The organism is Butyricicoccus sp. AM27-36 (assembly GCF_003480945.1).
GTDB classification, from domain to species: Bacteria; Bacillota; Clostridia; order Oscillospirales; family Butyricicoccaceae; genus Agathobaculum; species Agathobaculum butyriciproducens.
On the sequence record NZ_QUJR01000005.1, the window covers coordinates 112,561 to 170,231 of the forward strand.

Here is a 57,671-nt window from a genome sequence, read left to right on the forward strand (position 1 = left end):
CCCATGCCGCTTGGCTTTTCCTCCTGCGGCTTTTCTTCCTCCGGCTGGGGTTTAGGCTCCGGCCCGTTGCAGGCGGTCAGGTTGTTTTTACAGACCGGGCAGGCCGTATTGACGGCCCCGGCTTGACACTTGGCCGTACAGTTGCAGACCTCCGGCTCTTTTTTCCCGTCCTCCAACAAGGCTTGCAGGTCGGCGTCGTCCACTTGGTTGAGGAAATGCACCGCCGTTTCCTTGTCCTCGTTGGCCCGGTCGATCAGGATATAAAAATAATTCCCGGCCTTGGTGGTGACGGTGATAAGCTGCTTATCCCCGAAAAAATCATCCACCAGCGTAGCGTTGCCCTGCGGGGTGACGGGTACGCCCACCGGCTCCATGCCGCCGGTGGTAGGTTCTTCGGTTTCCTCCGGCACTTCTGCGGGGGCCTCGGTGGTTTCCGGCAGCGGCACAGGGTCAGGGTCAGCGCCCCCGGCGTAGGCGGTAACGGTCGTGGTCGCCATGCAGAGCGCAGCGGCCACAGCCAGCGTCAAGGTGCGGAACAGTTTAGATTTCTTCATGGGCGCTGTCCTCCTGTTCAAAGTCCGGGATCGGGGCCGGGGCCGCCTGCAACGCGCCGCCGCGCACAAAGGCGGCGAACTCCTGCGGGGTCATGTTGAGGCCGCGCACAAGCTGGACGATCTGCAAGTTTTCCTGTTCGGTCTTGGCCGCTTCCAGCTCCCGAAGCTGCTTTTGCAGCTCCGCGATCTTGCCCTTGGTTTTCTCAATATCCTTTTCAATGCGCTCCAATTTGTTCATTGCCATAGTGATTTACTCCTTTCTGGCGTTTAAGGCAACCGCCCGTAACAATAAAAATGCTGCTGCCAGTAGCTTGAATTGAGGTTTGTGTAGGAAATGGGGTCTCCGCAGTGCAGCATGACCGAATTTCCCACATACAGCCCCACATGGGACATCCCGGCAGTGTCATAAGTGCCGACGAAAAATACAAGGTCGCCGGGCTTGGCCTGCTCCGGGGAAACGGGAGTGCAGATGTTGTAAAGCCCCTGCGCCGTCTGGCGTCCCACATTCCAGCCGGAATGATTGATAACCCAGCTAATGAAGCCGGAACAATCAAAGCTGGTGCTTGGGGAGCTGCCGCCCCACACATAGGGATAGCCCACATACTTTTCCGCCTCGGCGATCATGGCGGCAAAGGCTTCGTCCTTTAGCGCCTCCGGGGGGATTTCATAGTAGGTCGGCTCTTTCGGGGTGGAGGCGTGGGGATAGCTGCCGTTGGGGAACAGGTCTGGCCGGTTGCCCAAAGTCTGCATATAGGCAGCATAAAAGCCCATCTGTTCCTCGGTGAGAATGTAGATGGGCAGGTGGGACAGGTCAAAGTTTTCCAGCTTCACATTGCAGATGTAGTAAGTGTAGGGTACTTCCACGATGTAGGTGTTTCCCTCGCTGTCCGTCCTCGTTTCGGTGCGGTAGCGGGTTTCCGTTTCGATGGTCTGGGTCAGGATGTACTGTTTTTCAAAGAGCATAGCAAGATCGCCCTGTACCTCCCCCAAAGTGAACACGCCGTTATGCAGCGCGGAGAGGATGGAGGTCAGCACATAGGGGTCATGCTTGATCTCGTCCAGATCGAAACGGTATTCGTCATAACCGGGGTGCAGGCTTTCGTAGTTGTCAAGTTCGTGCTGCAAGTCTGCTTCCAGCGCGCCATAGGCGGCTTCGGCTCCCAGCATATCGCTGTCCTCGGAGAGATAGGAGGTGGCGGCAAGGCCCGTCCCGGTGCTGCCAAACATGGCGGTGCAGGATTGCAAGCCGCCCATCACCAGCAGGAGCATAAGGCCTACGCCGCCGACGATCAGCGCCCCTTTCCAGTGCCGGGCGGCAAAGGACGCGGCCTGTCTGCTTTTCTCTGCGGCTTTCTTGGCTGCGGCAGCCGTGGTCTTGGCGGTGCTTGCCGCCCCCTGTGCGGTCTGGCCCGCCGCCCTTGCTGCCTTGGCATATTCCCGCTTGATGTGCTGTTTCTGCCAGAAGCGGGAAACGGGGTTCTTGGTCGCCTGCGCCAGCTCCGGGTTGTCCCGCAGGGATTTTTGATACGCAAACTCGGCGTTGGCGGCGATGGACTTTCGCTCGGCCTTGGCTGCGGCCCGGTAGGGTTTGAGCTTGTGGCGGTGGACGCCGCTGCGGATCATGCGGCCCGCCTGCCGTTCCGCCAGTTCCTCCCCCTTGTGGCCGCCCTCCACGCCCACATTTTCGTGTTCTACCTCATGGATTTTTCCGTGGAGGTAAAGCCCGGCTTCCTGTATGGGGCGGCTGGCCGGGTTTGGTTTGAGCTGGGGAGGGGATTTCTCCACCTTGTCAAAATACAGCCTGCTTTTGGCCTTGCCCTTGGCCTCGTCATAAACGGTTTCCTTGGTGACGACACGCTTTTTCGGCAAGGCTTCTTTGGCTGCTTCCAGCTGATCCGCCCGTTTTTCTGCCTTTTTGATATACGGGGCCAACTCCGGGGAGGCCCGTTCCTCGGCGGTAAACTGCAACCGGGAAACAGGGCCGGTGGCCTGCGCCACGGTTTCCCCGGCGTCCTTGGCCGCTTTCTTTGCCTTGTGGCGGTCGTGCAGTTCGTCCGCCCGTTCCAGTATTTTTTCCGCCGCGCCCTCCGGCTGGGCGGTGTATTCCTGCTCGGCCTCCCGGCTGGACACATTGACGCTTTCGCCGGTGGTCTGGTTATCCAGTGTCAGGCCGTCGCGGGTCATGTGCTGCGTTACCTTGTCGCGGGGTTTTAAGGGTTCCATATCCGATCACCTCCTTGCTGTCTGTTCCGGCAGCGCCCGGTTTCAATCTCTGCAATATAGCGCAGGATGGGGTACACCTGCGGGGGAACAACTGCGTTTCCCAAAGTCTTTAACCGCTTTGCCACATTCGCCGGTGGGTCGCTGATTAAGTACGGGATTTGCGCCGGTTCTTTGGCCCACATGGAATGTCCGTCCATCTCCGGGGGAATCCCATCAGCCATTCCACCCAGTCGGGATTCAGTTTCACATCCCCCGGCGGGCTGCCCAGCAGTTTGTAAACCGCCCATGACAGCCGCGCCGTCCATACGGTTCCGCTGGGATTGTATTTTCGGAAGCTCCCAGTCGGGGTCATCCGCACATCGACAGTTTTCCCCACATCCCCCGTGTCGCTGGCAAGGGGCGTGGGAAGCAGCATGGCCGATGATGAAAGTTCTTTTGCGCTCATGCCATGCGCCGACGGCGACAGCAGGAAGTACGAAAACCCTAACGGCGTAGCCTGCCTGCTCCAAGTCAAAAACCGTCTTGTCGAGCCCCAGATGGATGAAGCCAGCAACATTTTCTCCAAGCACCCAAGAGGGGTGCAGTTCCCGGATAACGCGGAGCATTTCGGGCCATAAATACCGTTCGTCCTCAAATCCCCGTTGTTTCCCGGCACTGGAAAAGGGCTGGCAGGGGAATCCCCCGGAAATAAGTGTGGTGGTTTCTCGTCCTGTTTTTTCAAAAAATGCCTCCTTTGTCACTGTGGTAATGTCCCGGAATTTTGGTACCTGCGGCCAGTGCTTTTTCAAAACTTCCATCGGGAAATCCGCCCATTCGCACTGGCATACGGTGGTAAACCCTGCGGCTTCCGCCGCAAGGTCGATCCCGCCGATCCCGGAAAACAGGCTGAAATGTGTTAAGGCGCTCATACCGTCGCCCCCTCGCCTAACCGGGTCGTCATGATCTGGTAGAGCTGGGTGTTTTTCGGGATGGGGTTCTTAAAGGGCAGGATCACATTTTCGTAAATGAGAAGCCCCTCGCCGGGTTCGGAATTGTCCACATACCGTAATTGCTGGGGCGAAATGTTCAGCCGTTCCGCAAGGATTTTGCGGTCGCCGCTGGCCTGATTGAGCAGGCAGATAAAGTCGCTGTTTTCCAAAATGTTCTCAATTTCCGGGGAGGAAAGCAGGTCTTTTACATTCTGCGTCGCACCTGTGGGAATCCCGCCCCACTTACGAAAACGCTTCCAAATCTCACAGGAAAAGGCCGCCGTCTGTTCCTCACGCAAAAGCAGGTGGAACTCATCACAGAAATACCATGTCGCCTTGCCCTTGCTGCGGTTTTGGGTGACGCGCCCCCAAATCTGGTCTTGGACAATGAGCATACCGATTTTCTTTAGCTGCTTGCCCAGTTCCTTGATGTCAAAGGCCACAATGCGGTTTTGAATGTCGATGTTGGTTCTGTGGTTGAACACATTTAGGCTGCCGGACACATACAGGTCAAGGGCCTGCGCCACCCGGTCAGCCTCCGGGATATGCTGGTCTAACAGGGCTTTATGCAGGTCTGCAAGGATGGGCATATTTTCCGGCTTGGGGTCTGCCAGATAAGGTCGGTAGATCACCTGTACCGCCCGGTCGATCACCGTCTTTTCAATGGCTTCCAGCCCGTTCTTGCCGCCCATGACAAGCTCACAGAACGACAGCACAAAGTCGGATTTCAAGGCCAGCGGGTTTTCATCCTCGGAGTAATTCAGGTTGATGTCCAGCGGGTTCACATAGTTTTTGCTGGTAGGCGACAGCTTCACCACCTGCCCATGCAGCCGCTTCACAAGGGGGTAATACTCGGCTTCTGGATCACAGATATACACATCGTCCGGGGTGCAGAGGAACACGCTCAAAATCTCGGATTTACAGCTCATACTTTTGCCGCTTCCCGGTGTCCCCAGCTTTAGCCCGTTGGGACACCTCGCCCGTTTGCGGTCGAGCATAATCATGTTGCCGGTTTTGGCGTTGATCCCGTAATACATGGCGTCGCCGCCCTGAAAAAGCTCCTGCGTCACAAAGGGGACGAACACGGCCACGCTGGAAGTCGTCAGGGAGCGTTCAATCTGGATGTGGCTGGCCCCCAGCGGCAGGCTGCTCATAAGCCCCTGTTCCTGCTGGTAGTCCAGCCGCACAAGGGAGCAGTTGTACTTCTGGGCGATCCCGGCAGCCCAGAACACATCGTTTTCCAGCTTTTGCCGGGTGTCTGCGGTGTTCAGCACCAAAAAGGTAAGCTGGAACATCCTTTCATTCCGGCTCTGCAAAGTCTTTAACAGCTCCTTGGCGTCCTGCCCGTAGGTGGCAAGGTCGCTGGGAAGTATATCCATGTCGTAACCACTTCTTACCGCCCGTTTCTGTTCCTGAATCTTCATGGCGTCAAGGTCGGTGATCTTGCGCTTGACCGTCTTAATGGCGTCGCTCTGGTCGATGGCCTGCACATGGAGGTTCACCACAATGCCGTTTTCTGTGTTGAGGAAGTCGGCCAGCATTTCATCCGACAGCTCCGGGGAGAGGATTTGCAGGAAGCTCACCGCCCCGTATTTGCCGCCCAGCCCGAACATCCGGGCATTGCCGAAGCGGAACGAGGACGGGGCGATAAAGTCCTTGGTGGAAAGCCCCGACGGGGCAAGCCACTTCCAGTCAAAAGAAAACGGCTCCCCGTCCGGGTGGAAAATGCTGTGCATGACTTCCAGCCGCTGCTTGGCGTCCAGTCCCCACGCGGAGGCCCCCATGCTCTTGAAATAGCCCAAAAGGTCGGTTTCGATCCGGCGCAGTCTGGCGCGGGCCATTTTCAGGCTGTCCGCCTCGATGGTGTAGGTCATAAATTTCCGCTTCATCAGGCCGTTGTTCCCGTTCACAAGCTGGTCTTGCAAAATGTCGGAATACTCGCTGCGGATGTCGTCGAAGTCGTCCCCCTGCGCCCGGATTTCAAAGCTCTTGGCGTACTGCTTGGGGTCGATCTTGCGGTTGATAAAGGAAAACTGCACATGAATGGAGGCGTCCAGATAGTTGTAGAGGTCGCACAGGTTTTCAAAGATGGCGGTCTTGGTGTCCGCCTGCGCCAGTTGGTAGCTGATGTCCGTAAACTCAATGCACTTGGAAAAGGTGCGGGGCGTTACCCGGCATACGCCGTCCTGATACATGGCCTCATAGGGAATACTGGCCTGTGCCGAATGGGGCTTGCCGTCGCCCTTATACTTTCGGATGACGGCCTGAATCTCTTTCTTTTCGGCGCGGGTGAGCTTGACCGGCGCTTTTGCGCTCGTTTCGTTCTTTTGCTTTTTGGACAATGGCGTTGACCTCCTTTTCCATTTGGGATTGCCGCACAAGGGCGGTATAAGCGTTGTTGGTCTGGTAGGGCCGTTCCTTGGGCTGGATGAAGCAGCACTCTACGATCTGGCGCACCACCACTTCAAGGGGCTGGCCGTGTTTTTCGTAAAGCGCCAGCAGAAAGCCCGGCAGCATGGCGAACACCATAATGAGCGCCGCCGCGCTGGTCGGGACGCGGCCCCGGATCAAAAAGAAAAGCGGGACGCCAATAAGCAGCGCACCGCCAAAACAAATGAGCTGGCGTTTCGTCAGCCCGAATACTACCTTGGATTTGACCTTGGTTAAATCCTTGGGGACAGTTACATAAGCCATAAAAAGTCACCTCGTTTCTGGTACGGACAGGGAAAAATCGCTGTCCAATTCATTGCCCCACACATCCCAGCCGGGGGTTTTCTGTCTGGCAAACAGTTCTGCGCGGGGCAGGTCGCCCGCAAGGGCTATGATTTTCTCGCGGGTAATGTCTGGTTTCTTGCTGTGTTCCTCCACCGGGGAAATGATAAACTGATGGACGCTTTTGGAGTAACGCTTGGGATGGCCCCGCTTGGCAAGCAGGCAGATTTCCGCGTTTCCTCTCGTCCAATAGCCCAGTCCGTAAAACCATGTGGGGCTTTTGCGGTTCAATTTCAGCCAGATAAAGGCCACGGTCTTAAAGGAAAAGCCCCACGCCTTAATCAGACGCAGCGCCTCCGGGAGCTGTGGGAAAGTCGCCCACAAAAACAAGAGGCAGTCTTTTCCCGCCAGCGTTTCCACCGGCAGGGCGCACAGATCGTCAATGCTCATGGTGGGATAGTGATGTTCCGCCGCCCCTGTCCGTTTGCACTCATATCTCCACGGCGGGTCGGCGTAAAGGATGTTGTAGGTTTTCTTTTGTGTTTCCTCGATGGTTGGTATTCCTCCTGTCTGTCAATGTGCGGTAAATACGGCTTTCGATATGCTGCCGGTCTTGAACAGACAGAAGCAAAGCAAAACGGTATAGCCCATACAGCCCCAGATCGCGCCGGATATGTCGTCGGCGGTTCCGATCTGCTGGATCAGCACCGCATAAATCCCGACAACCACCATGATTAAAAAGGCTTGGAAGCCCAGCGCAAGCAGGGATTTCAAGTAGTTCTGGCCCATGCCGCGCCACTCTGCATTGCCCAGCGTGGCAAGGGGGATCGGCCCCAATGCGGTCACGGCGTAAATTTCAATCATTCTTCCATAGGTCACAAGGAAAATGCAGATGGAAAGAATGTTCATCGTCAGCCCCACAACAAGGGTCTGGAACCACAGGCCCAGCAGCGGTCCGATGTCCATTGCTTCAAGGCGGCTTTCCAGATCGGGCAGCAGCGTGTCAAAATCAATGCTGGTATCTCCGATAATCACCCCGGCGCTTTGGTTGACGACCTGCTGGGTGGCGTCAAACACGCCCATGACGATATTCCATGTGTTCGTCACAATGAGAATGGCAAAGGCGCTTTTGAAAATCCAGCGGAAGAACATGGAGCTGTCGAAGTCGTGCATATTGTTCTTTTCCACGATCATGTCGATCAGCTCATAGCACATCACAAGGGCGAGAATGGCCGCCGCAATGGGGACGATCACCGTTTCGGACAGGTTTTGCAGCATGGAGAAAATGCCGCCGTTCCAGTCCTGCGGGGTACTGCCCACATCCGACGCGATTTCCCCGACTTTGGTATTGACTGTGTTAAACAGGCCGGACAGGTTGCCCATGATACCGTCGATCAGGATTCCTTTGATCCATTCCCCGATTAAATCACCAATCATGTGGGGACACCTCCTTTCCCGCGCCCTCCCAGATCAGAGAGGGCGCGGAGGGTTTTCTAACACACATGGGGTTATCCCAGCAGCCCGGACAGCAGCGGAACAAGGGTCATGCCGATCAGGGCAACGCCTCCTCCGGCGACAAGCTGCTTGATTCCTTGGCTCTTGCTCGCCGGGTTGTCCGCCCCGTATCCCTCCAAAAGATTGACGCCGCCCCATACGCAAAGCGCTCCGCCGAGGCCCACAACGATGGTCTGCAAAGTATCAACTGCACTATTGAAAAATTCCATAAATTTACCTCCATAAATTCAGATTGTGATGGTGTTTGGGTACAAAAAAGCCGCCGTACACAGCGGCAGCCTCACAATCCGCAGACGGCCCGGAGTTACTGGCCGTCCCGCCATTCCAGCACAGCCAGCGAAAAAATTTCGCCCCATGCTTCACACAGTCTGCGGTCTATTTCCCTTGCAAGTTCTTCGGCTTCCCCGTCCGTGGGCGGGGTATCATGTTCTGCGATCCACTGGCACAGCACCGCAGCGGAAATGATTGCCCGGTAGATTTCTTTCTCATACTTGAAATAATCCGCAAATGTCCATTCGTCCGAGTGTCCCATCGGTCACGCTCCTTTCTCTATGGCCGCTTTATTCTGCGGAAAAATCTTCCTCCGACAGCTCAATGTCGTAGAGGTCAAAGGGTTCGTCCTCCGTTATCACGCGCCGCCTTTTCCGGCGCAGGGACGACAGGTAGCTGTCCACATCAAAGGTGTTCTTTTTGTCAGCGTCCGAGAGGTATTTATAGCGGGGGTGGCGGGTGATGTCGTATTTCTCACTGAAAAACGGCCTCACGCCGCGCACCTGCAAAATACACTTGCCTCCGTCCATCGTTGCAATTTCGTCTTGGCTCATCAGCTCCTTTCCGAGTTTTTGGTAGTTCAGTCCGTGGGAGGTCTGCGCGCCCCGGTTCTCGCTCTGGTTGTAGCTGTCAATGGTTTCCTTGCCCAGCACCTCCGCGATCTCCTTGGCGTTCTTGCCCCTGCCACTAAGGAACAGCGTACAGTCGCAGTTGTCGGAAATGATTTCCGCCGCGTCCTTGTAAATGGCCTTTAGCTGCGACTGGCTCTGCAAAATAATAGAAGCCGAGATTTCCCGGCTTCGGATGGTGGCGATCAGCTTGTCAAAGTTTGGAATCTGGCCGATGTTGGCGAACTCGTCCAGAATCAGCCGCACATGGACGGGCAGCCGCCCGCCGTATTTGTCATCGGCCCGGTCACACAAAAGGTTTATGAGCTGGCTTTGCACCATTGCCAGAATGAAATTAAAGGTCGTGTCCGTGTCCGACATAATCAGGAACAGGGCTGTTTTTTTGTCCCCGATGGTGTCAAGTTCCAGTTCGTCGTCCTCCATCAGCTCCCGCACCTCCCGGATGTCAAAGGGCGCTAATCTGGCTCCGCAGCTTATCAAAATGGAGCTGCGGGTCTTGCCCGCCGACAGCAGGAATTTACGGTACTGGCGCACCGCAAAGTGTTCCGGGTCTTTTTCTTCCAGCCGTTCAAACATCTGGTCTACCGGGGATTGAAATTCCGGGTCGTCCTCGCGGGCTTCACTGGCATTTATCATTTCAAGCAGCGTAGTGAAATTCATTTCATCGTCCGGCGCTTCGTACCAGATATAGCCAATGAGGGCCGAATACAGCAGGCGTTCCGATTTGATCCAAAAATCCTCGGCGCTTTTTTCGCCCTCGCCCTTGGTGTTACAGATCAGAGTGTTTACCAGCTTCAAAATGTCCTTTTCCGAATGGATGTAGCGAAACGGGTTGTAGCGCATACTCTTGGAAAAGTTAATGGTATTCAGCACTTTTACCCGGTAGCCGCACCGCACAAGGAGCTGGCCCACCTCGCCGATCAGACTTCCTTTCGGGTCGGTAATCACGAATGAGGTCGGGTAGTCCTTGGACACGCACTGCATGAGGTTGGGCTTCACAAAGAACCGGGTCTTGCCGCTGCCGGAACCGCCGATCACCAGCACATTTTTGTTCCGGGCGGTCTTGGGGTCTTTGGGCCGGTTGTTCATGGTGAGGCGTTCCGTCTGGGTCAGGAGGATGTTGTTGTCAAACACCGGGTCGATGTACGGGGCTATATCTTTGGGGCTGCCCCAACGGGCGCTGCCGTACTCGACACCCCGGCGGTATTTCTTGGCGTTCTTGCTTTTGCAGTACACCATCAGCCGCAGCGCCACCGCACCGGCCACGCCCACCGCCAGATCGAACAGGTGGAAGCTGGGGGCGGCGCTTTCAAAGGCAAGGGAAAAGCCGTCCGCAAGGTGCAATAGCTTTTCCGACAAGTCCGCCCCAGCCGCCAGCCGGTAGGTCTGTCCCAGCTTGCCGAACAGGTAAACAAACAGCAGGTAGGGCAGGTTGGCGATGATCAGCTTTTTCATTTCCGGCTTCATCGTGACAGCCCCCTTTCCTTGATTTTCTCCTTGGCCTGCTGGCTGCTTCTGGCCGCTGCCTTTTCTTTCAGGACGGCAAGGGTCTTTCGGATGGAGGGGCGCTCCTGCTGTTTGAGCTTCTTGGCCGTAAACTCCTTAAACGCCTGTTCCAGATTGTCCGCCTGCTTGGATTTGAAGATCACGATATACCGGGGCGGATGGGTAGTGCGGTCTTTCCGCAAGGTAAAATCAATGTCGTATTTCTTGGCGCAGGGCTTAAACAGGCCGATGTTGGCGTCGGTGATCTCAATGTTGGACAGGGCGGAACCGTCCTTTTTGAGCTGCCGTAAGCTCTGCTGTCCGTGATGGGCCTTGCCCGTCCCTTTCTGCCGGGCGGCCAGATATTTTCGGATGGCCGCTTGCAGCACTTGGGCGGTGAGCTTGCCCGTCTTAACCGCTAACGCTATGGTTTTCTGGTCTACTTCTTCCTGCAACTGCTATCCCTCCTTTGGAAAGTCAGCAGGCAGGCGGATGGCTTAAATCCGCACCCGCAGGCCGGAGAGGTCGTCGGCATGGATTCCCACAAGATACCAGTTCTCGGCCATTTCAATGCGGGTCGGCCTCCATCTGCCGCCCACCATCACATCAAAAGTTTCTCCGCAGTGCAGGCCGCCGTAATAGTCCGCAAGGTCAAAGCGGATGTCGTAGCGGTCTGTCTGCTCGTCAAAAATCAAAGCACCCTGTTTCATAGGGTCGGCCTCCTTTCAGATTTTGCCGGTGTTCATGTCATGGGCCACCAGCGCCGTGTAATAGCCGTTGATGGTGCTTGGGGCGTTGAACAGAACCGCCAGCAGGTATTTTTTGATGTTCCGTATTTCCGTGGTGTTTTTGCTGATACAGTCAAAGACAAACTCAATGTGAGAGCTGTTCAGCTTCATCAGCTTGGATTTCACCAGCTCGGCGGGGTAATCGTCCCCGGCAATGCGGATGGTCTTTCGGGCGCTGCATACGGTTTCCACCAGCAAGTCCACGATCTCGTCCAGCATATCCCGGTCAATCCCCTTGGCGTACTGGCAAAGGTGTTCATACTCGATGTTGTCCTTGATGATCTCCCGATAAATCTCTACGGCGCTCTGTGATTTCGCTCCCGTTCCTTTCCGTTCCGGCGGCGCAGCCGCTTCTTCCCCCAAAGGAGAGGGAGGGGAAAGGATAAGAATGGAATCGGTATTTGATCCATCCGTAATTGATTTCTCTTTACTTGATCTATCTTTATTTAATTGCGTTGGTTTTTCCTGCGTAGGCTTTTCCTGCGTTGGATTATCCAATGTTGGATTTTCCAATGTAGGTGAATCCGGCACAGGCTGGGGCTGTTCATAAATGATGTAATCCGCCCCGCGCAGGCGGCCTTGGCTGTCACGCTCACGGGAACGCACGATATAGCCCGCCTGTTCCAGCTCCCGGACAGCCGCCCGGATCGCGTCGATCTGCTCCCGGTTGATAAGGGATAAGCCTTTCAGCGTAAAGTCCCAGCTCTCCGGCAAGGACAGCATTTGCGACAGCAGCCCCTTGGCTTTCAGGGACAAGTCCTTGTTCCGCAGGTGGTGGTTGGACATCACCGTATAGCCCCGGTTTTTCTCCACTCGAAAAACTGCCATCTCGTCGTCCACTCCTTTCACTTGAAATTTCACCGCGCCGTCAAGGGCGGTGAGCTTGCCCGGCTGGTAGGGACATTCCTCATACACACAAAACTGGTACTTCCAGTGCGGGCGGTAGAAACGGCAGGTGCCGCAGTCCTCCGGCGCTCCGGCCTCGCCGTTGTCAAAATGATCTGCGCCCGGCCTCGTCTGCATGAGCTGTTCAAAGGCCCGGTCGCTGCCGGAAGTAAAGTACATAGGCGGTCGCCTCCTTTCTGTTTTTGGGCGCAAAAAAGCGGCGTCCTGATCTCCCCAAAGGGGAAAAGAGAACGCCGCTGTCTGCGGTGTCGTATTCAATTTTCGATGTGTCACTATTTGGGCGCTGGGCTTCACGGGAAGCAGAAGCGTGTCAAAGCTCAATCCGAAAGTAGTAAATCGGTAGTAAATTCAGTTCTTATATCCCGTGAAATGCCCGTATTTCCGGGCTTTTTGGAGATAATCAGAGTTGTTTCTGAAAATAGTAATGATCATATTCTACACAGAAGTGATTTCCATTTGCCAAAAGATATACTCCCAGATGAAATGGAACAGCAAAGTCTTTATATAGAAGCAATATTTGAATTTGAAGAATTGCAGTCAGGAAGCAATGGTGGAGAATATACTATACCTATCTTTTATCAACACTTTGTTGTTGATAATCCTAGCGGACTGCCGTATCTACGAATCCGTCTTGAGGCCACATGGGAAAAAAGCAATACTATTGACGGCTCGATTGACAGCAAGATAAGTTATATTACTTGTCCGGAGTTTGCTGAAATTGAAGAAGGCAATCGAACAAATGCGTCTCGACGGGATCTGGATAAGATTCGAGTGATTTATGTCCCAGCAGTTAGAAATCCGTCTAAGCAACTGAAAAATGCATCTGGTACGATGATGTATCAGATCATGAGCAGCATCAACTGGAGCGAGAAAACAAAAGGGAACGTTAAAACTAAAATCAAGGAATTGAATGAACAATTTGAAGGAGAAAAAGGCGTTTCCATGTTTGGCGCGTCGCTGGGAAAGCAGTGGAAAATCTATGATTCTGATGAGCGATATTCGACAGCCAGCTTAAGATTCAACAGCACTGATATTGAAACATCTATTAGAAAAACAGAGGTTGTTTTTGAACCGACAGAAACGGGAAAAGAATATACGATAGACCAGATGGGAGATGGGTTGCGCTCTCTATTCTATATATCTCTGGTTGACAGCATATTGGATGTTGAAGGGCAAATGGTGAGAGAAATAGAGACAGATCCAGAACATACCTCTTTCAATAGAAAACCACCTATTTTGACAATTGTAGCACTTGAAGAGCCTGAAAATCACATCGCTCCACATCTGCTGGGGAAATTGGTGGGGAATTTGAAGGATATTGCAGAAAAAAACAATGCGCAGGCAATTATGACATCCCATTCTCCTTCGATTGTTAAGCGGATTGATCCGGAAAATCTCAGATATTTTAGATTAGATAGGGAGTTGTTGGAATCAAGAGTAAGATGCATCACCCTGCCGGATGAAGAACGTATGCAGGATCAATATAAATATATTAAGGAAGCGGTGAGAGCCTATCCGGAACTGTATTTTGCAAAACTCGTTATTCTGGGAGAGGGCGATAGTGAAGAAATTATCCTGCCGAAGTATTGGGAAGCCATGAATGGTAGCACAGATGTCAGCGGAATATCAATTGTTCCGCTCGGCGGTCGGCATGTCAACCACTTCTGGAGATTGCTAAATGATTTGGAAATTCCGCATATTACATTGCTCGATTTAGATCGAGAAAGAGATGGTGGTGGCTGGGGGCGAATCCAATATGTGCTTAAACAGCTCATTGCAAATGGGTATAACAAGGAAGAACTGCTCAATACCCAAGATGGAATACTAACTGATGCTCAGTTTAAAAAAATGTCTGACTGGAATGTATCTGATATTGTAACAATGCAGACTTGGATAGATTCGCTTGAAGAATATAATGTGTTCTTTTCTGCGCCGCTGGATATTGATTTTATGATGTTGGAACAAATAGGAAATGTATATAAACGGACATTAGATGCATCTGAAGGCCCTCGTATTGATATTATCCAAAAGGAAAAGAAAAAACGAACGCTCATTACAACAATTGAGAATGATAGCGAGGCGCATCCGGAATATGAAACTCGAATTCAAAAAGACATACAAAATACACTAAAAGAAGAAGGTGGTGATGGACATACCTACTCACCCGAACAGCAAAAGCTTATGGTATGGTACACATATTTCTTCTTGAACAGAGGAAAACCATCTACACATATTGCGGCACTATCTCAATTAAGTGACGAGGAGTTAAAAGAAAATATACCGCCAGTTTTGCAACGTTTAATTGAAACTGCTGATCACATTCTAAAAGGTGATAAGAATGATAATTGTGCATCCTGACAAATGGTTACCTTGCGACGGAATCTCGTTGGAGGAAGCTGCGGATACGGCCGTTCGCTGCAGCGACAGACATGTACTTGTTGTTGCAGGACCTGGCGCAGGAAAAACGGAATTGTTGGCGCAAAAAGCGGCATTTCTGTTTCAGACAAATCAGTGCAGAGAGCCTCAAAAGATACTTGCTATCAGTTTCAAAACGGATGCTGCACAAAATCTGAAAGAACGCGTGGAAAAACGATGTAGCACAGAGGTAAAAGGTAGATTCATATCAATGACATACGATGCATTTGCCAAAAGTATCCTTGACCATTTCCTATATGCGTTGCCCGACGAACTTTGCCCAGCTACCGATTACCTGGTGAATGATCCCGATATAATTGATGCAGCGTTTCATTGCGTTGGATTCAAAAACCCCAATGGCTTCACGCAGTCTAAACTGAAAACGGAATATGATGATATTCTGTCACGAATTAGTCTTCCTTTAACAGGAGATGGATTAGGGTATAAAGTGTGGCCACTATTATTAAAGGGATTTAACGGAAATAAAGCAACTCTGACATTTAAGATGATCATGATGCTTGCCGTGTATATCATTGAAACGAACCCGTATATTAAGCAAGCGTTACAAATGACGTATTCATTTGTGTTCCTTGATGAGTTTCAGGACACAACGGCAATTCAATATGCGTTTGTAAAGGAGTGCTTTTGGGGTTCTGGTACCAAGATAACATCTGTGGGAGATAACAAGCAGCGAATCATGGTATGGGCCGGGGCCGTAAAAACAATATTTAATGACTTTTATAGGGAACTGAATCCGAAAGGTGTACGCTTGACAATGAATCATCGTTCTGCGCCTAGATTAGTTGCATTGCAAAAGGCAATGTATGAGTCTTTGAAAGAGAAGGCGACAGAAGTATGTGTTTCTGACAACTGGGCCGAGAATGATGGGAACATTGCACTTTTTATTGCAGACAATGAACAACTGGAGGCTTCTGCTGTATCGAAGGACATACTATCGAAAATCTCAAATGGTGTAGAGCCACACGATATTTGTATTCTCTGCAAGCAAAAGCCACAGGACTACGCTTCAGCGATTATTGAGAAGTTGGAGCAACACGGCGTGCGTGCGCGCATTGAAACTGGCTACCAGAACCTTATCAAAGAACCAATAGTAGATTTGCTTATCAAATTCATGATATGTGCTGAAAGCAGAAAACAACCGAATGAATGGACTTTTATAGAAGAGTCACTGGTTGAGCTTTGGGGAATTAGCGGGATGCGGGAAAGTGATACCTTTGATGAAATGCAGAGGAAACTGTCTGCTGTAGTGAACATTGTAAAGAAGAACATACAGCAAAAGTTTGATACAGAGCAGTGGCACAGTACTTTGAATAGTATCATTAATTTTTTTGGCATTGGGAATATAAAGGCGAAATTCCCGGCGTATAAACAAGGTACTTACTTTATGGATGTAATCAACCAATTTGAAAGTCTCTTTTTTGAGGAATATGTAGCCGCACACGAAGTATGGAACCTAGCGATTGAAAACTTTCGCGGAGATCATTCCGTCCCTATCATGACAATTCATAAAAGTAAAGGATTAGAATACAATGCTGTATACTTTGTTGGATTAGAGGATTCTGCTTTTTGGAATTTTAGAAATCAGCCAGATGAAGATAGATGTACATTTTTTGTGGCGCTATCACGTGCAAAGGCGTCAGTTACATTTACATTTTGCAAAAGACGAACTGGCATGAAATACCCTATGCAAAGGCACAACGTAATTAATGAATTTTTCGATTTATTGCAAAGGCCTGGAATTGCAGAGGTAAAACATTTCCAAAACCGCTAATTGATTTCATGCACTTGAAATTATAAAATCGCAGCGAGACAACGATTTGCACCTGCATCTTTTCTGTCAACACCCGACATACAAAACAGGGACAAGAGGTTTTACCTCTTGTCCCTGTTTTGCTCTATCTTACCCGGAAATACCAAACAGCTGTCTGCCGTTTTCGGTTGTAATCCGTTCAACCTCTGCGGCACTTATGCCCTTGATTTCCGCGATAGTCTCAGCCATGCGATACACATACAGCGAGGAATTACGGCGGCCGCGAAACGGCTCGGGTGCCATGTAGGGCGAATCGGTCTCGATCATCAGTCGCTCAATCGGCACTTCACGAATGACTTCCTTCGCCTTTTTGGCATTTTTGAATGTGATAACACCGGTAAATGACAGATAATAGCCGAGTTTCAGCAGTTCGCGTGCCATTTCGACGTGACCGGCATAGCAGTGGTACACGCCGATCACATCCGGATACCGACGGGTGATCTCCATGCTGTCGGCGTGCGCATCGCGGTCATGCACGATGACAGGGAGGTGCAGTGCACGCGCCAGCTCCATTTGGCGGGCAAATACAACCTGCTGCCGCGCACGCGCACGCTCGTCTTTTTCCCAGTAATAGTCAAGACCAATTTCGCCGATGGCGCAAACCTTGCTTTCGTTCTGTGCCAGTGCGCGGATGGTCTCCAGATCAGCCTCCCAACCGTCCTCGATGTTCTCCGGGTGAATACCGACCGCCGCATATACAAATGGATATTTATTCGCGTAGCTGACCGCCTTGCGCGAGCTTTCCACATCACAGCCGGGATTGAGAATCAGGCCGACATTGTTCTCGGGCATGGAAGTCAGCAGCGTATCGCGGTCCTCGTCGAACCGTTCATCGTCATAGTGTGCATGTGTATCAAAAAGCATAGTAAACCTTCCTCAAATCCAGCCGAAATGCCTGCAGGCGTTCCAAAGTCCGTCCTTATCTACGTCTGTTGTGATGTAATCCGCTTTCTCCTTGAGCGCGGCGCGGGCATTGCCCATCGCAATCGACAGCCATCCCTGACCGAACATGCAGATGTCGTTCATACCGTCGCCAAACACTACAATATCCTCATCCGGAATGGATAAAAGCTGCTGAAAATAGCGAATACCTCGCTGTTTTTCCTTCGGCTCAACGAAAATCACATGGGGATTGTACCGCACAAGCGGCAGACCACCTGCGTCAATATGATTCTCCTCATCAGGCGCGCAGACGTAGTAAACCTTGTACAGATGCTCCAGTCTGTGATAATCAAAATGCGGGTCCCACAGAACAGGGAAGTAGTTCTCCGGTGCATACGGAAGAAAATTTTTATCCGTTGTTACGCATAGTTTCTCATTCTCCGGCGACACCGCCCACGGAATACCGGCCTGCTCGAGCCGCTCGATCAGCGCAATGCAGTCGGCCGCCGGCAGCGACTCCATCTCGACAATTTCGCCGTTGTGCGTTACGCTCCAGCCGCCGTCTGCTACAATGTCCGTGAAGCCGTAGCGCGCGGCAACGGCTGCCGCAGATGCCTGCAGCCGTCCGGTCGCAATGGCGGTAAAGTGGCCGTTCGCACGAAGCTGCGCCAGTGCCTTTACTGCGCTTTCCGGCATCATGGTGGTGAGACCGGTGGAAAGCGTGCCGTCAATGTCAAAAAAGAAGTATTTTTTGTGCATGTAAAACCCTCAAAACAGAGTGAAGAGTGGAGGGTGCAGAGAACATAAATCTCTACTCTTCACTCTCCACTCTGTTCTTAACTCTTTTGCTTAAAATATATCACAGAATCATAAACAGCGTACCTGCCGCAATCAGAATGCCGCCGATCACACCCTTGACCGTCACGGTCTCGTGCAGGACAACAAACGCCAGAATCATCGTGATAACAACGCTCAGCTTGTCGATCGGAGCCACACGGCTGGCCTCGCCCATCTGCAGTGCCTTGTAGTAAAACAGCCACGAGCCGCCGGTCGCCAGTCCGGACAGGGTAAGGAATACCCAGCTTTTGGCGCCGATTGCGCTTACGCCGCCCTGTTTTCCCAGCAGGAAGACCATGCCCCATGCCATTACGAGCACCACTGCGGTTCGGATAGCAGTAGCAAGCGTGCTGTCCACGTTTTCCACGCCGATTTTGGCTAAAATCGTTGTCAGTGCGGCAAATACCGCAGAGAGCAGCGCATAAATGATCCACATTGCATTTCGCCCTCTTGTCATAATTTTCGCTTCCTAAATTGTTGATTGTAGTGTGTGCGAAATTATACATGGGATAACACATCTGTTAACCCATTCGTAGGGCGGGCTGCCCTCAGCCCGCCGTTGCAACCGAGTGCTCCTGTTTATGTGCGGCGGGGCGAGGGCACCCCGCCCTGCGGAATCCGTTGTAAAGTGTGTTTATTTTAGCACAGCTTGGCGCCAGCCGGAATGCTGTCGTCCAGCATGAGCAGGTTGAGTTTTTCGTCCTTTTCGGCGGAAAGCAGCATGCCGTTGGACTCCTGACCCATCATCTTGCGCGGCGGCAGGTTGGTAACGGCGACGACCGTCTTGCCGACCAACTCCTCCGGCTTGTAATACTTGGCAATACCGGACAGAATCTGACGCGGCGTGCCCGAGCCGTCATCCAGCTGGAACTTGAGCAGCTTATTGCTCTTCTTGACGTTCTCGCACGCGAGTACCTTGCAGACCGTCATATCGACCTTGCAGAAATCGTCAAACGGGATATCCGGCAGGAACTCAACTGCAGGCTTCTGCTCTGCCTCGGCAGCCTTCTTTTCCTCCTCGATCTCAGCGAGCTTCTTCGGAATGTCGATGCGCTCGAACAGGATGGAGGCTTCGCCGACCGGCTGACCCGGCTGCATGCCGTCAAACGAGGTCAGGCTCTCGACACCCTTGTTTTCAACACCCAGCTGTGCGAAAATCTTGTCGGCGGTGTCCGGCAGATACGGCTTCAGCTCAACAGCGGCAAAGCGGATCGCTTCGAGCAGGTTGTACAGCACCGTTCCCAGACGCGCCTGCTTGCTCTCGTCCTTGGCGAGCGCCCACGGCATGGTCTCGTCGATATACTTGTTGGAGCGGCGCAGCAGTGCAAATACCTCGTCGATGGCGTCTGCAACGTGCAGGGTGTCCATCTTTTTCTCAACAGCTGCCGGCAGACCGAGTGCGACTGCCTTCAGTTCGTCATCAAGCGCTTCCGGTGCGGTCGGCGCCGGAACAATGCCGCCGAAATACTTCTTGGTCATGGCAATCGTGCGGTTGACCAGATTGCCGAGCACATTTGCCAGATCAGAGTTAATGCGCTCGCAGATCAGCTCGTAGGAGAGTACACCGTCATTTGCGAACGGCATCTCGTGCAGAACGTAGTAGCGGATGGCATCCACACCGAACAGACGGACGAGGTCGTCCGCGTAGATAACGTTGCCGAGCGACTTGGACATCTTGCCGTCGCCGACCAGCAGCCACGGATGACCGAATACCTGCTTCGGCAGCGGCTCGCCAAGAGCCATCAGGAAGATCGGCCAGTAGATGGTGTGGAAGCGGATGATATCCTTGCCGATCAGGTGCACATCAGCCGGCCAGAACTTCTTGTAGTGCTCATCGTGGTTGCCGTCCGGATCGTAGCCGCAGAAGGTGATATAGTTGGTCAGTGCATCCAGCCAAACATAGACAACGTGGCCCGGGTCAAAGTCTACCGGAATGCCCCAGCTGAACGAGGTGCGGGAAACGCACAGGTCCTGCAGACCCGGCTTGAGGAAGTTGTTTACCATCTCGTTCTTGCGGCTCTCCGGCTGGATGAACTCGGGGTGCTCCTCGATGTGCTTCATCAGGCGGTCGGCGTACTTGCTCATGCGGAAGAAGTATGCTTCCTCCTCGGCGTCTACGCACGGGCGGCCGCAGTCCGGGCAGCAGCCGTCCTTCAGCTGGCTCTCGGTCCAGAAGGACTCACACGGCTTGCAGTATTTGCCCTTGTATGCACCCTTGTAAATATCGCCCTGATCATACAGCTTTTTGAAGATCTTCTGCACCTTTTTCTCGTGCATCGGGTCGGTGGTGCGGATGAACTTGTCATAGGTGGTGTTCATCAGATCCCAGATGGTCTTAACCTCACCGGCAACCTTGTCAACGTGCTGCTGCGGCGTGATGCCGGCTGCCTCGGCCTTCTCCTGAATCTTCTGACCATGCTCGTCCGTGCCGGTCTGGAAGTAAACATCGTAACCGGTCATGCGCTTGTAGCGTGCGATAGCGTCGGCCAGCACGATCTCGTAGGTGTTGCCGATGTGCGGCTTCGCCGAGGTATAGGCGATCGCCGTCGAGATATAATAGGGTTTCTTGTCCATTCGTGTATTCTCTCCTTACATATATAAATATGTTTTATGCGTGACAGCAGGGAACAGGGAACAAAAAATCCTCCGTTCCTGCAATGGCCTGTATTTTGCCACTGCAAGGACGGAGGACAAACCTTCCGTGTTACCACCTTGCTTTACGCCTTCCTCGCGGAAAGGCGCCTCAGCGGGTAGGATGCTACCCATCGTCCTCGATAACGGCAGGACTTTGCCGCCGCAGCCTTGCATACTATTACAAAGTAAGTTCGGTGCGAAGCTCCAAGACCATGTTCGGCAGTGCCCTCCGCGTTCCGCTTTCACCGCCCGGAACTCGCTTTGACGTACTTCACTGCGTACTCTTCTCTTCACAGCTTTTAACAGATGTGCTCAGGAAAACAGCGTTTTCCTGTATACAGTGTTATTTTACTATATTGGAGAAGGTTTGTCAAATCTGTTTGCGGTGCAGTATGCCCGGCGCTGCCTTAAAAAAAGTCTTGACAACAGCGGCTCAGAGGTCTAATATAAAAACATATTGATAAAGGTGATGAACGGGTAAAGTAATTGTCACCCCTGTCCGCAGAGAGTTGCCGGTTGGTGTAAGGCAGCGTCAGGAAGCAGTGAAACTCGCCCGGGAGCTGTCCGCTGAAAGTCCTTCGGACCGGTAGGAGGGAACGGATACCCACCGTTACAGGGGAGCGCATTGTCAGATGTGCATAGAGGGGTCGCACCATACTGCGGCAACAAGAGTGGTACCGCGGAGCTTTCGCTTCGTCTCTTAATGATTGGATTAAGGGACGGAGCTTTTTTTGTCCCTGTAAACCCGGTAAAATTCTGAATAGGAGAGGACAAGATACCATGGGAAGAACAGTTAAGATTTTTGATACGACGCTGCGTGACGGTGAGCAGTCTCCCGGCTGCAGCATGAACCTGAATGAGAAGATCGAGGTTGCAAAGCAGCTCGAGGCCCTCAAGGTAGATATCATTGAAGCAGGCTTTGCGGCTGCTTCTCCCGGTGATGCTGCTGCTATCGCAGCAATCGCTGATACCGTGCGCGGCGCTACCATCTGCTCGCTGGCGCGCTGCCGTGAGCAGGACATCGAGGCGGCATGGAACTCCATCCGCCGTGCAGAGTCTGCCCGCATTCACACCTTCCTGGCAACCAGCCCGGTACACATGGAGTACAAGCTGAAGATGACGCCGGAGCAGGTGCTCGAGTCCGTAGCGCACAACGTAGCCTTCGCCAAGAAGTTCTGCTCGGATATCGAGTTCTCCGCTGAGGACGCAACCCGCTCCGACCTCGACTTCCTGTGCCGCGTTGTGGAAACCGCCATCAAGGCCGGTGCTACTACCATCAACATTCCGGATACCGTCGGCTACATGATTCCGCAGGAGTACGCATCCCGCATCAAGTATCTGCGTGAGCACACCGAGGGTATCGAGAACGTAATCCTGTCCTGCCACATGCACAACGACCTTGGCATGGCCGTTGCCAACTCGCTGGCAGGCGTTGAGGCCGGTATTGACCAGATCGAGTGCACCATCAACGGCATCGGCGAGCGTGCCGGCAACGCCTCCATGGAGGAGTGCGTCATGGCGCTCAAGACCCGTGCCGATCACTTCGGTATCGGCTGCAACATCGAGACCACCCAAATCTACCGTGCAAGCCGCATGATCCAGACCATTACCGGCGTTGCTGTTGCACCGACCAAGCCGATCATCGGTGCAAATGCGTTCGCACACGAGGCAGGCATCCACCAGCACGGCGTAATGGCCAACAAGGAAACCTACGAGATCATGACTCCGGAATCCGTCGGTATCCCGAAGAACGCGATCGTGCTCGGCAAGCACTCCGGCCGTCACGCCTTCGAGGAGCGTCTGCATGAGCTGGGTTACACGCTCGACCATGAGAAGCTCGAAAAGGCATTCGAGAAGTTCAAGGTTCTGGCCGACAAGAAGAAGGTCATCAAGGACCGCGACCTCGAGGGTCTGATCGGTGCTGTTCCGGTTTCCGGCGAGGAGCGCTATACGCTCGACCGCTTTGTTATCAACTCTGGCAACACCATTACCTCTACCGCTGTTATCCGTGTCAAGAAGGGCGACGAGATGTTCGAGCGCGCTGCCGCTTCCGACGGCCCGATCAACGCATCGTTCCATGCGATCGACAAGATCATCGGCAAGGAAATCGTTCTGGAGGATTACTCGCTGCGCGCACTGACCGACGGCGAGGACGCACAGAGCGAGGCTATCGTCAAGATCCGCGTAGACGGCAGCAACGATGTTGTTACCGGCCGCGGCGTATCGGTTGACGTTATGGAGGCGTCCATCAAGGCGTACATCAACGGCATTAACAAGTATTTTAACGACTAATTCAGCAGGAGGAACGCTGTTATGGGTATGACAATGACGCAGAAGATCCTCGCAAAGCATGCGGGTCTGGAAAGCGTAACGGCAGGTCAGCTGATCGAGGCAAACGTAGATCTCACGCTGGCAAACGATATCACCGGTCCGGTTGCCATCCGCGAGATGGAGAAGGCGGACTTCGACAAGGTGTTCGACAACACGAAGATCGCGCTCGTAATGGACCACTTTGCACCGAACAAGGATATTAAGTCCGCTGAGCAGTGCCTCGAGTGCCGCGAGTTCTCCAAGAAGTACAACATCGTAAACTTCTTCGACGTTGGCGCAATGGGCATCGAGCACGCGCTGCTGCCGGAAAAAGGTCTGACCGCTCCCGGTGAGCTTATCATCGGCGCGGACAGCCACACCTGCACCTACGGTGCACTGGGCGCATTTTCGACCGGCGTCGGTTCTACCGATCTCGCCGCAGGCATGGCGACCGGCAAGGCGTGGTTCAAGGTGCCGAGCGCGATCAAGTTTGTGCTCACCGGCAAGCTGAGCCCGTGGGTATCCGGCAAGGACGTCATCCTGCACATCATCGGCAAGATCGGTGTGGACGGCGCTCTGTACAAGTCGATGGAGTTCGTTGGCGAGGGCGCACACGAACTGTCCATGGACGACCGCTTCACCATCTGCAACATGGCCATCGAGGCCGGTGCAAAGAACGGCATCTTCCCGGTAGACGACAAGACGATGAATTACATCAAGGGCCGCGTAAACCGCGAGGTTACCGCATTCGAGGCCGACGCTGACGCCGAGTACGAGCAGACCATCGAGATCGACCTGTCTGCACTTCGTCCGACCATTGCGTGCCCGCATCTGCCGGAGAACACCAAGACCATTGACGACCTCGGTCATATTGAGGTTCAGCAGTCGGTCATCGGTTCCTGCACCAACGGCCGCATCGACGATATGCGCGTTGCAGCCGAAATCCTCAAGGGCCGCAAGGTAAATCCGAATGTGCGCACCATCATCATCCCCGCAACACAGGAAGTTTACCTGCAGTGCATCGAGGAGGGTCTGACCAAGATCTTCATTCAGGCTGGCGCTATCGTTTCCACGCCGACCTGCGGCCCGTGCCTCGGCGGTCATATGGGTATCCTGGCGCATGGCGAGAAGGCGGTTTCCACCACCAACCGCAACTTTGTAGGCCGTATGGGTCATATCACCTCGGAAATTTATCTGGCAAGCCCGGCCGTCGCTGCCGCAAGTGCGGTAGCAGGCTATATCTGCGCACCGGACGACCTGAAGTAAGGGAGGAAACACATACCATGAACGCAAAAGGCAAGGTTTTCAAGTACGGCGATAATGTCGATACCGACGTTATCATCCCCGCACGTTATCTGAATATTGCAGACCCGAAGGAGCTGTCCACCCACGCAATGGAGGACATCGACGCGGATTTCGTCAAGAATATGCACCCGGGCGACATCGTTGTCGCGACCCGCAACTTCGGCTGCGGCTCCTCCCGTGAGCACGCACCGCTTGTTCTCCGCGAGAACGGCGTTTCCTGCGTTATCGCGTCCTCGTTCGCGCGTATCTTCTACCGCAACGCTATCAATATCGGTCTGCCCATCCTCGAGTGCGAGGCAGCGGCCAACGGCATCGACGCAGGCGACGAGGTAGAGGTCAACTTCGACACCGGCGTGATCACCGACGTTACCAAGGGCGAGAGCTGGCAGGCAGCTGCATTCCCGCCGTTTATCCAGAATATCATCAAGGCGGGCGGCCTGCTCAAGTCGCTCAAGGAGAGAGAGGCATAATCCCATGGAATACAATATTGCTGTTGTCAAGGGTGACGGCATCGGCCCGGAAATCGTATCCGAGGCTATGCTCGTGCTCGATAAGGTCGGCGAGAAGTTCGGCCACAAGTTTGGTTTTCAGGAGGTCCTCGCAGGCGGCTGCTCGATCGACAAGAACGGCATCCCGCTGACCGATGAAACCATCGAGATCTGCAAGAATGCGGATTCCGTTCTGCTCGGTGCAGTCGGCGGTCCGAAGTGGGACGATGTGCCGAGTGCAAAGCGTCCGGAGAAGGCACTGCTCGGTCTGCGCGCCGCACTGGGTCTGTTCGTCAACCTGCGCCCGGCGCAGATGCACAAGGCACTTGCGGATGCGTGCCCGATCAAGCCTGAGATTATTGGTGACGGCTTCGACATTCTCGTTTGCCGTGAGCTGACCGGCGACGTTTACTTCGGCAAGCACTATCGCCGCGAGAGCGACAAGGGCTGGGGCGAGACCGGCGCGGACGACATGAACTACTCGGTTTATGAGGTAGAGCGCATCGGCCGCCGTGCTTTTGAGATGGCGATGAAGCGCAATAAGAAGGTCTGCTCGGTAGACAAGGCAAATGTGCTCGAAACCAGCCGCGTATGGCGCGAAACCATGCACCGCATCAAGGACGAGTACCCGGAGGTCGAGTACACGGATATGTACGTTGACAACTGCGCGATGCAGCTTGTCCGCAATCCGGGTCAGTTCGATGTTATCGTAACCGGCAACCTGTTCGGCGATATTCTGTCCGATGAGGCTTCCATGATCACCGGCTCTATCGGTATGCTGCCGTCCGCTTCCATGAACGAGAGCGGAAAGGGTATGTATGAGCCGATCCACGGCTCCGCGCCGGATATTGCAGGCAAGGGCATTGCAAACCCGATTGCTACCATCCTGTCCTGCGCGATGATGCTGCGCTATTCCTTCGGCCTCAAGGATGAGGCAGACGCCATCGAAACCGCTGTTGAGAATGTCCTCAACGCAGGCCACCGCACCGCAGACATCGCCGCAAAGGACGAGAAGGTGCTGTCCACCTCGGAGATGGGTGCACTGATCCGCGAACAGCTTTAATTGTGCGGTGTTGCCTTAAGAATAATCAGGAATGAGTAATCTGTAATTACTCCGTGAATTTTTCCTATCAAGAAACCCGGTTGCGATTAGGCTGCAACCGGGTTTTTCGATAGTCTCGCGGCTTCGGTTTTTCGAAGCCGTTTTTGTTATATGGAGAATCGGCTTTACGCGTTCTCACTGTTTCTCTCGCTCTTGGCATAGCTCTTGAACGAGTGGATAACGATCGTCAGACCGAGTACGATCAGCAGTACCGCAAGGATAAGCTGCAGACCGTTTGCGATGAATACCGCTCCCCAGGTGGTCTCACCGGCCGGAATAGCCGTTGAGGCGGCAGCAGAGATCGCCTTTACCATAGCAAGGAAACGCTGCACCAGCGCGGTGAAGGTAACACACAGCATGATGATCAGCGGCGGGAAGATCATCTTGTTGCTGCGGCCAGTAACCTTGAGGAATACGCAGAGCGTGATAAGCACCAGAGCGCTCAGCAGCTGGTTGGCCGAACCGAACAGCGGCCAGATATTGGCATAGCCGATCTTGGTGAGCAGGAAACCAAATGCCAGCGTGATAACCGTGGAGAAATATACGTTGCAGAACAGCTTGCGCCAGCCCTCGGCATGCTCCATGTCATCGACGGAGAACAGCTCCTGAAAGCTCATACGGCCGATACGCGCAACCGCGTCCAGACTGGTCAGCGCCAGTGCGGAAACACACATGGTCATAAATGCAGTAGCAACATAAACCGGAACGCCGAACATCTCGAAGAAGCCTGCGACACCGCTGCTGAATACCTGGAACGGCGTGCCCGCTGCCGGCGTACCGTCAGCTGCTGCAGCAGCACCGGCAACGCACAGTGCCAGAACAGCCAGCAGGCTTTCCAGCACCATTGCGCCATAGCCAACCTTGGGCATGTCCTTTTCGTTCTCGATGGTCTTGGAGGACGTACCCGAGGAAACCAGACTGTGGAAACCGGAAACCGCACCGCATGCAACGGTTACAAACAGGATCGGGAACATCGTGCCGAGCTTCTCATTGGTAAAACCGGTGAATACCGGCAGGTTCATAGTCGGATGTGCAACAACCAGACCGACGACTGCGCCTGCGATCATGCAGATGAACATGAAGGTGGTCATGTAGTCGCGCGGCTGCTTGAGCAGCCACATCGGAAGGACAGCGGCGAAGAAGATATAAACGAAGGTGATATAGCTCCATGCTGCCTTGCCGAAGATAAGCGGGCAGTTCATGCCGATTGCAAAGGAGGCAACGATGCACACAATGCCGACAACTGCTTCTTTCCAGCCGGTCAGGTTAAACTTTTTCTGGATAAGGCCGAGCACAACCGCGAATACCATAAACATGATGGAGATCATGCCTGCCGCACCGTTAGTGGTTGCGGCAGCAGCCAGCTCGGTAACGCCAGCGTCAGTGACAGTGTAGGCGTTGAATGTGCCCGCAACCATATCTGCGAATGCCGCAACAACGATGCAGCAGAAGATCCACGAGAAAATCAGGAACAGCTTGCGGCCGGTTTTGCCGATGTACTTCTCAATCAGCATACCCATCGACTTGCCCTTGTTCTTAACCGAAGCGTACAGCGCGCCGAAGTCGGCTACCGCGCCGAAGAATACGCCGCCGATCAGCACCCACAGCAGTACCGGCAGCCAGCCGAACGCCGCAGCCTGAATTGCGCCGGTTACAGGGCCTGCGCCCGCGATGGAGGAGAACTGGTGACTGAATACCGTCCAGCCGTTGGTCGGCACAAAGTCCTTGCCGTCATTAAATTCAACGGCAGGCGTCTTGGCTTTCGGGTCGATACCCCATTTGTTCGCCAGCCAGCGTCCGTAGAAAACGTACGCGCCGAACAGAACAACAGCCGCGATCAGCACGATTACAAGTGTGTTCATGTTTTTTCGTCTCTTTCTTGAAATGATTTGCGATTCCGCAGCCAAAGGTACGCAAAAAAGCCTTCGTCCATGCAGGAGGATCACGAAGATGATCCTGCAAAGACGAAGGCATATACATTGCTATTGCTGTATTTACTTCCGCGTTACCACTTTGCTTGCCGACAGTACGCTGCCGACCTCTCATTGCCGCCCGGTACCGCATTCTTCCGGAGGGCTTTTCCTGTTAACGGTGGATATCCGGCCTCGACTACTCGGCATTGCCTTTGATCGAAGCTGCTCGCAGGGGATAGCGAACCCGTGCCTTGCTGCCGTCTTGCACGACCGACGGCTTTCTGTGAGCGGTGATACGGATACGTCATGTCCTGTTCAAAGCATTTGGCTACTGAACGATTCGTATAATAGACCTCTTTTTGCCGTTTGTCAACCGGACAGGAGACGAAAAATGCAATTTTGGCAACACCTGCAAATCCGGCAGTATTGATAAATAAAAATTTGTTTATTTTTTAACGGCGTATCATATACAGCAAGATTCTATACTTGACAAATGCATTTTACACGGCTTATACTGATATCATATAAAAGACAAGCAAGGGTGCTGTGATGAGCGGCTGAGAGGGCGAGAAACCCAACCTTTTGAACCTGTTGGTTAATGCCATTGTAGGGAAGCTGTCGCATTGCTGGGATTGAGTGCTTCGGTTTTGCCGCAGGGTGAAAACGAGGCGTTTTTTATTTTCCCGGCAGCGATGATAAAATTGGAGGGAACAGGAATGAAAACAGTGCTTACCATTGCCGGTTCGGACTGCTCCGGTGGTGCAGGTGTACAGGCCGATCTGAAAACCATGGCGGCACACGGCGTGTTCGGCATGAGCGTTATCGTATCAGTCGTAGCGGAAAACACCGCACGCGTGATCGACATTCAGGACATCAGTCCCCGGATGATCGAGGAGCAGATTGACGCGGTGTTTGAAGACATCGTGCCGGATGCGGTTAAAATCGGCATGCTGTCCTCGCCGGAGTGCATGAAGGCGGTAGCCGGCAAGCTGGCACAGTACAAGCCGGCGCACATCGTGATTGATCCGGTGATGTTCGCCAAAAACGGTGATCCGCTGATGGATCCGGCGTCTGTCGGCACACTTATTGAGACCGTGCTGCCGTTTGCTGAGGTGCTGACTCCGAACGTACCGGAGGCGCAGTATCTGGCAGATATGGAAATCCGCACGCCGGAGGACATGGAGGAGGCAGCACGCCGCATCTATGCCAAAGGCTGCAGGAACGTGCTCGTCAAGGGCGGCAAGAACATCGCAGGTGCGGTGGATGTACTGTTTGACGGCGAGACCTGTCACCGTATTGAGATTGAGCAGATCAACACCACCAGCACGCACGGCACGGGCTGCACGCTGTCCTCTGCGATCGCATCCAATCTGGCGCTCGGCCACAGTGTGCCCGAGGCGGTAAAGCTGTCTAAAGAGTACGTCACCGACGCTATCCGTCATGCACCCGGTCTGGGGCATGGCTGCGGTCCGCTTAACCATTTTTGCCGTATTTTTTCGGAGGAGTGAAAGACAATGAAAAAGAATTCTATCCGTAAACTGACCATTGCAGGCGTTCTCGTCGCAGTTGCGGTCGTTGGCAGCCTGTTTTCTATACCGGTGCTTGGCGCGAAGTGCTCGCCGGTGCAGCATATGGTAAATGTGCTCGGCGCCGTTCTGTTGGGCCCGTGGTACGCACTTGGCATGGGCTTTGCAGCAGCACTGATTCGCAATGTGCTGGGTCTGGGAAGTCTGCTGGCGTTTCCCGGCTCGATGATCGGTGCGCTGCTGTGCGGTCTGGCCTACAAGGCCTGCCCGAAGCTGCCGGTCGCTTACGTTGGTGAGGTATTCGGCACCGGCATTCTCGGCGGTCTGGCTTCCTACCCGATTGCCGCATTCGTGATGGGCAATACCAAGGCAGCTCTGTTCACCTTTGTGCCGTCCTTCCTCGTGTCCACTGCGGTAGGTGCGGCGATTTCTGTTCTGATGCTGAGCGCCCTCAAGCGCACGCACGTTCTCAGCACACTGGAAGGTGCTAAGCATTGATCGACACTATTAAAGCCGTTCTCGAAAACACGCAGAACCGCACACCGATGGTGCATTCCATCACTAATAATGTTACCATCAATGACTGCGCGAATATCATCCTTGCGGCAGGCGGCACGGCCATTATGGCGCAGGATGAGCGCGAGGTCGAGGAGATTACCTCGCACGCGCAGGCACTCGTACTCAACATGGGTGCTGTCCGCGCACAGGAGGCCATGCTGCGTGCAGCCAAGATTGCCAGGCGAAACGGCAATCCGGTCGTACTCGATCCGGTAGCCGCCGGTGCCAGCACGCTCCGGCGTGAAATGTGTTCCCGCCTGTTGAGCGAAAATCTTGTTTCGGTCATTCGCGGCAATGCATCCGAGGTGCGGGCGCTCGCCGCAGGAGCCGAGCAGGAAACCGGCGTGGAAGCCAGTGCGCTCGACAGCGTGACCGAGGACAATTTACAGGAATCCGCAGCGTGGCTGCGGTCGTTCAGCCGCCGGACCGGAGCTGTCGTCATGCTCACCGGCGCGATGGATGTAATTACCGATGGAACCCGTACCGCAGTGGTGCGCGGTGGCAGTGCGTATCTGCAGCGGATCACCGGCGCGGGCTGTATGCTCACTTCGCTGACCGGCGTATACTGCGGTGCGAATCCAGATACATTGTTAGAAGCCGCAGTCACGGCATCGGAGGTGATGAAGCATTGCGGAGAAACAGCCGAGGCGCGTGTGCGTAAAGAGATGGAGGGCACCGCTTCCTTTCGTACGCGCCTGATCGACGCGGTAAGTCTGCTGAACGCGGACGAGCTGACGCCGAACCTCTGTTTGCAGATTCTGTAAGCAGGAAAAGTGCTGCCGGCAGAATTTTGCCGTCAGTCTTAGGAAAATCATCAACATACTTTCATTGGGGGTACCACCTTGAACAACAAAACCACCGAAAGACTGCTTGCCGCAACGCAGGACATCTGGGAAGGCTATCTGAACCATCCGTTTGTCCACGGTATTGCCGACGGCAGCCTCGACATTCAAAAATTTCGTTTTTATCTTCTGCAGGATTATGTTTATCTGTTTGATTACGCAAAGGTATTCGCGCAGGGCGTTGTCAAGTCCCGTGATCCCGAGATCATGCGCGTGTTCGCAACCTCGGTGGCGAATATTCTCGGCGGCGAGATGAATATTCACCGCGGCTACATGGGCCGTCTCGGCATCACCGAGGAGGATGCAGAGCGCGTCAAGCCATCGCTGAATAACGAGTCTTACACCTCATACATGCGCGCTGTTGCGGCCGAGGAAGGCCCTGCAGAGATCATGGCGGCTGTGCTTTCGTGTGCACTCAGCTATGAGTATATCGCTAAATGGATTGTGGCCAACTACCCGAACGCCGATCAGCATGAGTTCTACGGTGAGTGGGTACAGGGCTACGCATCCGAGGACTATGCGGCAGAAAACCGCAAGCTGGTCGCTTATATGGAGCGCCTGAGTGAGGGATATACCGAGCCGCAGCTTGCGCGTCTGACCGATATTTTCGTCGCATGCTCGCGCTACGAGGGCATGTTCTGGGACATGGCCTGGAACGAGGCGATGTAAGCCATGCTGGAGTTTCGCAATGTCGTTTTTCAGTACGACAGTGAGGATTTTAACATCATCGACGGTCTATCCTTCCATCTCGAGAAGGGAGAATTCGTGTCGGTCATCGGGCCGTCCGGCTGCGGTAAATCCACGATTTTCCGCCTGACCAACCAGCTTCTGCCGCGCAGGAGCGGTGAAATTCTGGTGGACGGCAAGAGCATCGACGGACGGCGCGGCTACTGCGGCTACATGCCGCAGCGCGACCTGCTGTTTCCGTGGCGCACGGTGAACGAAAACCTGCGTCTGCCGATGGAGATTCGCGGCGGCATTTCCCGCGCGGAGATGGACAAGCGTGCCGCAGAAACGCTCGAGCACGTCGGTCTGGCTGGCTGGGGCGACAAGCGCCCGGAGGAGCTTTCCGGCGGTATGCGTCAGCGTGCGGCATTCGCGCGTACGCTGCTGACCGGCTCGGAACTGCTGCTGCTCGATGAGCCGTTTTCCGCGCTCGACTTTCTCACGCGCATCACTATGCAGGAGTGGCTGCTCGACCAGTGGGAGCAGGACAGCAAGACCGTCCTGTTCATCACTCACGATGTAGAGGAGGCTATTTTCCTGTCCGGCCGTGTTCTGGTCGTGGAGGATACGCCGATTCGCAAGCTGCACTCGTTTGAAGTGCCTGCGCCGTATCCGCGCACGCGTGCGTGCCTGACCGATCCGAAGATGCTCGAGCTGAGAGAAAATCTGATTTCTCTGCTCAGAAAAGAGGTGCAGGCATGAAAAAGAATGCAAATCTGCCCGCACTGATCTTTATGTTCGCGCTGCTCATCGTCTGGCAGTGCATAGCCATGGGCATGAATGCGGCCTACATTCTGCCGTCGCCGACACAGGTGCTTGTGCGCCTGTGGGAGCTGCGCAAACCGCTGTTCACCGCACATCTGCCGGCCACCATGCTGTGTACCGGAGTCGGCCTTGCGATCTCGATCGCGCTCGGTCTGCTGCTCGCCATCGTAATGGACGCGAGTCCGTCGGCGGAGAAAATGCTGTACCCGCTCATCGTCGCTTCACAGACCATTCCGACGACTGCACTTGCGCCGCTGTTTGTGCTCTGGTTCGGCTACACGATCTGGAGCAAAGTGCTCGTTACCGTGCTCATCACGTTTTTCCCGATCGCGATGACCGTGTTTGACGGCTTCCGCTCGGCGAAGACCGATATGGTCGATATGCTCAAGACCTTCGGCGCAGGCAAGAAGGAAATTTTCCTCAAGCTGAAAATTCCGGCAGCGCTGCCGTACTTTTTCTCGGCGCTCAAAATGGCGATCCCGATGTCGATCATCGGCGCTGCTATCGGTGAGTGGCTGGGCGCACAGGCGGGTCTTGGCTATTTCAGCCGCCGCATGATGACGCAGCTGGATGGCGCAGGCGTGTTTGCACCGATCGTACTGCTGAGCGTGGTTGCGATGATCGCAGTAGGTATTGTAAGCTGGCTGGAAAAGAAGATCATCACCTGGCGCAGCAGTTTATAATCTTGATAACACAATTTTAAGAAAACGAAATTTTTGTTCTGACATAAGGAGAAAATTACATATGAAAAAGCGTATTCTTGCACTTCTGGCAGCAGGCACCATGCTGCTGACCGGCTGCGGCGCACAGAACGCCGCACAGTCTGATGCGGCAAACAGCGGCAGCGATGATCTGCAGCACCTGACCGTTGTGCTCGACTGGTATCCGAATGCTCTGCACGCATTCCTGTATGAAGCGCAGGAGAAGGGGTACTTCGCCGAGGAAGGTCTGGATGTGGATATCCAGTCTCCGGCAGGCGTAAACGATGCCATGAGCATGGTTGCCGCCGGCAAGGCAGACATCGGTCTGTACTATCAGCAGGATGTGATTCAGGCTCGCGCAGAGCAGAATGTGCCGATCAAGTCCATTGGTGCAGTGGTTCAGGGTCCGCTGAACATCATCCTGTCGCTCAAGGACAAGAACATCACCAAGCCGCAGGATCTCGAGGGCAAAACAGTCGGCTACGCAGGCACCGAGCTTTCCGAGGCACTGGTCCGCAGCATCATGCAGTCCAACGGCGCCGATCCGAACAGCGTGAACATGGTTGACGTTGGCTTCGACCTGATGAGCTCGATGACCACTGGCAATGTTGATGCAACCATCGGCTGTCTGGTCAACCACGAGGTACCGCAGATGGAGAAGGAAGGCTTCGAGGTCAATTACTTCTTCCCGGATGATTACGGTGTGCCGAAGTATTACGAAGGTATTTTCCTCGCAAGCGATGATATGATTGCGAACAATTCCGATACGCTGAAGGGCTTCCTGCGCGCTTGCAGCAAGGGCTTTGAGGACTTCAAGAGCAATACCGACGATGTTCTGCAGGTTCTGCTCGACAATCAGGATGAGGCAAACTTTGCACTCGACCCGGATGTAGAGAAGAAGTCCTGTGAGACGCTGCTGCCGCTCATGGAGACCGAGGACGCGAAGTTCCTCTCTCAGACTGAGCAGTGCTGGCAGGAAAATATTGACTGGATGTACGATCAGGGCCTGATCGCAGAGAAGCCGGATGTTTCCGACGTTATGGTAAACCTCGACTTCTAAAAATACGCATATAGAACAGGGGACAGAGCATTGGCTCTGTCCCTTTTGTGTTATCCGTCCAGCTTGTCGATCATTTCGCGCATTGTGTTCGCGGAACGCTGCAGCTGTGCCAGTTCTTCCTCGGAGAGCGGAATATCCAGCACAGCTTCCGCGCCGTTTCGGCCGACGATAGTCGGCACACCCAGACAAATACCGTCCACGCCGTAGTGTCCGTGAATCATAGAGGTGACCGGCAGCACGGAATGCTCATTGCGTACAATGGCTTCCGCGATACGCCGCACCGCCATGCCGATACCGTAATAGGTGGCGCCTTTGCTGTCGATAATCTGGTAAGCCGCATCGCGCACATGCTCGTAAATGCGGGAAAGCTCGTCTGCAGGCTCGGTGATGCCTGCAATGCGGCAGTAATCGTCCAGATCGGCACCGGAGATGTTAGCGCTCGACCATACCGCCAGCTCGCTGTCGCCGTGCTCGCCGATGATAAACGCATGCACGTTGCGGCTGTCCACGCCAAGCCGCTGCCCGAGCAGATACTTGAGCCGCGCAGTATCCAGCACGGTACCGGAACCGAGCACACGTCCGGCAGGGAAGCCGCTCAGCTGCTGCGCCAGACAGGTCAGCACATCGACCGGATTGGACACAACCAACAGGATCGCCTCACGATTGACTTCCGTAAGCTGTGCAATAATGGAGGACAGGATGCCTTTATTTCGTCCGAGCAGCTCCAAACGGCTTTCGCCGGGCTTCTGGTTTGCGCCTGCCGCAATGATGATAAGACCGCATTCGGCGAGGTCAGCATAGTCTCCGGCCATGACGCGGCACGGCTTGCTGAACGCCACACCATGATTGATGTCCGCAGCTTCACCGATAGCCTTGCCGCGGTTCATATCCACGAGTACCAGATCGGAGAATAGTCCGGAAACCGCCAATGTGTACGCACAGGTCGCGCCGACAAAGCCCACGCCGATCACGCCGCATTTTTGAATATTCGTCATATTGGATACACTCCTTCTGCGAGTAGTATATCCGTTTTGTTGTTGGAAAACACATGACTTTGTGCTATACTTATACTGTATTTTTATCGGCAATATCAGTTCAGGAGGATAGGGCTATGAATAAATGGTTACGCGCTGTCTGTGTTGGCGCGGCTGCCGCTGCCATGCTGACCGCTTCGGCCTTTGCGGCAAATTATACGAATTGTGCGGATTCGCTGCACGAAATGGGTCTGTTTCAGGGCACGCAGAATGGCTACGATCTTGACCGCACGCCGACCAGAGCGGAAGCGGCTGTCATGCTGGTGCGGCTGCTCGGCAAGGAGGCTGAGGTCAAGACGCTGACGTATACTGCACCGTTTACCGATCTCAAGGGATGGGAAAAGCCGTATGTGCAGTATCTGTACAACAACGGTCTGGTGAACGGCACGAGCCGGACGACCTTCAATCCGACAGGCAAGTGCACCGCGCAGATGTACGCGACCTTCCTGCTGCGTGCGCTCGGCTACTCGGATACGGCGGATTTCAGCTATGCGAACGCAATAGAGACTGCTCGTGAGCAGGGTATTTACGACACCGGTATCATCAACGTGCAGAATTTCCTGCGGGACGATGCTGCAGCGGCAAGCTACACGGTGCTATCCGTTTCGCCGAAGAACAGTGAAGGCACGCTGCTCGATCAGCTTGTCAGCGAAAACGCGATAACCGAAGCGGACGCGAAATCGTATCAGAATCTGTTTTCGACCTACGCGCAGTACCGCGAGGAAACCGCCGGTATGGATGCTCTGCTGCATTACTCGGTCAACAGCGAGTTTGCGTCTCCGGCGGCTGTGACCCATGACGGCAGGACGGCCATGCAGGTGCAGACGAGCGAGACCACCGTGTTCGACCGCGAGAAGAACGAACTGCTCACCGACCGCAAAATGACGCTTTCCGCGCCGAATACATCGGATAAGCAGCTGCTGACGCAGAGTTATCTGTCGGACGGTGCGCTGTATCACAAATTGAACGGCTCATGGTCGGCAGAGCTGGTGACTGCCGCTGAGCAGGAGGGCCTTGCCGCGATGTATGGCCGCGTACCGCTGGTATGTGTCGATTCGCTGAGCCAGCGTGCAGGCAGCTGGACCATTATCTGTGCCGATACGCCGAACGCGTACACCGAACTGCTCTGGTCGGTCGAAAGTGCAATGGGTGATTTAGACGAAGCCGTCCGGCTGCAGCCGACCACGGTAACGCAGTCGGTCAGCGGCGGTACGATTCGCAGGCAGAGTGTTTCCGCAGCCTTCACGCTGGACGGCATGACGGCAGAGCCTGTTATCATCAGCACACTGGACAAAACCGGTGCAGATGCTGTGCTGAACGCGCCCAAGTAAACGCATAAGTTCCGCCTTTTTCGCATATTTGTGTGATACGGAGGTGCGGAGATGGAGAGACGGCTGAAATGCGGCGTTTGCGCCGCGGCGGCACTGGCGCTGGTGCTGTGCTTTGGCATGGAGCAGAAAACCCGTGCAATGCAGACGGCAGGGAACGCTCAAACCACGCTCGTCATTGATGCCGGACACGGCGGCTTCGACGGCGGCGCGGTCGGCGCGGATGGAACCGCCGAGCAGGATATCAATTTGAGCATTGCAAAACGGGTGCAAGTGCTGGCGAATTTCTTCGGTGTGCCGACTGCTATGACGCGGCCGGATGAAAATGCACTTGATTACAATCCTTCCCGCACGGTGCGCGAGAACAAAATCGCAGATATCAAGGCACGGGAAAAGCTGGTAAACAGCATTCCGTCACCGGTGTTCCTGAGCATTCACCTGAATAAATTCAGCGACGCGCAGTACCACGGCGCCCAGGTGTTTTACTCGACAGGAAATGTGCAGGGCAAGCCGCTGGCCGAGCAGATACAGCAGTGCCTGATTGACGGCTGCGACCCATTGAATCATCGCAAGGCTAAACAGGCAGACAGCGCCATCTATCTGATGAAAAAGCTGGACTGCCCGGCGGTTATCATCGAATGCGGCTTTCTGTCCAATCCGGCCGAAGAAGCGCGGCTGCGGGACGAAGCCTATCACAAACAACTTGCTGCCGCCGTGATCTGCGGATATTTACGCAGCCAGAGCGGTATGTAACGGAGGAAATATGAAACAAAAGACAGTTTTTCTGTGCGGTGACTGCGGATATGAAAGTCCGAAATGGTACGGCAAATGTCCGTCCTGCGGCGCATGGAACACCATGAGCGAATTCAAGGAGAAGCCGGTTTCGGCGGCACGCGGCACGAATACATTTCAGCGCGGCGAATCGAGACCGACTCTGCTCAAGGATATTGATACCGGAGACGAAAGCCGGTTCCATTCTGGAATCGGTGAACTCGACCGCGTTCTCGGCGGCGGCGCTGTACACGGCTCGTTTGTGCTGGTCGGCGGTGAGCCGGGCATCGGCAAATCCACGCTGCTGCTGCAAATGTGTCAGGAAATGTGCAAAAATGCCCGCGTGCTCTATGTTTCGGGCGAGGAATCGCTCAAGCAGATCAAAATTCGTGCGGCACGCCTGCACATTTCTTCACCCGAGCTGTACATCCTTGCCGAGACCGACATGGAGCAGATCATCAACGAAACCGAGCTGCTCGAGCCGGATATTCTGATCGTGGACTCTATCCAGACGGTCTATAAGCGCGATTTAACTGCCGCTCCCGGCGGTACGACCCAGATCAAGGAATGTGCGATGAGTCTGATGCAGTACGCGAAGAATCGCAACGTGACGATTTTTATTGTTGGTCATGTCAACAAAGAGGGTACGCTGGCAGGCCCAAAAATCCTTGAGCACATGGTGGACTGCGTGCTGTATTTCGAGGGGGAATCTGCAGGTCCGTTCCGCTGTCTGCGTGCGGCGAAAAACCGCTACGGCTCAACCAATGAAATCGGCGTGTTTGAAATGAGCGATCACGGTTTGCTCGAGGTGCAGAATCCGTCTGCGGCTATGCTGGCCGGTCATCCGCAGGGTGCGTCCGGCAACTGCATTGCCTGCGTGATGGAGGGCAGCCGTCCTCTGCTCGCCGAGGTGCAGGCGCTTGCTGCGAAAACGCAGTTTGGTGTGCCGCGCCGCACCGCTGCCGGCGTGGACTACAACCGCATGGTGCTGCTGCTCGCCATTCTGGAAAAACGCTGCGGGCTGTTTCTGTCGTCGAGCGATGTGTACGTCAACGTTGTCGGCGGCATGCGGCTGGACGAGCCTGCTGTGGATTTGCCGATGGTGCTGGCAATCGCATCCAGCTTTCGGGACAAGCCGCTGCCGGAAGGCGTCATGAGCTTCGGCGAGGTCGGCCTGACCGGCGAGCTGCGTGCGGTGTCCAATCCGGGACAGCGTATCAATGAGGCATACCGTCTTGGTTTCCACACCTGCATCATGCCCATGCAGGATGTGGACGAGGACCTGCTGCAGAAAATGAATATCGTGCGTGCGAAAACCGTCGGTGACGCGATTCGTGCCGTATTGTAAGCATAATTTTCACCTCCTCTCCGCAGACTAAACTCAGTTTGCGTCAGGGGAGGTTTTGCATTTGGAGAATAAGATCCGCGCGGTGCTGCTTACGACGGCAGGTGTGCTGACGGCAATGCTGTTCTGGTCGTGGAAGCACCGTCCGCCGGAGGCGGTTTTGGTACGCACAGCGGCCGCCGAAACGCAGGATATCTACAATAGTGTGACGATTTTCGGTACGGTCGAGTCCGCAGAGAGCACAGCGGTTTGTCCGGCGAAAAATGGTGTAGTAAGTGCAGTGTATGCCGCAACAGGCGACACCGTGCAGAAGGGTGATATTCTGTGCACGCTGACTGATATCGGCAGATCGCAAACAGCTGCGGATTACTGGCAGACCGCACAGAGCGTGTTTGCAATTTCCGGCACGGTGAACACTGTCACCGCCGAGGACGCTCACGCGCTGTATGCGCCGATGGACGGTACTGTGCTGACTGTTCCGCAGGCGGGCGAGAGTGTATCGGCCGATATGCCGTGCATACAAATTACGAATCCGGATAAGCTGCGCGTGCGTGCGCAGTCTCCCGAGCTATATGTAGGAGAGCTTGCTGTCGGGCAGCGCGCTAACATCACATTTTCGGCAGTGGACGGCACCTTTCACGCCGAATTAACCGCAATTGCTCCTGCGGCTGTGAAAACCTTTAGTCTGACAAACGAAGATGCCGAAGCAACCGTTGAGGTGCTGCTCGATTTGAACGGCTCAACCGAAAATCTGCGCCCCGGTTATTCTGCGACCGTTAAGGTGTTCACAGACCATCGAGACGATGCTGCGGTTGTACCATATGAAGCAATTTGCCAGCGCGGAGAACAAGAGTTTGTATTCTGCGTGCAGGACGGCCATGCCGTGCAGTGCGCGGTACAGACTGGCTATCTGCTCGAGGATACGGTTGAAATTACAGACGGCTTGCCGACAGGTGTATTGGTCGTTCTGTCGCCGCCCGATGAATTGACTGACGGTGATCCGGTGGAGGTACAGACATGAGACTGCGGGATATTCTATCACTGGCAGCGCATAATCTGCGGGAAAGTCCGCTGCGGACGGCACTTTGCGCGCTTTCTGTTGCGGTTGGAAGCGGTGCACTGCTGCTTATCCTTTCCATTGGTCTGTATGGGCGAAAACAGGTGGACGTCGGTTTGCAGACACTCGGCATCAGCGGTTTATCGGTGTACACGGAAAGCGGACGCGCGGGAACGATACTCTCGGCAGCACTGGCGGATGAGATAGAGCAGGATGTGGACGGCATTCGCACGCTGATGCCGATCAAGGCGCAGAGCGGCATCGTGCGCGTCGGACACACGACCGAACACGCGGTGTTCCTTGGTACGGACGAACGGCTCGGTGAGGTCATGCAGCTGGAGCTGCTGGCAGGCTCGCTGCCGAACGCATGGCAGAGCGCAAACGCTGAGCCGGTCGCCGTGGTCGGCGATGATCTGGCGCAAACGCTGTACGGACGGACAAATATCACCGGACGGCAGATTCGGCTAAAGGTAAACGGCACCGACCGGTATTTCACGGTATGCGGTATTGTGCGGGCGCAGACGGGGGCATTCGGCGGAATGCTGTCGGCGGTTGCGCCGCATCTGGTCTATGTGCCGTATGCGTGTATCGCGTCGCAAACCGAACGCACGGATCAAGTGTTCGTGCAGTGCATTTCGCAGACAGATACTGCTTCGGTCAGCTCTCAGATCGAAAAGTACCTGACCGATCGACAGCAGGTGCGCGGCGTGCATGTACAGAATATGTCGGGTGCGGTGCAGACTGTACAGCAGCTTGCCGAAATGGGAATCGGCCTGTTTGCCGCCGTCGGTGCGGTAACACTGTTTGTCGCGCTCATCGGTGTTATGGGAAGCATGCTGGCTGCCGCTCACGAGAAAACAGGGGAGATCGGCATTCTGCTGGCGCTCGGCGCACAGCCGCATGATATTCGCCGGACATTTCTCCTGCAGGCTGTGCTGCTGTGCCTGTTCGGCGGAATCGTCGGTCTGGCAGCCGCAGGTGCGCTGCTGCACTTCGGAGCAGCACTGCTCCTGCCGGAAGGCCGCGTATTTGCCGGATTGCTGATACTTTCCACACTCAGCGGAGCCGCTGCCGGACTGCTCCCGGCGGTTCGTGCGGCCGCTCTCGATCCAATCGACGCAATGTGCAAATAACTCTTTTCTTTCGCCTTCATTTGTGCTATCATTAACAGTGACAAATAACGAATAGGGCGACTGTACCGTAGAAAGGAATGGAGTTTGCATGCGCCATATCATTGATTTATGTGATTTAACGGAAAAGGAATTTTCCGATCTGTACAAGCTGGTCAGCAATATTATCGACCGACCGGAGGGCTATGTAGATGCCTGCCGCGGCAAGGTGCTGGGCAGCCTGTTTTATGAACCTTCTACCCGTACCAACCTGTCGTTTTCCACCGCAATGATGAGACTGGGCGGCAGTGTTGTCGGTTTTTCCGATCCGAACGCCACTTCTGCGTCTAAGGGCGAAACACTCAAGGATACTATCAACATGGTATCCAGCTATGCGGATATGATCGTCATGCGCAACCCGCGAGAGGGCGCAGCCAAGGTAGCGTCAATGTACTCGTCTGTGCCTGTCATCAATGCCGGCGACGGCGGTCATCTGCACCCGACCCAGACGCTTGCCGATATGATTACCATTCTGCGTATGCGCGGCTCTGCTGACGATATGAAGATTGGTCTGTGCGGTGATTTGAAGTACGGCCGTACCGTGCATTCTCTGCTGCATTTTCTGCAGCGGTATCATAATGTACAGTTTTATCTGATCGCACCTGATGCACTCAAGCTGCCGGACTATATGGTAAAATTCCTGAAAGACAACAATATGCCGTTCTGCGAGGTAAACAGCATTGATGAAGTTCTTCCCGAGTTGGATGTGCTGTACATGACCCGCATTCAGCGCGAGCGCTTTGTCACGGCAGAGGAGTACACAAACCTTGAAGGCAATTATCAGCTGACTGCTGAGAAGATGAAGCGCGCCAAGAAGGACATGCTGGTGCTTCATCCGCTGCCGCGTGTTGATGAGATTGCACAGGACGTGGATGATGATCCGCGTGCGGTCTACTTCCGCCAGGCACGATTCGGCATGTTCGGCCGTATGGCACTGCTGCTGACGCTGTCCAAGCTGCCGTTCGAGCGTGCCGGTCATCATGAAATCGGTGCAGATCCCGGCATCCGCTGCTCCAATCACAAGTGCATTACGCGAAGCGAGCTGTATGTACCGCTGCACGGCAAAGTTGGTGACCGCTGTCCGTACTGCGATGCCGCGATAGAGCTGCAGCTGTAATAAAAAACAAAGGGGCTGTTGCAGAACAGGTCCGCAAAGAGCGCAGGGACGAAAGGCTGCATAAGGCATTTCGTCCCTGTGCCTGTTTTCGGAAATGGGTGGTTTGATTTTGTTTCACACCTTAATCATAAAGCAAAAAGACGAGTAAGCACTCCCTTTCGAGGGAACTTACTCGTCTTTTCTTACGCACTATTTTGCAACGCGCTCTTTTTGTTACTTATCGCTGTTTTTCGGCTGTTTTACAGGCACACGCTCACCGTTCGGCCGGATTTCCGCCAGCGGATTTCTTGCCGCAGCTTCACGCATGTTTTCGTTCTCGATGTGGGTGTAGATCATGGTCGTATCCACACTCGAGTGACCAAGAATGCTTTGCAGCGTGCGGATATCCACGCCGTTCTGATACATGAGCGTTGCTGCTGTGTGACGCAGCTTGTGCGCAGAGTATTTTTTCTGATCGAGACCAGCCTGACCGATATATTTCTTTACCAGCCACTTGACCGTCTGTACGTTAATACGGTTGCGCTTTTTGCTGACAAACAGCGCGTCCGCGTCCTGCTCGTTCGGCTCCAGGCGTTTGGGCAGATACTGCTCGAGCGCGGCGAGACACGCATCGTTGAGAAATACCGTCCTCTGCTTGCCGCCCTTACCGAGCACGCGCACGGTATCGTCCTTGAAGTCGGTCAGATTCAATCCGACCAGTTCGGAAACACGCATGCCGCAGTTAAGGAAAAACGTCAGGATGCAGTAATCTCGCTCGGCATACGGGCCGGTGACGGATTCCAGAAGCCGCACGCTGTCGTCCGTTGTAAGATAAGTCGGCAGAGATTTACGGACAGTCGGCGCTTCCAGTCCGCTGACCGGATTGACCTCTAAAACATGCTGTTTATCGGTCAAATACCGGAAAAATGCGCGTATCGCAGAGACCTTGCGTGCACGCGAGTTGACACTCAATCCGTAATTGGTGTGGTTGCTGTTCTGCTGAGTTGGGCGGCTCTGCGCCATGTATTCCAGATAATCATAGGTGTCCGACAGCGTGATATCACGGATAAAATCCAGATCAATGTCGCTGATGTCGATCTCATCAAGCGGAAGATTTTTATCGACTGCGCCTTTATTGTGCTTGAGTACGCGAAAAAACAGCCGCAGATCAAGATAATACTCGTGTGCGGTTTTTGCGGATTTGCCGCGTATTGTGGAAATATAGGTTAAAAAATCCCGCAAAACGCGCGGTGCGTCTGCGGCGTATTCGTTCATCGGCTTGTCCATTGCTGCGCTCTCCTCGCCTGCTGTGATACTGTATTTATTATAACGCATTCTGCAATTGGCGTCAAACTTGCAATTTTCGGAAAAACAACGTATAATAAAGCCAACAACTTAATGGAAGGGGCATGGCTGATGAGCCGAATTTTTATTCAGCGCGGAGATATTACCCAATGCACGACAGATGCGATCGTAAACGCTGCCAACACGTCCCTGCTGGGCGGCGGCGGTGTGGACGGTGCCATTCATCGAGCGGCAGGACCGGAGCTGCTGGCGGAATGCCGTACGCTCGGCGGCTGTCGGACTGGCGAAGCCAAAGCAACACGAGCATATCGTCTGCCATGTCGGTATGTCATTCATACGCCGGGACCGATCTGGCGCGGTGGACATGCGGGTGAGGCGGTACTGCTGGCAGGCTGCTATCAAAACTGCCTGCGCATTGCATCTGAATTAAATTGCAAAACCGTGGCGTTTCCGTCCATCAGCACCGGTGTATATCGCTTTCCGCTGAATCGTGCCGCTGAAATCGCTATCCGTACGATTGAGGAATATCTTTCAACTCATGCAGAAATTGAGCAGGTAAGCATGATCTGCTTTGATGGAACCACGCTTTCGGCGTATCAAAACGCGCTTTCTGAATGGGAGGCTAACCATGTCTAAAAATCCGAATCAAAAGCTGAAGCTGCTGTATTTATACCAAATCCTGCTGCAGCGAACGGATGAGAACCATAAACTCACCACAGATGAACTGCGTGCGGCGCTCGAGCGCTGCGGCATTACCGCTGAGCGCAAAAGCATTTATTCGGACATCGAAGCACTCCAGAATTTTGGTCTGGATGTAATTTGTCAGAGAGGTACCGGCGGCGGCTATTACGTCGCGTCGCGCGAGTTTGAACTGCCCGAGCTCAAGCTGCTCGTGGATGCAATTCAGTGCTCCCGCTTTATCACCGAGAAAAAATCCAACGAGCTCATCGGCAAAATCGAGCACCTCACCAGTGACCATGAAGCACATACGCTCCAGCGTCAGGTGTATGTTTCCGAACGTGTGAAAACGCTTAATGAGCAGATTTACTACAATATTGATGCGCTGCATGCGGCCATATCCAACGATGTCCAGATTACGTTTCGCTATTTCAACTGGGTGCTGAATTTCTCTGCCAGTCCGCGCATTCAAAAGCAGTACCGCCGAGATGGTGCGCGCTACCGCGTCAGTCCGTGGGCACTGACGTGGGACAATGAAAATTACTATCTGATTGCCTTCGATCACGATGCCGGTGAAATCCGCCACTACCGCGTAGATAAGATGGATTCACTTGTGCAGACCGACCTGCCTCGTGAGGGTAAGCAACTGTTCGACGATCGGTTTGACGCGGCAGCCTACTCCCGCAAGGTATTCGGCATGTTCTCCGGCGAGGAGAAAACCGTGAAGCTGAAATGCCTGAACCGCTTTATCGGTGTCATGCTCGACCGCTTCGGCAGCAGTCTGCGTCTGTTTCCGGCGGATAACGAACATTTTTATCTGGATGTGGATGTTGTCGTCAGTCCGCAGTTTTTTTCCTGGGTGTTCAGTCTGGAAGGCGATGTGCGCATTGTAAACCCGCCGGAGGTCTGCGAAGCGTTTGAAAAGCAGATTCACAAATTCATAGACTAAGTACCGTTTAACGTACTTTCCTTTTGTTATACTATGTACAACAAAAGGAAAGGGGATGCGCAAGATGAACTGCACTCTCGAATATGTAAACGGACACATTGAAGTATATGACGGAACCGGCGCGTTTCTTTTCTCTGCCGACACCAAACAGGAGGCGCTTGAAGAACTCGAAGACGCCGCTTAATTTCATAAAAAAGAGACTGTATCGGTGATACAGTCTCTTTTTCTTATCTTATACGCCAAATACGGAATCCGCATAATGCACGGTTGCCATAGCGTCCTTCGCGTAGCAGTCCGCGCCGATGGAATCTGCGTATTCCTGCGTGAGCACGGCACCGCCGACAACGACCTTGGTGCCTGGCTTTTTCTCACGCAGCTGTTTAATGGTCTCTTCCATGCTGACAACCGTTGTCGTCATCAGCGCACTCAGGCCGACCACAGGAACATCTTCCTTGATAGCGGTATCAACGATCACCTCGGGCGGAACGTCCTTGCCGAGGTCGAGCACCTGATAGGCGTAGTTTTCCAGCAGAACCTTGACAATATTCTTGCCGATATCGTGAATATCTCCCTTGACGGTCGCAAGAATAATTTTGCCCTTGATCTGCTGGCTCTCACCCTTCATCGCGTCCTTTACGACCTCAAAAGCCGCTTTGGCCGCTTCTGCGCTCATGAGCAGCTGCGGCAGGAATACGGTGCCCTTCTCGAAACCCTTGCCGACGCGGTCCAGCGCCGGAATCAGCTCATTATTGACGACCTCGAGCGGTGGAACCGTCTGCAGCATTTCCTTTGCCGCGTCGATAGCGCGCTCGCGCAGGCCGCGTTCAATGCTCTCCGCAAGCGGCATCGCCGTGCCGCCTGCTGCCGCAGGAGCCGCTGTCGGCTGGTTGCCGTAGGCCGCAATGTAGCCTGCGCACTGCTCATCCAGATTGGCCAGCGCCAGATAGGAACGGTACGACCTCATCATCGCCTCGTTATTCGGGTTGATGATCGCGCAGGACAGACCGCTCTGCATCGCCATCGTGAAGAAGTTCGAGTTGACAATCTCACGCTGCGGCAGACCGAACGAAATGTTCGATACGCCGAGAATGGAGTGACCGTGCAGCTCATCGCGAATGCGGCGCAGCGTTTCGAGCGTTACGAGAGCCGAACCGCTGTCCGACGAAATGGTCATCGCCAGACCGTCAATCACGATATCCTCATGCGGAATACCGTATTTCTCCGCTGTATCGTAAATCTTCTTTGCAATCCGGATGCGGCCCTCTGCCGTGGACGGAATGCCGTTTTCATCCAGTGCCAGACCAACAACAACACCGCCGTACTTACGTACAAGTGGGAACACAGCTTCCATGCTCTCCATCTTGCCGCTGACCGAGTTGATCATCGGCTTGCCGTTGTACAGGCGCATGCCGCGCTCCATTGCGGTGGTATCCGAGGTGTCAATCTGCAGCGGCAGCGCAATAACACTCTGCAGACGCGTAACAACGCGCTCCATCATCACGGGTTCGTCGATTTCAGGCAGACCGACGTTGACATCAAGGATATGTGCGCCGCTGTCCTCCTGCGCCATGCCTTCACCGAGGATGTACTCGATGTTATTCTCGCGCAGAGCTGCCTTGAATTTGCTTTTACCGGTCGGGTTGATACGCTCGCCGATGATAACCGGCTTCGGCCCGATCTCCACGGCTTGCGAGAACGAGGAGACCACCGTGCGGCGCTTGACTACCGGCGGTCGGAACGGTACTTTGCGGCACTTTTCGATGGTCAGCCGCAGATGCTCCGGTGTAGTGCCGCAGCAGCCGCCAAGTGCCTGTACGCCCATGCCTGCGATTTCTTCCATCAGGTCGGAGAACTCGGCAGGCGCGATATCGAATACCGTCTTGCCGTTTTCGCTGCGCGGCAGACCGGCATTCGGGTTGACGATGATCGGCAGTGAACTTATCTGCGTCAGTCGTTCGATGATCGGATGCATCTGCTTCGGTCCCAGACCGCAGTTAACGCCGAGCGCGTCTACGCGCAAACCCTCGAGCATGGCAACCGTGGAATCCACCGTGCCGCCGGTCAGCAGCTTGCCTTTTTCGTCGAAAATCAGCGTTACGAGCACCGGCAGATCGCAGTTTTCCTTGGCAGCCAACACGGCCGCCTTAGCCTCGTAGCTGTCGCTCATGGTCTCAATGAGCACGAGGTCCGCACCGGCTTTCGCGCCGATACGGATGGTTTCGCCGAACAGCTCGACCGCACGCTCGAACGGCAGATCGCCCATCGGCTGCAGCAGCTTGCCAGTCGGGCCGATGTCAAGCGCAATATAGGCATCCTCTCGGCCTGCCTGCTGACGCGCGGTTTTTGCATGCGAAACTGCAGCTTGTACGATTTCCTGCAGGTTATCCGGATATTTGAGGGCATTTGCACCGAAAGTGTTGGTGTTTACCACATCACAGCCGGCTTCAAAGTAGCTGCGGTTCAGCGCAATAATCTCATCCGGATGGGACAGGTTCCATGTTTCCGGCAGTTCACCGGCTTTTAAGCCGTGCTCTTGCAGGATGGTGCCCATGCCGCCATCGAAAAATATCCATTCTTTTCCCAGTCGTTCGGTCAGTTTCATTCTTTTCATCTCCTGTAAGCGCAATCCGTCTTGCCGCATTCCTCACAGTCCTTGCGGTGACACGGCTGCGGTGTTTCAGACAGACCGATTACCGCCGTTACCGACTTGATAGGTGCCAGAAGACAGCTTTCAGTCACGGTCAAGCCAATCTTGCGCGGCGTATCCAGCAGGCGGCTGAAATCCCGCTGGTGTGCGATCGGAAAGTCGCCGTAGCCGGGGCTGAATCGCGGCCGACAGTACATGCCGCGCTGAGCGGCTTCCTGCCGGATGCATTCGTTGACCTCATCGCAATAGGTCTCGACCATGGCCGCTGCCGCCGCCTGATAGATCACCGCGTCGCTCATCCGGACTGCAGACGCGCGGGCAATCAGGCGATCCGGTCCGATGCCGAGCGTTGCTGCCATCAGACAGACCTCGCTGCAACCCTGCAGATTACGTGCCAGATTTTTGCTGTGAATTTGTACATCTGCGATCTCGAGCGTTTGCGCGTCAATATGCTGCAGCGGAAACACACGGTAGATCGACTTGGGTTCCGCCGCCTGCTGCAGTGCTTCACCGCATCGTGTCAGGCTGGCCTGCACTGCCTCATCCGGCTGCGTGCCGTGATAGCCCATGTAGCGAATGGCTTCCGATCTATCCAGTTCAATCACTTGAGAATCTCCGACAGGCTGGACTGAATGCCTGCGGCAATTTCCGGCTTGTTCATCGAGTAAACATGGATATGGTTGACGCCGTTTGCAATCAGGTCGATGATCTGCTCGGTCGCGTAGATAACGCCTGCCTGCTTCATAGCCGCCGGATTGTCACCGAAACGGTCAACGATGGCCTTGAAGCGTTCGGGCAGGTAGGTGCCGGACATGGAAGTGATACGCTTGATCTGCTTGACATTCGTCACCGGCATAATGCCTGCAACAACCGGAACCGTAATGCCCTTTTCTCGGATACGGTACAGGAAGTTGTACATGATGTTGTTATCAAAGAACATCTGCGTAGTCAGAAACTCACAGCCTGCGTCTACTTTCTCCTTGAGGTGCAGAATATCCTCGGTTTTATTGGCTGCCTCAACGTGACCCTCCGGGTAGCAGGCGCCGCCGACGCAGAAATCGCCCTGCGACTTGATATCGCGTACCAGCTCAGCGGCATAGTGGTAGTCAGAATGCGGAGCACCGCCCTCCGGAATATCACCGCGCAGTGCAAGAATGTTCTCGATACCGGCATCCTTATACTTTTTTACCATCGCTGCAACGTGCTCACGGGTAGAGGAAACACAGGTCAGATGGGTCAGAACGGTAACATCATACTTCTTCTTGAGATCTGCCGCGATGTTGACAGTGTGTTCGCTCGTGCCGCCGCCTGCACCGTATGTAACGCTCATAAAGTCCGGACGCAATGCCGCAATTTCCTGCGTTGCGTGTGCGACAGACTCATAGCTGCTGTTGGTCTTGGGCGGGAATACCTCAAAAGAAAGGGTTACTTTGTCCTGATTCAAAAGTTGGGAAACCTTCATGTTGCATCTCCTATGTTTCTACTCGTATTTCTGTTTAATAAAAAAGACACGATTTTGATCCGCGTGAAAATTCTATACGTTCCAAAGCCGTAGTGTTTATTATATCACATTTCCCTACTTTATTTCCAGACAAAAATACGATATAATATAACGTATCGGAGGGATTATTTTGACCGATATGCTTAAGAACTGTCAGCTGTGTCCGCGCGCCTGCGGCGCAGACCGCACAAAGAGCCGCGGAGCCTGCGGTGCAGGCATCGAAATCGAAGCTGCACGCGCATCGCTTCATATGTGGGAGGAGCCGCCGATTTCGGGTACAAATGGCTCGGGCACGGTGTTTTTCTCTCATTGCTCGCTCGGCTGTGTGTTCTGCCAAAACCGCAAGATCAGCCGCAGAGAGGCCGAGGGACAGAACATTACGGCAGATGCGCTGGCGAAAACCTTTCTCTTTCTAGAGAAAAAAGGTGCGCATAACATCAACCTTGTTACCGGCGCCCATTATGTGCCGCAAATTATCGAAGCGCTGCAAATTGCCCGAAAACAGGGGCTTTCGCTTCCTGTTGTATACAATTCCAGCGGATATGAGCAGGTGGAAACGCTGCAGCTGCTCGATGGTCACATTGACATCTATCTGCCGGATTACAAGTATTACAGCAGCTACTATGCAGGTCTGTACTCGCATGCGGAGGATTACCGTGAGTTCGCCGTTCCGGCTATTGATGAAATGGTGCGCCAGACAGGTGCACCGCAGTTTGATAAAAATGGTCTGCTGAAGCGCGGCACCGTCATCCGGCATTTGATGCTGCCCGGACTGGCTGGCGACACCGCGCAGGTGCTTCGGGATATTGCCTCTCGATGGGGCGACAGCGTGCTTGTCAGCCTTATGCGGCAGTACACGCCATTTGATATGCAGGATTATCCCGAGCTTGACCGCACCATCACCGCAGAGGAGTATGCAGATGCCTGTACGCTGTTCGGTGAGCTTGGACTCGGCGGCTTTTTTCAGCAAGATGAATCCATCAGCGAGAGCTTTATTCCCGCCTTTGACGGCACAGGATTGGAGGAAAATTAACATGAAAACCGTTCTCAGCATTGCAGGCACCGACCCGACAGGCGGCGCAGGTATTCAGACCGACCTGAAAACCTTTGAAGCCTTCGGCGTGTATGGCATGGCCGTTATCACTATCGTGTGTGCACAAAATACCACTGGTGTATTCGGTATGCAGCCGGTTTCCGCTGAATTGGTTGGCAAACAGATTGACTGTGTGTTTGACGATATTTTCCCGGATGCCGTCAAGGTCGGCATGCTGTATGACGCAGAGATTATTCACACAGTAGCGGAGCGCTTGAAGGCGCACCACGCCAAGAATATCGTACTCGACCCGGTAATGATGTCCTCAAGCGGTACCGCGCTGCTGTATCACGATGCGGCAAAGGTTCTGCAGGAGGAGCTGTTCCCGCTGTGCACCTTGGTAACGCCTAATCTGCATGAGGCAGCTGCTGTCTGCAGCCATAACATCACCAATCGTGAAGATATGGAGCAGGCAGCACGCGAAATCGTCGGCAAGACCGGCGGCGCCGTTCTGGTCAAGGGTGGTCATCTGGCAGACTGCGCAGATGATCTGCTGTTTGACGGCACAGAAATGCACTGGCTTCCCGCGCCGCGTATTGACAACCCGAACACGCACGGTACCGGCTGCACGCTATCCAGTGCAATCGCATGCGGACTGGCACAGGGCGTGTCGCTCATCGGCAGCGTCAAGCGGGCCAAGCGGTATCTGACCGCCTGCATTGACTTCAAGCTGGCTCTTGGTCACGGTTCCGGTCCGCTGCAGCACCGCATTGCGAATTGGGAGAACCGGCATGCGTGAACTGCGGCACATTCTCGGTGCAGATCAAGCATTTCAATCTTTCAAAATGTAATCAGAAAAAAGTGCAAAGAATACCGGAGCGAAAGGCCGAAAAAGGCTTCTTGCCCCTGCGCTCATTTACGCTGCATCGTTTTTATTTCACACCTTAATCTAAACAAAAAGGCGAGTAAGCAACCCCTTTCAGGGAAACTTACTCGCCTTTTCTTGCGCGCTGTTTTGCAGTGCGCCCTATGTTTTATCCGTTTGCGGTGCTGCTCCATGCCTGATGCAGATCGGGGAACGGAGCAAGTGCACGATCGAGAATGCCGTGCATATGCGCGATGGCAATTCCATAGTTGGTCATCGGCACATTCCGCTCGGCGCTGTGCCGCAGACGATACTGCATTTCCCGCTCGTTCAGCATACAGCCGCCGCAGTGCACGACAAGCGCGTACTTGCTCACGTCCTCGGGAAACTCATTGCCCGCGGTAAATGAGAACTGCACATCCTTGCCGGTAAACCTGCGAATCCAGTTCGGCAGTTTTTCCGTGCCGATATCACCGCACTGGCGGTGATGCGTGCAGCCTTCGGAGATGAGCACAGTATCGCCATCCTGCAAGAAATTCAGCTGTGCAGCACCGAGAATCGCCTGCCGCAGATTGCCTTTGTATCGGGCAAACAGGATGGAGAACGAGGTCAGAAGAACATTTTTCGGCACCAGCTTGTCCACAATGCCGAACGCCTGCGAGTCCGTGATAACCAGCTGCGGCGGCTCCCGCAGGGATTCCAGCGTGCGGGTCAACTCGGTTTCGCGGGTGACAAGTGAAATCGCACCTGCTTCCAGAATATCGCGGATGGTCTGCTGCTGCGGCAGGATCAGCCGGCCTTTCGGTGCGGCTGAGTCGATCGGCACGACCAGTACGACTGTGTCATTCGGCGCAAGCAGGTCAGCTACCAGACGTTTTTTCGGCTCGGTCGGCTTGACGGCTCGTGCGATCAGTTCCTTGAGTTCACGGATATTGCTGTCGGCTGCTGCGCTGACGTAAATCTCGTTTTCCGGTACAGCAGTCGGTGCGGATGTCAAATCTGTCTTGTTATGTGCAATTATAAACGGAATCTCCCGCTTGCGGAACAATTCGAGCAGTTCCTGCTCTGCAGGCTGCAAACCACGCGTGCTGTCCGTGACAAGAACCGCAATATCCGTCTTTCCCAGCACGCGCAGTGCCCGGCGGACACGCTCCGCGCCGAGCGCGCCCTCATCGTCAATGCCCGGTGTGTCGATGATAACCACCGGACCGATAGGGAGCAATTCCATCGCCTTCTGCACCGGATCTGTGGTTGTGCCCTTGACATCGGAAACAATGGACAGTGTTTGTCCGGTCACGCGGTTTACCACGCTGGATTTACCCGCATTGCGCAGACCGAAAAAGCCGATGTGTACGCGCTCGCCGGAGGGCTGTGCGTTCAGTCCCATAGGAAACCCTCCTTAGAAGCGGAAATCACGGCGGTTGGAGCTGCAGATATCCTTGATATGCTCGGCTGCAATTTCGCGTACCTTATCGCGCGGGATTTTTTTAAGTTCCTCCCGAATCAGCTCCATGCCGACTCGCCTGGTGTCCTCGCTGGCGTAATCAACCAGATACTCGGCAAGCGTCATCAATGCGTTCGGGTGGCAGCAGTTGAGAATCTGACCGCTCTTGCACAGACTCATAAAACGGTCACCGGTGCGCCCCTCGCGGTAGCAGGCGGTGCAGAACGACGGAATAAACCCAAGCTGCATGAGCCAGTGAACAACCTCATCGAGCGAGCGCTGATCGGATACATCAAACTGCTCAGAGTCGTGCGGACGCTCCTCTTCCTCGTAGCCGCCGACCGAGGTACGGGAAGCACCGCTGATCTGCGAAATACCCAGACCAAGTGCCTTCTCACGCACCTGCTGGCTCTCGCGGGTGGAGATGATCATGCCGGTGTACGGCACGGCAATGCGAATGCACGCGATAACCTTTGCGAACAGCTCGTCGCTCAGGCCGTTGTCGAATACATCCGGGTCAATATCGTCCGCGCGCTTGATACGCGGCACGCTGATAGTATGCGGGCCAACGCCGTGTACAGCCTCCAGATGCTCGGCGTGCATGAGCAGACCGGCGAACTCGTACTTGTACATTTCCAGACCGAACAGAACACCCAGACCAACGTCGTCGATACCGCCGTCCATCGCGCGATCCATTGCTTCGGTGTGGTAGTCGTAATCGTGCTTCGGACCTGCCGGATGCAGCTTGAGGTAGCTCTGCTTGTGATAGGTCTCCTGGAACAGAATGTAAGTGCCGATGCCGGCGTCCTTCAGCTTGCGGTAGTTCTCGACTGTGGTCGCCGCAATGTTGACGTTGACACGTCGAATTGCACCGTTTTTATGCTTGATGGAGTAAATGGTGTTGATGCACTCGAGAATGTACTCGATCGGGTTGTTGACCGGGTCCTCACCGGCCTCGATGGCAAGGCGCTTGTGACCCATATCCTGCAGTGCGATAACCTCGCGGGCAACCTCTTCCTGCGTCAGCTTTTTGCGAGTGATATGGCGGTTTTTTGCGTGATACGGACAGTAAACGCAGCCGTTCACGCAGTAATTCGACAGATACAGCGGCGCAAACATAACAATACGGTTGCCGTAGAACGCCAGCTTGATCTCCTCGGCCAGCTGATACATCTGCTCGATCTTTTCGGGAATATCGCAGGCCAGCAGCACGGAGGCTTCGCGATGCGTCAGACCGGCACAGTGTACGCCGGTGGCGGTCTTCTGCGGACGGGCCTTTTCCAGAATGCTGTCAATCAGCTCGATGTTGTGCTTGTTCTCCTCGGCGTATTTCAGCGTTTCAAGGATTTCCTCATGGTTGATAAACTCCTCTGCATGGAGTGATTTCGGGTTGTACTGAGCCATTTTTTTCGTTTTCCTTTCTTATCTTGCGGTCAGAAGATTACTCTTTCCGTCAGAGTCCCTTAAAATGTATCACTTATCGGATAATATCTCCGCGTGCGGTAACAATCCGGCAGCCGACCGACGCCACACGGCGCGACAGGCAGCCGATGCACTGTGCAGCCTCCTCGCCGGTGCATAGTTTGCCGTCGTACAGTGCATATTTTTTTCGCACCCCAAGCGGAGACAGATTGGGCATCACTACGTTTGCACCAGCCTGTAGTCCGCGCTCGCGGCCGTCCGGTCGGATGGTGCCGAGCGCCGTTGTGGCGGGCAGCAGCAAATTCGGCTGGATCAGCCGCAGCAGTGACAGCAGATACACCGTCTGCTCGCACGTTCCTGCCGGAAAATCGCGGAACGGTGTGTCTTTCTGCGGAATAAACGGGCCGATACCGCACATCTCCGGCCGAAATTCTTCGATGAACTTTAAGTCCTCAGCGAGTGTCCGCGCCGTCTGATACGGCGAGCCGACCATAAAGCCACAGCCGGTCTGGTAGCCGATGTCCTTCAAATCGTGCAGGCAGCGCATACGGTTGTCGAACAACATGGAGGACGGATGCAGCTTTTCATAATGCGCCTTATCGGCGGTTTCGTGACGGAGCAGATAACGGTCCGCGCCTGCGTCGAACATCGCCTGATAGGCTTCACGAGGGAACTCTCCGAGCGACAGCGTTACTGCACAGTCCGGAAACTCGGCTTTGATCTGTCGTACCAGATGGCAAACCACATCGACTGAGAATGCGCTGTCCTCGCCGCCCTGCATGACAAAAGTGCGGAAGCCGAGCGCATAACCTTCCCGGGCACAGTCCAGTATCTGCGCCTCGGTCAGTCGATAGCGGTCACACGCAGGATTGGAACGCCGGATACCGCAGTAATAGCAGTCGTTGCGGCAGATATTGCCGATTTCGATCAGTCCGCGAATGTACACATCCGTACCGTATACCTGCTTTCGTAAGGCAAACGCTTTCTCTGCGGCATAGGCTGCCAGTTCATCGCTCTGGTTTTCGATTAGATATTCGTATTCCTCTATTGACAGGCTGTGCTGCGCTTCCAGCCGGTCAATGAGCTGCTTCTCCTTATTCATCGCTCTGCACATTGGAGTACGCGGTCTTGACGCTGATGCCGTCCAGATTGCCGATTTTGCCGGACAAAGCTGAAATCACATCCTGCGGCGCATCAATGGCGATGGACACAATGTTGATATTGCGCGCTCGATAGGGAATACCCATGCGCCCGATGATATAGCTGCCGTACTCATGCAGCAGGGTATTGAGCCGTTCCACAGAATCCGTGTTCTCTACCACGATTCCCATGACGGCAACTCTTGTTTGCATAAAAACACCTCGGAATAAAAAATAACTGCGTCCTCTGAAAGACGCAGTCCGATACAGATATAAACGGCGCTTCCGTGCAAGAAACGCTGCAATACGATATGGACGGCTCCTTTCATGCAGAATCTGCGGACGCAGAGGCTTACTGTCAGGATCGCTACATCTATTATAGAGGATAGTCGGCAGACCCGCAAGCAAAACCGACGATTTTGTGCAAAGAATTATTTTCGCAAAAATATGTATGATATTTTTGTCGAATTTTATCCTTCCAAATCTATATCTTGTATGGTACAATGCAATAGCGGCACATGATATATGGGTATGCACTTTTACGCTTTGCCTGTAAACAGCAGTGCTTTTTTGTTCGCTTTTTATCGGACAATATGATATAATGATGAACGTATGAAATTTAGAGAGGAAGAACAACACATGGTTCGAGTTGTCAAAAAGGATCACACCAAAGAACCGTTTAACATCCAGAAGGTTGTTATCGCCGTCAATAAGTCGGCAAACCGTGTCCTCTACAACTTTACAGAGGATGAGTTGAAGTCGATCTGCAATCATGTCGAGGGTTATATCCGTGACCATCACATGACCGAGATTCAGATCTGGCAAATGCACAACATCGTTGAGTCTGCACTTGAGTCGGTGCAGCCGGAGGTTGCCAAAAGCTACCGCGACTACCGCAACTATAAGCAGGATTTTGTCGGCATGCTGGACAGCGTATACCAGAAAAGCCAGTCTATCATGTATATCGGCGATAAGGAAAATTCCAACACGGATTCTGCGCTGGTCTCCACTAAGCGCAGCCTGATCTTCAATCAGCTCAACAAGGAGCTGTACCAGAAGTTCTTTATGAACACCGAGGAACTGCAGGCCTGTCGGGACGGCTACATTTACGTCCACGATATGTCGGCACGCCGCGATACCATGAACTGCTGCCTGTTTGATGTAGCGAGTGTCCTCAAGGACGGCTTTGAGATGGGCAATCTGTGGTACAACGAGCCAAAAACACTTAATGTTGCATTTGACGTGATCGGTGATATCGTGCTTTCCGCTGCAAGCCAGCAGTACGGCGGCTTTACCGTGCCGTCGGTCGATCTGCTGCTCGAGCCGTATGCCGAGCGCAGCTACAAAATGCTGACCGAGAAGTATACTCGTCTGGGACTGGATGCTGACACGGTCGAGAAGGAAGTTATGGCAGACATTCTCAACGACTTTGAGCAGGGCTTTCAGGGCTGGGAGTACAAGTTCAACACGGTAGCATCCAGCCGCGGCGACTATCCGTTCATCACCATGACAATGGGAACCGGCACCGGTCGTTTTGCCAAGCTGGCCTCCATTACCATGCTGAATGTACGCCGCAAGGGGCAGGGCAAAAAAGGCCAGAAAAAGCCGGTCCTGTTCCCGAAGATCGTATTCCTGTACGATGAGAACCTGCACGGTCCCGGCAAGCTGCTTGAGGATGTATTTGAAGCCGGTATCCTGTGCTCGTCCCGTGCGATGTATCCGGACTGGCTGTCGCTGACCGGTGAAGGCTATGTGCCGAGCATGTATAAGAAGTACGGCGCGATCATCAGTCCGATGGGCTGCCGCGCGTTCCTGTCTCCGTGGTACGAGCGCGGAGGCATGAAGCCCGCTGATGAGAGCGACAAGCCGGTATTTGTTGGCCGTTGGAACATTGGCGCGGTATCGCTGCACCTGCCGATGATCTATGCCAAGGCACAGCAGGAGAGCCGTCCGTTCCGCGAGGTGCTGGACTACTATCTGGAGCTTATCCGCAAGCTGCATATCCGCACCTATGCGTACCTGGGGGAGATGCGTGCATCTACCAATCCGCTGGCGTACTGCGAGGGCGGCTTCTACGGCGGACATCTCAAGCCGTCGGACAAGATCAAGCCGATCATGAAAACCGCTACCGCATCGTTCGGCATTACTGCACTCAACGAGCTGCAGGAGCTGTATAACGGCAAATCGCTTGCCGAGGACGGTCAGTTTGCCCTCGAAACACTGCAGTATATCAACGATAAAGTCGAGCAGTTCAAGAACGAGGACGGCAATTTGTATGCTATCTACGGTACACCGGCAGAGAGTCTGTGCGGTTTGCAGGTCGAGCAGTTCCGCAAGAAATACGGCATCATCGAGGGTGTTTCCGATCGTCCGTATGTCTCCAACAGCTTCCACTGCCACGTTACCGAGGACCTGACACCGATTCAGAAGCAGGATCTTGAGGGTCGTTTCTGGAATCTGTGCAACGGCGGCAAGATCCAGTACGTCAAGTACCCGATTGACTACAACCATGAGGCAATTCGCTCTCTGGTGCGCCGCGCCATGGCAAAGGGCTTCTATGAGGGTGTCAATCTTTCACTCGCGTACTGCGATGACTGCGGTCATGAGGAGCTGTCCATGGATGTCTGCCCGAAGTGCGGCAGCCGCAACCTTACCAAAATCGAGAGAATGAACGGCTATCTTTCCTACTCTCGCGTGAAGGGCGATACGCGCCTGAACGATGCCAAGATGGCCGAAATTGCTGAAAGAAAGAGTATGTAACACGAATGCAGTATCACAATATAACCAAGGACGATATGCTCAACGGCGATGGCCTGCGTGTTGTGCTGTGGGTGGCCGGCTGCGGACACGCCTGTCCCGGCTGTCACAACCCCATCACATGGGACGCGGAAGGCGGTCTGCTGTTTGATCAGGCCGCAAAGGACGAGCTGTTCACCGAGCTCG

General features: G+C 54.2%; 53 protein-coding genes and 1 other annotated feature (2 of these 54 only partly in view). Of the genes, 25 read left to right on the forward strand and 28 right to left on the reverse strand.

Annotated features, from left to right (window positions below):
• From DW724_RS08420 to DW724_RS08485, 14 genes are all read right to left on the reverse strand, one after another.
• Positions 1-554: the 5' portion of a DUF4366 domain-containing protein gene (locus tag DW724_RS08420; RefSeq protein WP_055200130.1), read on the reverse strand. It extends 208 nt beyond the left edge of the window; only the first 554 of its 762 coding nucleotides appear in the window; the start codon lies at positions 552-554; the stop codon falls past the left edge of the window.
• Positions 541-798 (reverse strand): DUF4315 family protein, encoded by a 258-nt coding sequence (locus DW724_RS08425; RefSeq protein ID WP_003509287.1) that lies wholly within the window; start codon positions 796-798, stop codon positions 541-543. Before DW724_RS08425 ends, DW724_RS08420 begins: the two co-directional genes overlap by 14 nt.
• Before the next feature lie 23 nt (positions 799-821).
• Complete coding sequence (locus tag DW724_RS08430) at positions 822-2,777, reverse strand: C40 family peptidase (protein ID WP_118761185.1); 1,956 nt, start codon at positions 2,775-2,777, stop codon at positions 822-824.
• Complete coding sequence (locus tag DW724_RS08435; protein ID WP_117485244.1) at positions 2,765-3,685, reverse strand: DNA cytosine methyltransferase; 921 nt, start codon at positions 3,683-3,685, stop codon at positions 2,765-2,767. Before DW724_RS08435 ends, DW724_RS08430 begins: the two co-directional genes overlap by 13 nt.
• Positions 3,682-6,087: a VirB4-like conjugal transfer ATPase, CD1110 family gene (locus DW724_RS08440; protein ID WP_106999807.1), complete on the reverse strand. Its 2,406-nt coding sequence runs from the start codon at positions 6,085-6,087 to the stop codon at positions 3,682-3,684. Before DW724_RS08440 ends, DW724_RS08435 begins: the two co-directional genes overlap by 4 nt.
• On the reverse strand, positions 5,990-6,439 hold the full coding sequence (locus DW724_RS08445) for a PrgI family protein (protein ID WP_022788455.1): 450 nt from the start codon (positions 6,437-6,439) through the stop codon (positions 5,990-5,992). The genes DW724_RS08440 and DW724_RS08445 overlap by 98 nt, the downstream gene beginning before the upstream one ends.
• Before the next feature lie 6 nt (positions 6,440-6,445).
• Complete coding sequence (locus DW724_RS08450) at positions 6,446-6,979, reverse strand: MT-A70 family methyltransferase (RefSeq protein WP_442861275.1); 534 nt, start codon at positions 6,977-6,979, stop codon at positions 6,446-6,448.
• 51 nt (positions 6,980-7,030) lie between these two features.
• The gene (locus DW724_RS08455; protein WP_005946756.1) at positions 7,031-7,894 is read right to left on the reverse strand and encodes a VirB6/TrbL-like conjugal transfer protein, CD1112 family; all 864 of its coding nucleotides are present in this window, start codon (positions 7,892-7,894) and stop codon (positions 7,031-7,033) included.
• 71 nt (positions 7,895-7,965) lie between these two features.
• Positions 7,966-8,181, reverse strand: coding sequence for a Maff2 family mobile element protein (locus tag DW724_RS08460; protein WP_002566673.1), 216 nt, complete (start codon positions 8,179-8,181; stop codon positions 7,966-7,968).
• 95 nt (positions 8,182-8,276) lie between these two features.
• Positions 8,277-8,504, reverse strand: coding sequence for a hypothetical protein (locus tag DW724_RS08465; protein ID WP_005946702.1), 228 nt, complete (start codon positions 8,502-8,504; stop codon positions 8,277-8,279).
• Positions 8,505-8,532: 28 nt separating this feature from the next.
• Complete coding sequence (locus tag DW724_RS08470; protein ID WP_118591929.1) at positions 8,533-10,338, reverse strand: VirD4-like conjugal transfer protein, CD1115 family; 1,806 nt, start codon at positions 10,336-10,338, stop codon at positions 8,533-8,535.
• The gene (locus tag DW724_RS08475; RefSeq protein ID WP_003509387.1) at positions 10,335-10,811 is read right to left on the reverse strand and encodes a PcfB family protein; all 477 of its coding nucleotides are present in this window, start codon (positions 10,809-10,811) and stop codon (positions 10,335-10,337) included. Before DW724_RS08475 ends, DW724_RS08470 begins: the two co-directional genes overlap by 4 nt.
• 42 nt (positions 10,812-10,853) lie before the next feature.
• Positions 10,854-11,066 carry a DUF5348 domain-containing protein gene (locus tag DW724_RS08480; RefSeq protein WP_003819042.1) on the reverse strand — a complete coding sequence of 71 codons (213 nt, stop codon included), beginning with the start codon at positions 11,064-11,066 and terminating at the stop codon, positions 10,854-10,856.
• A 15-nt stretch (positions 11,067-11,081) separates the two neighbouring features.
• On the reverse strand, positions 11,082-12,209 hold the full coding sequence (locus tag DW724_RS08485; RefSeq protein ID WP_071441261.1) for a DUF6017 domain-containing protein: 1,128 nt from the start codon (positions 12,207-12,209) through the stop codon (positions 11,082-11,084).
• A gap of 117 nt (positions 12,210-12,326) precedes the next feature.
• Here DW724_RS08485 and DW724_RS08490 point away from each other — a divergent pair, with 117 nt between their 5' ends.
• The gene (locus DW724_RS08490) at positions 12,327-14,408 is read left to right on the forward strand and encodes an ATP-dependent nuclease (protein ID WP_243105712.1); all 2,082 of its coding nucleotides are present in this window, start codon (positions 12,327-12,329) and stop codon (positions 14,406-14,408) included.
• Positions 14,389-16,257, forward strand: a complete 1,869-nt coding sequence (locus DW724_RS08495) for a UvrD-helicase domain-containing protein (RefSeq protein WP_118761187.1) — start codon at positions 14,389-14,391, stop codon at positions 16,255-16,257. Before DW724_RS08490 ends, DW724_RS08495 begins: the two co-directional genes overlap by 20 nt.
• A 129-nt stretch (positions 16,258-16,386) precedes the next feature.
• On the opposite strand, the gene DW724_RS08500 is transcribed toward DW724_RS08495, so the two are convergent.
• From DW724_RS08500 to metG, 4 genes are all read right to left on the reverse strand, one after another.
• Positions 16,387-17,160, reverse strand: a complete 774-nt coding sequence (locus DW724_RS08500; RefSeq protein ID WP_118761188.1) for a TatD family hydrolase — start codon at positions 17,158-17,160, stop codon at positions 16,387-16,389.
• Positions 17,161-17,172: 12 nt separating this feature from the next.
• A complete protein-coding gene (locus DW724_RS08505; protein WP_118761189.1) occupies positions 17,173-17,937 on the reverse strand; it encodes an HAD hydrolase family protein in 765 nt (254 codons plus the stop codon).
• Between the two features lie 100 nt (positions 17,938-18,037).
• On the reverse strand, positions 18,038-18,451 hold the full coding sequence (locus DW724_RS08510; RefSeq protein ID WP_117488099.1) for an EamA family transporter: 414 nt from the start codon (positions 18,449-18,451) through the stop codon (positions 18,038-18,040).
• A 203-nt stretch (positions 18,452-18,654) separates the two neighbouring features.
• Complete coding sequence (metG, locus tag DW724_RS08515) at positions 18,655-20,589, reverse strand: methionine--tRNA ligase (RefSeq protein ID WP_117752003.1); 1,935 nt, start codon at positions 20,587-20,589, stop codon at positions 18,655-18,657.
• A gap of 520 nt (positions 20,590-21,109) precedes the next feature.
• Positions 21,110-21,353: a binding site (T-box leader), on the forward strand.
• Positions 21,354-21,429: 76 nt separating this feature from the next.
• Here metG and DW724_RS08520 point away from each other — a divergent pair.
• The 4 genes from DW724_RS08520 to leuB are packed head-to-tail and all read left to right on the forward strand — an operon-like array spanning position 21,430 to position 25,815.
• Positions 21,430-22,941, forward strand: a complete 1,512-nt coding sequence (locus DW724_RS08520) for a 2-isopropylmalate synthase (protein WP_118761190.1) — start codon at positions 21,430-21,432, stop codon at positions 22,939-22,941.
• Between the two features lie 21 nt (positions 22,942-22,962).
• Positions 22,963-24,225 carry a 3-isopropylmalate dehydratase large subunit gene (leuC, locus tag DW724_RS08525; protein ID WP_118761191.1) on the forward strand — a complete coding sequence of 421 codons (1,263 nt, stop codon included), beginning with the start codon at positions 22,963-22,965 and terminating at the stop codon, positions 24,223-24,225.
• 17 nt (positions 24,226-24,242) lie between these two features.
• The gene (locus DW724_RS08530; protein ID WP_117488093.1) at positions 24,243-24,734 is read left to right on the forward strand and encodes a 3-isopropylmalate dehydratase small subunit; all 492 of its coding nucleotides are present in this window, start codon (positions 24,243-24,245) and stop codon (positions 24,732-24,734) included.
• Between the two features lie 4 nt (positions 24,735-24,738).
• A complete protein-coding gene (gene leuB / locus DW724_RS08535) occupies positions 24,739-25,815 on the forward strand; it encodes a 3-isopropylmalate dehydrogenase (RefSeq protein ID WP_118761192.1) in 1,077 nt (358 codons plus the stop codon).
• Between the two features lie 164 nt (positions 25,816-25,979).
• Here leuB and DW724_RS08540 read toward each other — a convergent pair whose 3' ends face one another.
• Entirely contained in the window at positions 25,980-27,716 is a 1,737-nt protein-coding gene (locus DW724_RS08540; protein ID WP_110436811.1) for a carbon starvation CstA family protein, read from the reverse strand.
• Between the two features lie 767 nt (positions 27,717-28,483).
• On the opposite strand from DW724_RS08540, the gene thiD (DW724_RS08545) reads away from it, so the two are divergent.
• The 7 genes from thiD (DW724_RS08545) to DW724_RS08575 all read left to right on the forward strand — a co-directional run bounded on the left by thiD (DW724_RS08545) (position 28,484) and on the right by DW724_RS08575 (position 33,945).
• Positions 28,484-29,275 carry a bifunctional hydroxymethylpyrimidine kinase/phosphomethylpyrimidine kinase gene (thiD, locus tag DW724_RS08545; protein ID WP_116704919.1) on the forward strand — a complete coding sequence of 264 codons (792 nt, stop codon included), beginning with the start codon at positions 28,484-28,486 and terminating at the stop codon, positions 29,273-29,275.
• 6 nt (positions 29,276-29,281) lie between these two features.
• Positions 29,282-29,791 (forward strand): energy coupling factor transporter S component ThiW, encoded by a 510-nt coding sequence (thiW, locus tag DW724_RS08550; RefSeq protein WP_118761193.1) that lies wholly within the window; start codon positions 29,282-29,284, stop codon positions 29,789-29,791.
• Positions 29,788-30,615 (forward strand): hydroxyethylthiazole kinase, encoded by an 828-nt coding sequence (gene thiM / locus DW724_RS08555; RefSeq protein WP_243105713.1) that lies wholly within the window; start codon positions 29,788-29,790, stop codon positions 30,613-30,615. Before thiW ends, thiM begins: the two co-directional genes overlap by 4 nt.
• Positions 30,616-30,693: 78 nt before the next feature.
• Positions 30,694-31,362, forward strand: coding sequence for a thiaminase II (gene tenA, locus DW724_RS08560; protein WP_118761194.1), 669 nt, complete (start codon positions 30,694-30,696; stop codon positions 31,360-31,362).
• A 3-nt stretch (positions 31,363-31,365) separates the two neighbouring features.
• The gene (locus DW724_RS08565) at positions 31,366-32,121 is read left to right on the forward strand and encodes an ABC transporter ATP-binding protein (RefSeq protein ID WP_117752007.1); all 756 of its coding nucleotides are present in this window, start codon (positions 31,366-31,368) and stop codon (positions 32,119-32,121) included.
• A complete protein-coding gene (locus DW724_RS08570) occupies positions 32,118-32,867 on the forward strand; it encodes an ABC transporter permease (RefSeq protein WP_110436808.1) in 750 nt (249 codons plus the stop codon). Before DW724_RS08565 ends, DW724_RS08570 begins: the two co-directional genes overlap by 4 nt.
• Before the next feature lie 61 nt (positions 32,868-32,928).
• Positions 32,929-33,945 (forward strand): ABC transporter substrate-binding protein, encoded by a 1,017-nt coding sequence (locus tag DW724_RS08575; RefSeq protein ID WP_118761195.1) that lies wholly within the window; start codon positions 32,929-32,931, stop codon positions 33,943-33,945.
• A 50-nt stretch (positions 33,946-33,995) separates the two neighbouring features.
• On the opposite strand, the gene DW724_RS08580 is transcribed toward DW724_RS08575, so the two are convergent.
• Entirely contained in the window at positions 33,996-34,940 is a 945-nt protein-coding gene (locus tag DW724_RS08580) for an L-lactate dehydrogenase (protein ID WP_118761196.1), read from the reverse strand.
• Positions 34,941-35,056: 116 nt separating this feature from the next.
• Here DW724_RS08580 and DW724_RS08585 point away from each other — a divergent pair, with 116 nt between their 5' ends.
• From DW724_RS08585 to pyrB, 6 genes are all read left to right on the forward strand, one after another.
• Positions 35,057-36,310, forward strand: a complete 1,254-nt coding sequence (locus DW724_RS08585; RefSeq protein WP_158580244.1) for an S-layer homology domain-containing protein — start codon at positions 35,057-35,059, stop codon at positions 36,308-36,310.
• A 51-nt stretch (positions 36,311-36,361) separates the two neighbouring features.
• Entirely contained in the window at positions 36,362-37,060 is a 699-nt protein-coding gene (locus tag DW724_RS08590) for an N-acetylmuramoyl-L-alanine amidase (RefSeq protein WP_118645519.1), read from the forward strand.
• Between the two features lie 10 nt (positions 37,061-37,070).
• Complete coding sequence (radA, locus tag DW724_RS08595; protein ID WP_110436803.1) at positions 37,071-38,426, forward strand: DNA repair protein RadA; 1,356 nt, start codon at positions 37,071-37,073, stop codon at positions 38,424-38,426.
• Positions 38,427-38,487: 61 nt separating this feature from the next.
• Positions 38,488-39,444 (forward strand): efflux RND transporter periplasmic adaptor subunit, encoded by a 957-nt coding sequence (locus tag DW724_RS08600; RefSeq protein ID WP_118761198.1) that lies wholly within the window; start codon positions 38,488-38,490, stop codon positions 39,442-39,444.
• Positions 39,441-40,613, forward strand: coding sequence for an ABC transporter permease (locus tag DW724_RS08605; RefSeq protein ID WP_118761199.1), 1,173 nt, complete (start codon positions 39,441-39,443; stop codon positions 40,611-40,613). Before DW724_RS08600 ends, DW724_RS08605 begins: the two co-directional genes overlap by 4 nt.
• Positions 40,614-40,701: 88 nt before the next feature.
• On the forward strand, positions 40,702-41,766 hold the full coding sequence (pyrB, locus tag DW724_RS08610) for an aspartate carbamoyltransferase (RefSeq protein WP_118761200.1): 1,065 nt from the start codon (positions 40,702-40,704) through the stop codon (positions 41,764-41,766).
• A 213-nt stretch (positions 41,767-41,979) separates the two neighbouring features.
• Here the strand turns inward: pyrB and DW724_RS08615 are convergent, their stop codons facing one another.
• A complete protein-coding gene (locus DW724_RS08615; RefSeq protein ID WP_118761201.1) occupies positions 41,980-43,032 on the reverse strand; it encodes a tyrosine recombinase XerC in 1,053 nt (350 codons plus the stop codon).
• Between the two features lie 129 nt (positions 43,033-43,161).
• Here DW724_RS08615 and DW724_RS08620 point away from each other — a divergent pair, with 129 nt between their 5' ends.
• Together DW724_RS08620 and DW724_RS08625 are read left to right on the forward strand one after the other, a co-directional pair.
• Complete coding sequence (locus DW724_RS08620; protein ID WP_117488070.1) at positions 43,162-43,686, forward strand: O-acetyl-ADP-ribose deacetylase; 525 nt, start codon at positions 43,162-43,164, stop codon at positions 43,684-43,686.
• Complete coding sequence (locus DW724_RS08625) at positions 43,679-44,677, forward strand: helix-turn-helix transcriptional regulator (RefSeq protein WP_118729867.1); 999 nt, start codon at positions 43,679-43,681, stop codon at positions 44,675-44,677. Before DW724_RS08620 ends, DW724_RS08625 begins: the two co-directional genes overlap by 8 nt.
• A gap of 232 nt (positions 44,678-44,909) precedes the next feature.
• Here the strand turns inward: DW724_RS08625 and DW724_RS08630 are convergent, their stop codons facing one another.
• The 3 genes from DW724_RS08630 to metF are packed head-to-tail and all read right to left on the reverse strand — an operon-like array spanning position 44,910 to position 48,786.
• Positions 44,910-47,279, reverse strand: coding sequence for a homocysteine S-methyltransferase family protein (locus DW724_RS08630; RefSeq protein WP_118761202.1), 2,370 nt, complete (start codon positions 47,277-47,279; stop codon positions 44,910-44,912).
• Positions 47,280-47,284: 5 nt separating this feature from the next.
• The gene (locus DW724_RS08635; protein WP_118761203.1) at positions 47,285-47,929 is read right to left on the reverse strand and encodes a vitamin B12 dependent-methionine synthase activation domain-containing protein; all 645 of its coding nucleotides are present in this window, start codon (positions 47,927-47,929) and stop codon (positions 47,285-47,287) included.
• Entirely contained in the window at positions 47,926-48,786 is an 861-nt protein-coding gene (gene metF, locus DW724_RS08640) for a methylenetetrahydrofolate reductase [NAD(P)H] (RefSeq protein WP_118359370.1), read from the reverse strand. Before metF ends, DW724_RS08635 begins: the two co-directional genes overlap by 4 nt.
• A 178-nt stretch (positions 48,787-48,964) precedes the next feature.
• Between metF and DW724_RS08645 the strand changes: the two genes are divergently transcribed.
• Both DW724_RS08645 and thiD (DW724_RS08650) read left to right on the forward strand, forming a co-directional pair.
• The gene (locus tag DW724_RS08645; RefSeq protein ID WP_202183522.1) at positions 48,965-49,858 is read left to right on the forward strand and encodes a radical SAM protein; all 894 of its coding nucleotides are present in this window, start codon (positions 48,965-48,967) and stop codon (positions 49,856-49,858) included.
• Between the two features lies 1 nt (position 49,859).
• A complete protein-coding gene (thiD, locus tag DW724_RS08650; protein ID WP_118761205.1) occupies positions 49,860-50,657 on the forward strand; it encodes a bifunctional hydroxymethylpyrimidine kinase/phosphomethylpyrimidine kinase in 798 nt (265 codons plus the stop codon).
• Positions 50,658-50,892: 235 nt separating this feature from the next.
• Here thiD (DW724_RS08650) and hydF read toward each other — a convergent pair whose 3' ends face one another.
• From hydF to DW724_RS08670, 4 genes are all read right to left on the reverse strand, one after another.
• Positions 50,893-52,110 (reverse strand): [FeFe] hydrogenase H-cluster maturation GTPase HydF, encoded by a 1,218-nt coding sequence (gene hydF / locus DW724_RS08655; protein WP_118761206.1) that lies wholly within the window; start codon positions 52,108-52,110, stop codon positions 50,893-50,895.
• Positions 52,111-52,122: 12 nt separating this feature from the next.
• Complete coding sequence (gene hydG / locus DW724_RS08660; RefSeq protein ID WP_118761207.1) at positions 52,123-53,571, reverse strand: [FeFe] hydrogenase H-cluster radical SAM maturase HydG; 1,449 nt, start codon at positions 53,569-53,571, stop codon at positions 52,123-52,125.
• A 73-nt stretch (positions 53,572-53,644) separates the two neighbouring features.
• On the reverse strand, positions 53,645-54,691 hold the full coding sequence (gene hydE / locus DW724_RS08665) for a [FeFe] hydrogenase H-cluster radical SAM maturase HydE (protein WP_118761208.1): 1,047 nt from the start codon (positions 54,689-54,691) through the stop codon (positions 53,645-53,647).
• Positions 54,684-54,941 carry a TM1266 family iron-only hydrogenase system putative regulator gene (locus tag DW724_RS08670; protein ID WP_110436788.1) on the reverse strand — a complete coding sequence of 86 codons (258 nt, stop codon included), beginning with the start codon at positions 54,939-54,941 and terminating at the stop codon, positions 54,684-54,686. The genes hydE and DW724_RS08670 overlap by 8 nt, the downstream gene beginning before the upstream one ends.
• A gap of 426 nt (positions 54,942-55,367) precedes the next feature.
• Between DW724_RS08670 and nrdD the strand changes: the two genes are divergently transcribed.
• Together nrdD and nrdG are read left to right on the forward strand one after the other, a co-directional pair.
• Positions 55,368-57,488, forward strand: a complete 2,121-nt coding sequence (nrdD, locus tag DW724_RS08675; RefSeq protein ID WP_118480065.1) for an anaerobic ribonucleoside-triphosphate reductase — start codon at positions 55,368-55,370, stop codon at positions 57,486-57,488.
• A gap of 5 nt (positions 57,489-57,493) precedes the next feature.
• Positions 57,494-57,671, forward strand: partial view of an anaerobic ribonucleoside-triphosphate reductase activating protein gene (nrdG, locus tag DW724_RS08680; RefSeq protein ID WP_118761209.1) — the start only. Its footprint extends 317 nt past the window's final position; 178 of the gene's 495 nt are visible here — the first part of the coding sequence; its start codon is at positions 57,494-57,496; its stop codon lies beyond the right edge, outside the window.

Coding starts and splice junctions, on each gene's coding strand:
- DW724_RS08425 (WP_003509287.1), bottom strand. CDS start 798: ATGGCAATGAACAAATTGGAGCGCATTGAAAAGGATATTGAGAAAACC.
- DW724_RS08430 (WP_118761185.1), bottom strand. CDS start 2,777: ATGGAACCCTTAAAACCCCGCGACAAGGTAACGCAGCACATGACCCGC.
- DW724_RS08435 (WP_117485244.1), bottom strand. CDS start 3,685: ATGAGCGCCTTAACACATTTCAGCCTGTTTTCCGGGATCGGCGGGATC.
- DW724_RS08445 (WP_022788455.1), bottom strand. CDS start 6,439: ATGGCTTATGTAACTGTCCCCAAGGATTTAACCAAGGTCAAATCCAAG.
- DW724_RS08455 (WP_005946756.1), bottom strand. CDS start 7,894: ATGATTGGTGATTTAATCGGGGAATGGATCAAAGGAATCCTGATCGAC.
- DW724_RS08460 (WP_002566673.1), bottom strand. CDS start 8,181: ATGGAATTTTTCAATAGTGCAGTTGATACTTTGCAGACCATCGTTGTG.
- DW724_RS08465 (WP_005946702.1), bottom strand. CDS start 8,504: ATGGGACACTCGGACGAATGGACATTTGCGGATTATTTCAAGTATGAG.
- DW724_RS08470 (WP_118591929.1), bottom strand. CDS start 10,338: ATGAAGCCGGAAATGAAAAAGCTGATCATCGCCAACCTGCCCTACCTG.
- DW724_RS08480 (WP_003819042.1), bottom strand. CDS start 11,066: ATGAAACAGGGTGCTTTGATTTTTGACGAGCAGACAGACCGCTACGAC.
- DW724_RS08485 (WP_071441261.1), bottom strand. CDS start 12,209: ATGTACTTTACTTCCGGCAGCGACCGGGCCTTTGAACAGCTCATGCAG.
- DW724_RS08495 (WP_118761187.1), top strand. CDS start 14,389: ATGATAATTGTGCATCCTGACAAATGGTTACCTTGCGACGGAATCTCG.
- DW724_RS08500 (WP_118761188.1), bottom strand. CDS start 17,160: ATGCTTTTTGATACACATGCACACTATGACGATGAACGGTTCGACGAG.
- DW724_RS08505 (WP_118761189.1), bottom strand. CDS start 17,937: ATGCACAAAAAATACTTCTTTTTTGACATTGACGGCACGCTTTCCACC.
- DW724_RS08510 (WP_117488099.1), bottom strand. CDS start 18,451: ATGTGGATCATTTATGCGCTGCTCTCTGCGGTATTTGCCGCACTGACA.
- metG (WP_117752003.1), bottom strand. CDS start 20,589: ATGGACAAGAAACCCTATTATATCTCGACGGCGATCGCCTATACCTCG.
- DW724_RS08520 (WP_118761190.1), top strand. CDS start 21,430: ATGGGAAGAACAGTTAAGATTTTTGATACGACGCTGCGTGACGGTGAG.
- leuC (WP_118761191.1), top strand. CDS start 22,963: ATGGGTATGACAATGACGCAGAAGATCCTCGCAAAGCATGCGGGTCTG.
- DW724_RS08530 (WP_117488093.1), top strand. CDS start 24,243: ATGAACGCAAAAGGCAAGGTTTTCAAGTACGGCGATAATGTCGATACC.
- leuB (WP_118761192.1), top strand. CDS start 24,739: ATGGAATACAATATTGCTGTTGTCAAGGGTGACGGCATCGGCCCGGAA.
- DW724_RS08540 (WP_110436811.1), bottom strand. CDS start 27,716: ATGAACACACTTGTAATCGTGCTGATCGCGGCTGTTGTTCTGTTCGGC.
- thiD (WP_116704919.1), top strand. CDS start 28,484: ATGAAAACAGTGCTTACCATTGCCGGTTCGGACTGCTCCGGTGGTGCA.
- thiW (WP_118761193.1), top strand. CDS start 29,282: ATGAAAAAGAATTCTATCCGTAAACTGACCATTGCAGGCGTTCTCGTC.
- DW724_RS08565 (WP_117752007.1), top strand. CDS start 31,366: ATGCTGGAGTTTCGCAATGTCGTTTTTCAGTACGACAGTGAGGATTTT.
- DW724_RS08570 (WP_110436808.1), top strand. CDS start 32,118: ATGAAAAAGAATGCAAATCTGCCCGCACTGATCTTTATGTTCGCGCTG.
- DW724_RS08575 (WP_118761195.1), top strand. CDS start 32,929: ATGAAAAAGCGTATTCTTGCACTTCTGGCAGCAGGCACCATGCTGCTG.
- DW724_RS08580 (WP_118761196.1), bottom strand. CDS start 34,940: ATGACGAATATTCAAAAATGCGGCGTGATCGGCGTGGGCTTTGTCGGC.
- DW724_RS08585 (WP_158580244.1), top strand. CDS start 35,057: ATGAATAAATGGTTACGCGCTGTCTGTGTTGGCGCGGCTGCCGCTGCC.
- DW724_RS08590 (WP_118645519.1), top strand. CDS start 36,362: ATGGAGAGACGGCTGAAATGCGGCGTTTGCGCCGCGGCGGCACTGGCG.
- radA (WP_110436803.1), top strand. CDS start 37,071: ATGAAACAAAAGACAGTTTTTCTGTGCGGTGACTGCGGATATGAAAGT.
- DW724_RS08605 (WP_118761199.1), top strand. CDS start 39,441: ATGAGACTGCGGGATATTCTATCACTGGCAGCGCATAATCTGCGGGAA.
- pyrB (WP_118761200.1), top strand. CDS start 40,702: ATGCGCCATATCATTGATTTATGTGATTTAACGGAAAAGGAATTTTCC.
- DW724_RS08615 (WP_118761201.1), bottom strand. CDS start 43,032: ATGGACAAGCCGATGAACGAATACGCCGCAGACGCACCGCGCGTTTTG.
- DW724_RS08620 (WP_117488070.1), top strand. CDS start 43,162: ATGAGCCGAATTTTTATTCAGCGCGGAGATATTACCCAATGCACGACA.
- DW724_RS08625 (WP_118729867.1), top strand. CDS start 43,679: ATGTCTAAAAATCCGAATCAAAAGCTGAAGCTGCTGTATTTATACCAA.
- DW724_RS08630 (WP_118761202.1), bottom strand. CDS start 47,279: ATGAAACTGACCGAACGACTGGGAAAAGAATGGATATTTTTCGATGGC.
- metF (WP_118359370.1), bottom strand. CDS start 48,786: ATGAAGGTTTCCCAACTTTTGAATCAGGACAAAGTAACCCTTTCTTTT.
- DW724_RS08645 (WP_202183522.1), top strand. CDS start 48,965: ATGCTTAAGAACTGTCAGCTGTGTCCGCGCGCCTGCGGCGCAGACCGC.
- thiD (WP_118761205.1), top strand. CDS start 49,860: ATGAAAACCGTTCTCAGCATTGCAGGCACCGACCCGACAGGCGGCGCA.
- hydF (WP_118761206.1), bottom strand. CDS start 52,110: ATGGGACTGAACGCACAGCCCTCCGGCGAGCGCGTACACATCGGCTTT.
- hydG (WP_118761207.1), bottom strand. CDS start 53,571: ATGGCTCAGTACAACCCGAAATCACTCCATGCAGAGGAGTTTATCAAC.
- hydE (WP_118761208.1), bottom strand. CDS start 54,691: ATGAATAAGGAGAAGCAGCTCATTGACCGGCTGGAAGCGCAGCACAGC.
- DW724_RS08670 (WP_110436788.1), bottom strand. CDS start 54,941: ATGCAAACAAGAGTTGCCGTCATGGGAATCGTGGTAGAGAACACGGAT.
- nrdD (WP_118480065.1), top strand. CDS start 55,368: ATGGTTCGAGTTGTCAAAAAGGATCACACCAAAGAACCGTTTAACATC.